This is a genomic window from Streptomyces sp. NRRL S-1022, from assembly GCF_000720135.1.
Lineage (GTDB): Bacteria > Actinomycetota > Actinomycetes > Streptomycetales > Streptomycetaceae > Streptomyces.
In genome coordinates this window covers 224,366-281,139 of record NZ_JOIU01000007.1, presented here as the reverse complement: position 1 = coordinate 281,139, position 56,774 = coordinate 224,366, and the positions used below count along the sequence as shown (strand labels likewise).

Genomic DNA, 56,774 nt, shown 5'->3' with positions numbered 1-56,774 from the left:
CATGCCGATCTTCGTGTGGAACGTGCTGCTGACCGCCGTCCTGGTCCTGCTCGCCTTCCCGGTCCTCGCGGCGGCGCTGTTCGCGCTGGAGGCGGACCGCAAGCTCGGCGCCCACGTCTTCGACGCGACCAACGGCGGCGCACTCCTGTGGCAGCACCTCTTCTGGTTCTTCGGCCATCCGGAGGTGTACATCATCGCGCTGCCGTTCTTCGGGATCGTCACCGAGGTCATCCCGGTCTTCGCCCGCAAGCCGATCTTCGGCTACATGGGTCTGGTCGCCGCGACCATCGCGATCGCGGGCCTGTCCCTGACGGTGTGGGCGCACCACATGTACGTTCCTCATCGCCGTCCCGACCGGCGTGAAGTTCTTCAACTGGATCGGCACCATGTGGAAGGGCTCGCTGTCCTTCGAGACGCCGATGCTCTGGGCCGCCGGCTTCCTCGTCACCTTCCTCTTCGGTGGCACCTTCTGGACGCTGTTCGTCGGCTTCCACGGCACCTTCCTGGTCCAGCACTGGCTGGGTGCCGAGGGCATGCCGCGCCGGTACGCCGACTACCTGGCCGCCGACGGCTTCACCGCGCTGAACACGGTCTCCACCATCAGCTCCTTCCTGCTCGGCCTGTCCATGCTGCCGTTCTTCTACAACGTGTGGAAGACGGCCAAGTACGGCAAACCGGTCGGCGTGGACGACCCGTGGGGCTACGGCCGCTCCCTGGAGTGGGCGACCTCCTGCCCGCCGCCGCGGCACAACTTCGTCACCCTGCCGCGGATCCGTTCGGAGTCCCCGGCGTTCGACCTGCACCACCCGGACATCGCGATGCGGGAACAAGAGGCCCACGCGCTCCCGGCCGGCGACCAGCGGGGTCACGGGTGAGCGGTCTGCCCAAACAGGGGGCGGGCGCCGGCGGTGACCTCGGCAACGAGGTGGAGGGCTACCTGCTGTGGCAGGCCCGGGTCGCGGAGGCCGAGCGGCGCGCCCGCGAGTTCGCCGGCCCCCTGGAGTGGCTGACGACGGCACAGCGGGAGCAGATCGAGCAGCGGTACGTCGCCGACAGCCTGCAACGGGCCAAGGGGGACCTCGAACGGATCGCGGCCCGGTGCGTGTCGCTGCGCGCGGAGTACGAGCAGCGCTACCGGGAGCTGCGCCGGCGCTGCGTGGGCATCGCCCTCGCGGTGTGCGCCGGCTGCGTCGCGCTGGCCGCGCTGAGCGTGGTCCTCTGACGCGCCGCCCTCCGACGTCCCGCCCTCCGTCGCGCCGCCCCTCTGGGGCTCCGCCGCAGACCCCGCCAGGGGCTCCGCCCCTGGACCCCGGCCTCGCCCACCCACCACCCGACCCGGTCGGCTGGAAGGGGAGGGATCAGCCGGCTGCCTGGCCCGTTCCCGCCGCGTTCGGCCAGCTCCGGGCGTTGGGCCAGCCCGTCGCGGGGGCCGGGGTCAGGCCCGCGGCAGGCGCCGGTGCCGTCATCCCGCGCACCTGGGCCGCGGTGAGCCCGCCACGGGCCGGAACCCCGGGCGGAGTGGGGGCGACGGCGGGGGCCGGCGGCACGGCCACGGCGGCCGGGGCGGGCACGGGCACCGGCGCCGGGGTGAACGCCGGTTGCGGGGCGGGCACGGGCACCGGTGCCGGGACCGGGGTGAACGCCGGTTGCGGGGCCGGGGCGGGTACGGGTGCCGGGACCGGGGTGAAGGCCGGCTGGGGGGCCGGGGCGGGTACGGGCGCCGGCTGTGGGACCGCTGCGGGCATGGGCGCCGGCGCGGGGGTGAACGCCGGCTGCGGGGCCGGGGCGGGGGCCGGCTGGGCTGCCGCCGGCATCGGCATCCCGCCGCCGGCCGGCGTGACGGCGGCGGGGAGCGGCATGCCGGTGCCGGCGGCCGGAGCGGGGCCGGCCGCGGTCAGCTGCATCCCGGCCCCGTTGGTCTCGCTGACCAGCCGGTCGACCGCCGCCGTACCCGAGCTGTAGCTGGTCCCGGTGCCCGGCTCGGGTACGGCGGCTCCCCTCCCGGACCCGTAGAGCACCTGTTCCAGGCCGGACACCAGGCGACGCACGTCGACCTGGGGGCGCACCACGAGCCGCAGGAAGCGGCTGGAGGATCCGATCTTGTTGCCGCACTCGCGGACCAGGATCCGGTGCTCGGTGAGCATCCGGTCCCGCACCACCGTGCCCTCGGCGCCCACGGGCAGGCGCACGAAGAGGAAGTTCCCCTGGGAGGGGTAGACGGTGAGGCCGGGGAGCGCGGAGAGGTGGCTGGCCATCTCCAGCCGGTCGCGGCGGACCTGCGTCAGGCTCCGGGCGTACTCGGTCCCGTGCTCCTTCAGCATGAACACCACGTGCTCGGCGAAGGAGTTGAGGTTCCACTTCGGCAGCATCGAGCGGACCTTGCCGGCCAGCGCCGGATTGGCGACGAGGTAGCCGAAGCGGATACCGTGCAGGCCGAAGTTCTTGCCGAGGCTGCGCAGCACGATCACGTTGGGGCGGAGCACGGCCTCCTGGACGACGCTGGGCTCGGCCTCCGCGTCGGCGAACTCCAGGAACGACTCGTCGACCACGACGAGGTCCAGGTCCGCCATGGCGTCCATGAACTGCACCACCTGCTGCCGGCGCAGATAGCCGCCGTCGGGGTTGTTCGGGTTGCAGACCACGGCGACCCGGGTGCCCCGGGCGCGGATGAACTCGGCGTACTGGGCGAGGTCCAGGGCGAAGCCGTTCGCCTCCTGGAGCGGGAACATGTCGACCCGCTTGCCCGTCTCCATCGGCTGGTCGGTCCAGCGGCCGAAGGTGGGGACCGGGACGGCCAGGGACTCGCGGACCAGGAGGTGGTCGATCCAGGTGATCAGCTCCGTGGAGCCGTTGCCCATCGCCACGCACTGCGGCGGCAGCCGCAGCAGCGAGCACAGTTCACCGGTGATGGTGTCGGCGCTGCTCGGGTAGTACGTGACGATCTCCCGCAGCCGGCCCGCCAGCTCCTCGAACATGGCGGGCGTCGGGAAGTACGGGTTGCAGGGGATGCAGAAGTCCACCGGGCCGGTCCCGTCGCCGCCCTCCCGCGTCAGCGCCGCCATGGAGGGGCTGTGCGCGGCGGTGCCGCGGAACAACGAGGTGACGTTGCCGGCCAAGGGGACCTCCGTTCAGGTGGCCCGTGCGGGGGAGCACGGGCCGCCCTTCGATACGGAGGAGACCCCGGTGGCGTTCAACTCACCCGGGGTGTGAGCCGGTTCACCTTCCGAACGTGTGCACCGTCGTCGTCCGGTACGTCTGCCCCGGCCGCAGCACCGTCGACGGGAAGTTCGCGTGGTTCGGTGAGTCCGGGAAGTGCTGCGTCTCCAGGCACAGGGCGTCGCCCTGCCGGTAGGTGCGGCCACCGGTGCCGGTGAGCGTCCCGTCGAGGAAGTTGCCGGAGTAGAACTGCAGGCCCGGCTGGTCGCTGGCGATCTTCAGGGTGCGGCCCGAGCGAGGGTCGCGCAGGGTCGCGATGTGCTCGGGCTTCGCCGTGATCCCCTTGTCCAGGACCCAGTTGTGGTCGTAGCCCTTGGCCTGCACCTGCTGCTCATGGCCCGCCCGGATGTCCCGGCCGATCGGCTTGGCGTGCCGGAAGTCGAACGGGGTGCCCGCGACCTGGGCCAGCTCGCCGGTGGGGATCAGCCCCGAGTCGGTGGGGGTGTACCGGGACGCGGCGATGGACAGCTCGTGGTCCTCGATCGTGCCGCTGCCCTCGCCGGTGAGGTTCCAGTAGACGTGGCTGGTGAGGTTGACGACGGTGGCCTTGTCGGTGGTGGCCTCGTAGTCGATGCGCCAGTCGCCGTGCCGGTCGAGGGTGTACGTCACCTTCGTCCGCAGCGTGCCCGGGTAGCCCATCTCACCGTCGCCGCTGGTGTAGTGCAGGTGCAGCCCGACGTCCGAGCCCCTGGTGAACGGCTCGACGTGCCACACGTGCTTGTCGAAGCCCTTGGCCCCGCCGTGCAGGCTGTTGACGCCGTCGTTCACGGAGAGCTGGTACGCCGTGCCGTCCAGCGTGAACCGCCCCTTGCCGATGCGGTTGCCGTACCGGCCGATCAGGGCGCCGAAGTACGGGCTCTTCGCCACGTAGTCGGCGAGGTTGTCGAAGCCCGCCACCACGTTGGCGTGGCGGCCGTGCCGGTCGGGGATCTCCAGGGTCTGGACGATGCCGCCGTAGGAGAGCACCTTCAGCCGGGTGCCGCCGTTCGCCAGCGACCAGCGGTACACCTTGGTGCCGTCGGCGAGCGTGCCGAAGAGTTCCTTCACCGGCTTCCGGCCTGCGTGACCACCGGTGGCGGCCTCGGCGCTGCCGGTGCCGAGGGTGGTGGCGGCCAGGCCCGCCGCCGCTGCTCCTGCTATGACCGTGCGTCTGTTCAGTTCCATGGTGCGGCTCCGTGTTGTCTGGGCGCTTACGAACCGGACTTGCGCTTGTTCCACACGTCGAACCCGACCGCCACCAGCAGGGCGAGGCCCTTGATGACCTGCTGCCAGTCGGTGCCGACGCTGAGGAGGTTCATGCCGTTGTTCAGCACGCCGAGGACGAGACCGCCGATGATGGCGCCGAGGACGGTGCCGACACCGCCGCTCATGGAAGCGCCGCCGATGAACGAGGAGGCGATCGCCTCCAGTTCGAAGTTGACGCCCGCCTTCGGCGAGGCCGCGTTCAGCCGGGCGGCGACCACCATGCCGGCCAGGGCCGCGAGCACGCCCATGTTCAGGAAGACGTAGAAGGTGACCTTCTTGTCCTTCACGCCGGACAGCTTGGCCGCCGGCAGGTTGCCGCCGATCGCGTAGATGTGCCGGCCGAAGACCGCGTTGCGCATGATGTATCCGTAGCCGACGACCAGCGCGCCGAGGATGATCAGCACGATCGGGGCGCCCTTGTAGCTGGCGAGCAGCAGGGTGAGCACGAGGATCGCGGCGACCAGGGCGGTCAGCTTGAGCAGGAACAGCCGGACCGGCAGCACGTCCAGGGAGAACTCCTGCTGGCGGCGGCGGTCCCGGAACTCCTGCCAGACCACGGCCGCGATCAGGACGATCCCGAGCAGCAGCGTGAGGTTGTGGTAGTTGGTGTGCGGGCCGGCCTCGGGCAGGAAGCCGTTGCCGAGCTTCTGCAGGCCGTCGGGGAAGGGGCCGAGGGTCTGGCCCTTGAGGAGGATCTCGGTGAGGCCGCGGAAGAGCAGCATCCCGGCGAGGGTGACGATGAACGACGGGATGCCGAGATAGGCGATCAGGTAGCCCTGGACCGAGCCGGCGACCGCGCCGACCGCCAGGCACAGCACCAGTGCGATCGGCCAGGCCACCCCGTGCTGCACGGTCAGTACGGCCGCGAAGGCGCCGACGAACGCCGTGAGCGAGCCGACCGACAGGTCGATGTGCCCGGCGATGATCACCAGCATCATGCCGATCGCGAGGATCAGGATGTAGCTGTTCTGCAGCACCAGGTTGGAGACGTTGCGGGGCAGCAGCAGGTCGCCGTCGGTCCAGATCGCGAAGAGGACCACGATCAGGCCGAGCGCGATCAGCATGCCGTACTGGCGCATGTTGCGGCGCAGTCCGGCCAGCACCAGGCCGAGCAGCCCCCCGCCGGCGGCCGGTCCGCTCCTGCCCGGCGGCGCGGGGGCCGGGCTCTTGGCGGTCACATCCGTGCTCATCGCGTTACCTCTTTGTCCTTCGTCATATGGCGCATCAGCACTTCCTGCGTGGCCTCGGCCCGGGACACCTCGCCGGTCAGCCGCCCGGCGGCCATCGTGTAGATGCGGTCGCACATGCCGAGCAGCTCGGGCAGCTCGGAGGAGATGAAGACGACCGCCTTGCCCTGGGCGGCGAGCTGGTCGATGACCGTGTAGATCTCGTACTTGGCGCCCACGTCGATGCCGCGGGTCGGTTCGTCGAGGATCAGCACGTCCGGCCCGGCGAAGATCCACTTGCTGAGGACGACCTTCTGCTGGTTGCCGCCGGAGAGCTTGCCCACCGGCTCGAACACCGTGGGCGCCTTGATGTTCATGGAGGTCCGGAATCCCTCGGCGACCTGCCGCTCCTCGTGCTCGTCCACCACACCCCGCCTGGCCACCTTGTCCAGCGCGGTCAGCGAGATGTTCCGGTTGATGGTGTCGATGAGGTTCAGGCCGTAGTGCTTGCGGTCCTCGGTGACGTACGCGATGCCGTGTCCGATGGCCTCCGCGACCGTCTTCGTCCGGATCTCCGTGCCGTCCTTCAGGACGGTGCCGCCCGCGTACCGTCCGTACGTCCGCCCGAAGACGCTCATCGCGAGTTCGGTGCGGCCCGCGCCCATCAGGCCCGCGATGCCCACGATCTCCCCGCGGCGCACGGTCAGCGACACGTCGTCGACGACCTTGCGCTGCTGGTCGATCGGGTGGAACACGGTCCAGTCGCGGATCTCCAGCGCCGGTGCCGCGCCCTCCTCCGGCTGGTGCGGGCTGCGCTCGGGGAAGCGGTGGTCGAGGTCGCGGCCGACCATGCCGGCGATGATCCGCTCCTCGGTCGTCCCCGGCGCCTTCACGTCGAGGGTCTCGATGGACCGGCCGTCCCGGATGATCGTCACCGAGTCGGCGACCTTGCGGATCTCGTTGAGCTTGTGGGAGATGATGATCGAGGTGATGTCCTGGTTCTTCAGCTCCAGGATCAGGTCGAGGAGCTTGTCGCTGTCCTCGTCGTTCAGGGCCGCCGTCGGCTCGTCCAGGATCAGCAGCTTCACCTGCTTGGACAGCGCCTTGGCGATCTCCACCAGCTGCTGCTTGCCCACGCCGATGTCGGCGACCCGGGTCTCCGGGTGCTCGTCCAGACCGACCCGGCGCAGCAGTTCGGTGGCGTGGCGCAGGGTCTCGCGCCAGTTGATGAGGCCGCGCGTGGCGTGCTCGTTGCCGAGGAACAGGTTCTCGGCGATGGACAGGTGCGGCACCAGGGCCAGCTCCTGATGGATGATCACGATGCCGTGCTGCTCGCTCGCCCGGATGTCCCGGAACCGGCAGGTCTCTCCCCCGAAGAGGACGTCGCCCTCGTAGCTGCCGTGCGGGTGCACGCCGGACAGCACCTTCATGAGGGTGGACTTGCCGGCGCCGTTCTCCCCGCAGATGGCGTGGACCTCGCCCTGCCGGACGGTCAGCGTGACGTCCGACAGCGCCTTGACACCGGGAAAGGTCTTGACGATCGAGCGCATTTCCAGGACGGGTCCCGCCATGGTCGTGCCTTTCAATCCGTAGGAAAAGGGCGGGTTACTTGAGATCGGCCTCGGCGTAGTAACCCCCGTCGACCAGCACCTGCTTGTAGTTGCCCTTGTCGACGCTCACCGGCTGGAGCAGGTAGGCGGGCACGACCTTGGTGCCGTTGTCGTAGGTCTTGGTGTCGTTGACCTGCGGCTTCTTGCCCTTCAGGGAGTCGTCCATCATCGTGGCGGCGACCTCGGCGAGCTTGCGGAGGTCCTTGTACACGGTCTGCGTCTGCTGACCGGCGATGATCGACTTCACCGAGGCCAGCTCGGCGTCCTGGCCGGTGATGACCGGCAGCGCCTTGCTGCCCGAGCCGTAGCCGTCCGACTTCAGCGCGGACAGGATGCCGATGGAGATGCCGTCGTACGGCGACAGGACCGCGTCGACCCGGCCGCTCTTGTAGGAGGAGGTGAGGATGTCCTCCATGCGCTTCTGCGCGGTGGTGCCGTCCCAGCGCAGGGTGACGACCTGCGGCAGCTTCGTCTGCCCGGACTTGACCACCAGCTGCTTCTTGTCGATGTACGGCTGGAGGACGCTCATGGCGCCGCCGAAGAAGTACTTGGTGTTGTTGTCGTCGTTGGAGCCGGCGAACAGCTCGATGTTGAACGGGCCCTTCTTGCCCTTGCTCAGCCCGAGCTTGTCGACGATGTACTGGCCCTGGAGCTTGCCGACCTTCTCGTTGTCGAACGAGGCGTAGTAGTCGACGTTCTTGGTGCCCAGGATCAGCCGGTCGTAGGAGATGACCGGGATGTTCGCGTCCGCGGCCTGCTGGAGCACGCTGTTCAGCGACTTGTTGTCGATGGCCGCGATGATCAGGCCCTTGACGCCCTGGGTGATCAGGTTCTCGATCTGGGAGACCTGCTGCTCGGGGTCGTCCTCCCCGTAGACCAGCTTGGTCTTGTAGCCCTTGGCCTCAAGGTCCTTGACGACGTTCTTGCCGTCGGAGATCCAGCGCTCGGATGACTTGGTCGGCATGGCGATGCCGATGGTGGCGCCCTTGACGTCACCCGACTTCTGCTTGCTGCCGCCCTCGCCGCTCTGGCCGCAGGCGGTCAGGGTGAGGGCGAGCGAGGCGGCGCCGGCTATGGCGGCGAGGGCGCTTCTACGAGTGCGCATGGTGATCGGTCCCTGTTCTTCTCGTCGTTCGGAGCTTGTTGAGCGAGGTCGGTGAAGCGCCCTGAAGGGGGCGCGGGACTGTGGCCGATATGCGGCTCCGCCGCGATGGGGGTCCCCCCCGGGTTCGAGCGGAGTCGAGGACTTGGGGGAGCGACCCGCCACGCACGGCCCGCGGTCCCCATCGGGTCAGTCCGTGGCACCTTCGGAGGCGAACCGGTGCAACGCCCCCGGCAGCCGGGAGCCGAGCGGCGCCATGTCGCCGTCCGCGCCGTGCCGGGCGAGCAGGTCCAGGGCGAGCCGGCCGCGCCGCACCCGCTCCCGGGCGGTGTCCAGGGTGACGTCTCTGAGGTGGGTGCCCCACGGGTAGATGCCGGGCGCCTTGGACAGGCCGAACTTCAGGTAGAGCGGTGCCCCGCGCCGGATCAGCTCGGCGACCTCGTACATCCGGACGTAGCCGCCGAGGTCGTCGGGGGCCTCGATGTACATGTCCATCGGGGCGCCGGACACCCGGCGGATCTCGGTGAGGTGGTCCAGCGTCAGATCGCTGGGCACGTTGACGGAGTCGGCGCCGAGCCGCTCGTAGACGGCGTACGAGGCCGGGTTGACGGGGCCGATGAGCGCCGAGACCTTCAGCGTGGTGTCGGCCGGGATGATGCCGCTCTCGCGGGCCCGGTGCAGGGTCCACAGCACGCCCTCGTCGGCGACCAGCAGGCACTTCACGCCCAGTTCGGTGGCCCGGACGGCGTCCTCGACGCAGCCGGCGACCGCGTCGTGGCCCCGGGCGCGCAGTCCGGCCCCCCGCGAGTCGGACCGCACCGAGCCGCCGATGTCCCAGGTGCCGCGCGGGCCGGTGAACAGGCAGAGTTCGATGTCGCGTTCGGCGGTGGCGTCGACCATCTCGGTGATCTCGGCGTCGGTGAGCATCCACACGCCGCTGCCCTGGCTGATCCGGTGGATCGGCACGTCGAGGCGCGAGGCCTCCTTGAGGACGACCGCCAGCGCTTCGGGACCCTCGCACGAGGGGATCTCGGTGCGCCAGCGACCGCCGCCCGGGAAGGTGTGGGCGGAGGCGTCGGCGGGGTCGAGGGCGGGCGCGGCCAGGCCGAGTGCGGCGAGCACCTGCTCGCCGGGCCTGCGGGCTGCCGGAGCGGAAGCGTCGGTCACAAGCTGTCCTTCGTGTTCGGTATTTCGGACGAGGTTCGCGGCTCTCGGTACGGAAATGCGCCGGGTGTACGCCGGCCGGGGCGCCGTCAGGTCGCGCCCCGGCCGGCGTACGGTCAGGGGCGGAGCAGCACCTTGCCCACCTTCGGATCACCGGCCCCCACCAGCTCGATGGCCTGCGGGAACTCGGTCAGCGGCAGCTCGTGCGTGACCAGCGGCAGGGGATCCAGCAACCCGGCGCCGAACACCCGCACGGCGTACGCCCAGGCGTCCGGCGGCGCCCCGAAGACGGTGTGCACCTCCAGCTGCCGTACGACGAGGTCGGTCGGGTCGAGCCCGTCAGCGCCCGCCGCCGGGATCCCGGTGAGGACCAGCCGGCCGCCGCGCCGCAGCAGCGCGGCGGCGGTGCGCGCGGCGGACGCCGAACCGGCGGTCTCGATCACCACGTCGAAGTCGTCGGGCAGCTTCCGGTCCTTCAGCCGGAAGTCGCTCGCCCCGAACCGCCGGGACAGCGCCTCGCGGTCGCCCCGCGTGCCCACCACGAGCAGCTCCGCCGGCGAGACCGCCTTCAGGAACTGCACGGCGAACATGCCCAGCGTGCCCGTGCCGACCACCGCGACCCGCTCACCCGGCCGGGCGTTCGCCTTCAGCGCGGCGGCGGCGATGCAGGCGGCCGGCTCCAGCAGCGCGGCGGCGGTCAGGTCGGCCCCGTCCGGCAGGACGTGCAGCAGCCGCGCGGGCAGCGTGAGCGTGGCCGCCATGGCGCCGGGCTGCGTGAACCCGGTCTCCTCGTACCCGGCCGTGCACAGCGTGGTCTCGCCCGCGTGACAGCGGTCGCAGACCTGGCAGTTGCGGAAGCCCTCGCCGACCACCTTGCGGCCGACGAGCGAGCCGGGCACCCCGGCGCCCACCGCCCGCACGGTCCCGGACCACTCGTGCCCGGGGGTGAGCGGATACCGCACGTACCCTTCGGGCCGGTTGCCCTGGTACACCTCGCGGTCGCTGCCGCAGATGCCGGCCGCGTGCACCGCGACCAGCGCCTCGCCGGGACCGGGCTCGCGCGGTGTGTGGGGCTCGACCCGGTGCGCGCCCGGAGCCTCGACGAGGACCTGGGAGCTCACTTGACGGCCTTCGGCTTGCGCTGTTCCCAGCCCTCGGCCCACAGGTCGAACCGGGCCTGCTGCTGCGGGAACTCGGCCGCCGCGTCGACGTCCAGCTCGACGCCGAGACCGGGCGCGTCGGAGAGGTGGAAGTAGCCGTCCACGACCTGCGGCGCGCCCTTGACCACCTTCTTGATCTCCGCGTCCGCGAAGTCGTTGAAGTGCTCCAGGATCTTGAAGTTCGGGGAGGTGAACCCGACTTGGAGGGAGGCGGCGGTGAGCACGGACCCGCCCACGTTGTGCGGGGCGACCAGCATGTAGTGGGTCTCGGCGGTGGCGGCCAGCTTCCGGGTCTCCCAGATGCCGCCGATGTGGCCGACGTCCGGCTGGATGATGTCCACGGACTGGCTGTCGAACAGCTCGCGGAACTCGATCCGGTCGTGGATGCGTTCACCGGTGGCGACCGGGATGTCGACCTTCGCGGCGACCTTCTCCAGCGCCTTCAGGTTCTCCGGCGGCACCGGCTCCTCCAGCCAGGCCGGCTTGAAGGGGGCCATCTCCTTGGCCAGCCGGACGGCGGTGGCGGGGGAGAACCGGCCGTGCATCTCCAGCATCAGCTCGGCCTCCGGGCCGATGGCGTCCCGCACGGCCTCGATGAGCGAGACGGCGTACCGGGTCTGCTCGTGGTCCAGTTCGAAGTGCCCGGTGCCGAACGGGTCGATCTTCAGCGCCTTGTACCCGCGCTCCATCACCCCCTGCGCGGCCTTGTGGTACGCCTCCGGCGTTCGCTCGGTCGTGTACCACCCGTTGGCGTACGCCTTGACCTTGTCGGTCACCTTCCCGCCGAGCAGCTGCCACACCGGTACGCCCAGTGCCTTGCCCTTGATGTCCCAGCACGCCATCTCGACGACCGCGATGCCGGACATGACGATCTCACCCGCACGGCCGTAGTCGCCGTACTTCATCCGGCGCACCAGGTCCTCGACAGCGAACGGGTCCGATCCGAGAATGTGGTTGGTCTCGGCTTCCCGCAGATAGCCGATCAGCGCGTCGGTGTGCCCGAGCATCCGGGTCTCGCCGACTCCCGTGATGCCCTCGTCGGTGTGCACCTGGACGTAGGTCAGGTTGCGCCACGGCGTGCCGACCACGTGCGTGCTGATTCCGGTGATGCGCACGGCAGTTGCCCTTCAGACTGTTCGAGATTTCGTCACACGTTCGAAATGCTGGCGTGACAGTAAGGATGGTCCGGCAGGGGTGTCAATGGGGCGAACAGGTAACGGTTTCGGCAAGGCTTTCGAGAACTCTTTCGATCTCGCACGAAACCTTCACAGCCCCGCCTGGAACGGGGCTCGCGCGGACCTTAGTCTTCCCGCGTCATGGACTACTGCCCCCCGTGCCAACGGCACCTCAACGGCGCCCTGGCCTGCCCCGGGTGCGGAACGCCGGCCGGCCGTCCCGTCGTCACCACGGCCGCGCCGGCCGCGCACCCGCACGCGTACGGGCACGGGTACGCGCAGCCGCCGACGGCGTACGGCAACCCGTACGACGCCCCCAACGACCCGCTCGGCGCGCCCGAGGCGCCGGACGACCCGGACCGGTGGCCGGAGACCGGCGCGGCCGCCCACGCCGCCGGCCGCACGGACGAGTACGCGGACGAGGCCGCGGACGAGGTCGCGGGTGAGTACCCGGACGAGGACGCGGGCGGGTCCGCCGGCCGTGGGACCGCCGAGGAGGCCGCCCCCGGCGGCCGGCGGGCCGCCCGGGCCGGGGCGAGCCGGCGGGACCGCAAGGCCGCCGTGCACCGCCGCCGCCGTCGCCGCACCGTGCTGATCGCGGCCGGGTTCGTGCTCGCGGCCGGCGGACTGAGCTTCGCCGAACTCGGCACGGACGCGCCCTTCTCGCCGTTCTCCAGTGACGCCCCGGCCCCCGCCGGGGACACCACGGCGGACGGCGGTGCCGCCTCCCCCGCGCCGGACCGCACCGCGGACCCGGGCGGCACCGTCCCCGGCACCACCGCGGGCGCGGCCGGTTCCGCCTCCCCGGACGCCCCGGCCTCGGCGTCCCCCTCGAAGTCCGCGAAGGACAAGGACAAGGACAAGGCCAAGGACTCCGCCTCCCCTTCCGCCGAGGACACCGACGAGGGCCGGCCGCCGGCCGGCACGCACTCCGGTACGGCCGCGACCACCCCCGCCGGCCCGGCCGCCAGCGCGCCCGCCGCCACCCCCACCGCGGCCCCGACGACCGCCGCCCCCACCCCCACGCCCTCGCCCACCAGGACCTGCGACCGTTTCCTGTGGTGGTGCACCTGAGCCCGTCGCCGGTACGCCCCGGCGCACCCCGCGCCGTTCCGTTCCGTCCGCCGTCCGGGGCATCCGTGACACCCGCCGGCCCGCACGGGGTTGAGTCGAACGGGCACGTCCCGCCGTACCGATCTCGGAACGCCCGCACTCGACGGGGCGTTGCGCCGACGGGGAGCAGCGGGCAGCGGATCGGTCAAGGAGAGTGGATGACGCAGGAGATCACCGTCCAGGGCGCGGTCGCCGAGGGCTTCGAGCCGGTGCGCGAGGAGTTCGCCGCCCTCGTCGCCGGGGAGCGGCAGGACTACGAGGGCCAGTTGTGCGCGTACGTCCACGGCCGCCGGGTCGTGGACCTGTGGGCGGGCCCCGGGGTGACGGGCGACACGCTGTACGCCGTGTACTCGGCCACGAAGGGCGCGGCCCACCTGGTCGCGGCGCTGCTCGTGCAGGACGGCACGCTGGAGCTGGACCGCAAAGTCACCTACTACTGGCCGGAGTTCGCGGCCGAGGGCAAGGGCGCGCTGACCCTGCGGGACCTCCTCACGCACCGCGCGGGGCTGATCGGCACCGACGCCGGGTTCACCCTCGCCGAGCTGGCCGACGACCGGATGATCGCCGAGCGCCTCGCCGACCAGCGGCCCTTCTGGCGGCCGGGCACGGCGTTCGGCTACCACGCGCTGGTCATCGGCGCGCTGACCGGCGAGGTCGTCCGCCGGGCGACGGGCCGTACCCTCCAGGAGGTCTACGGGGAGCGGATCCGCGCCCCCCACGGCCTCGACCTCCACCTGGGTCTGCCGGCCGCGCACGAGCCGCGCTTCCGCCCGGTCCAGCCGATGCTGCCGGCCCCCGCGCAGCAGGCCCAGCTCGACGCCGAGCCGGCCGGCCCGCACACCCTCGCCTCGATCGCCTTCAACCGGCACGGCGCCCAGCCCACCGATCTGGAGAGCCTGCCCAACGAGCGGCTGATCCGCGCCGGGGGCCCCGCCTCGGTGGGCGGCGTCGGCTCGGCGCGCGGTCTCGCGGGCATGTACGCGGTGATGATCAGCGAGGTGGACGGCAGCAGCCCCCTGCTGAAGGAGGACACGCTGGCGGAGTTCGGCCAGATCCACTCCTCGGGCTACGACCTGGTGGCCCGCGCCCACAAGTCCTTCGGTCTCGGCTTCCAGGCGACCGCCGACACCTGGCACCCCTTCCTGGGCGCCGGCACCCTGGGCCACAGCGGCGCGAACGGCGTCCAGGCCTTCGCGGACCCGCACAGCGGCATCGCCTACGGCTACACGAGGCGCAGGTTCGCGTTCCCGGGCGGAGCGGCCCCGGAGAACAACAGGCTGGCGGCGGCCGTCCAGCGAGCGGCCCTGGCAGCACCCTGAGGGGATGCGGGACCGCATCGGTGTGCGGCTCCGCCGCGTGGGCGCGACCAGCCGTGACCGGCCGGCAGCCGGACCCGCACGGCACCCGGCAGGCGCCCCCGGCCGGGAAGCAGCCGCACCCCACGTCCAAGGGTGCGGCTGCCGATGTGGAAACGACGAAGGTCAGACCAGCGTCACGGTGATGTTCCCGCGAGTCGCCTTCGAGTAGGGGCACACCTGGTGAGCCTTCCCGACCAGGTCCCGCGCGGTCGCCGCGTCCACGTTCGGGATGCTGGCGGAGATCTCCACGATGATCCCGAACCCGTCGTCGTTCTTCCCGATCCCGACCTTCGCCGTGACGGTCGACCCGGAGACGTCGGCGCCCTCCTGCCGGGCGACCACGGCCAGCGCCCCCTGGAAGCAGGCGCTGTAACCGGCGGCGAACAGCTGCTCCGGGTTGGTCCCGGACCCGCTGCCGCCCATCTCCTTCGGTGGATTGACGACGACGTCGAGCCGGCCGTCGTCCGTGGCGACCCGCCCGTCGCGGCCGTTCTCGGCGGTGGCGACGGCGGTGTACAGGACGTCGGACTGCGTGATGGGCATGCGGTTGTCCTCCTCCTCGGTCCGCCGCGACTCGCGCCCACGATCGGCGACGGATTTCGGAAAGAAGTTACCGCATGCCGAAAATCACCGGAAGGCTAGAGCTTGACGACCATCTTGCCGACGTTGTCGCCGCGCAGGACCCCGAGGAACGCCTCCAGGGTGTTCTCGATACCTTCGGCCACGGTCTCCCGGTACTTCAGCGCGCCCGAGGCGACCCACGGACCGACCTCCTGGACGAACTGCGGCTGGAGGTCGTAGTGGTCGCCGACCAGGAAGCCCTCGATGCGGCCGCGGGTCTGGATGAGACGGGCGAGGTTCTTCGGGCCGGGGGCGGGCTCGGTGTTGTTGTAGACCGAGATCATGCCGCAGACCGCGATCCGGCCACCCTCGTTCAGGGAGCCGATGGCGGCCTCCAGGTGGTCCCCGCCGACGTTGTCGAAGTAGACGTCGATGCCGTCGGGCGCGGCCTGGCGCAGCTGCTCGGCGACCGGGCCGGTCTTGTAGTTGAACGCGGCGTCGAAGCCGTACTCCTCCACCAGCAGCCTGACCTTCTCGTCGGAGCCGGCCGAGCCGATGACCCGGGAGGCGCCCTTGAGCTTGGCGATCTGGCCCACCTGGCTGCCCACGGCCCCGGCGGCGCCCGACACGAAGACCACGTCGCCCTCCTTGAAGGAGGCGGTGCGCAGCAGGCCGGCGTAGGCGGTCAGGCCGGTCATGCCGAGGACGCCCAGGTACGTCGACAGGGGCACCTCCTGGGCGCCGGCGTCGACCTTGACGGCGGGGACGGCGGCCGGGCCCACCTTGACGGCGTGCCGGGCGTCCACGGCCGCGTACTCCCGCCAGCCGAGGAAGTGCAGGACGTGGTCGCCGACCTCGATGCCCTCGGCGCGGGACTCGACCACCTCGCCGACCGCACCGCCCTGCATGACCTTGCCCAGCTCGAAGGGGGCGACGTACGACTTCGCCTCGCTCATCCGGCCGCGCATGTACGGGTCGACGGAGAGGTACTTGTTCCGCACCAGCACCTGGCCCTCGCCCGGGGTCGGGACCGGCGCCTCGACCAGGGCGAAGTCCTCGGGCTTCGGCCAGCCGACGGGACGGCTGAGCAGGTGCCACTCGCGGTTGATCATGACAGAGCCTTTCCTGTTACTTCAGTACCTGAAACAACCCTGCACCTGAATATTTCATGATGTCAAGTAACCGGGTATCCTGGTCGCCATGTCCACCCCATCGAAGAGTCATCGCCCCGACGCCCTCACCCTGGAAGTCGTGGAGCTGATCGGTGACGTCGTGGCCCGCTTCTACGCGGACTACGAGAAGGCGGCGGGCGAGCACACGCTGACCGGTCCGCAGGCCCGGCTCCTCAGCCTGCTCTCGCTGGAGCCGCTGCCCATGCGCAAGCTGGCGCAGAAGCTGAAGTGCGAGCCGTCGAACGTCACCGGGATCGTGGACCGCCTGGAGTCCCGCGGCCTGGTGGAGCGCCGCCCCGACCCGGCCGACCGCCGGGTGAAGGTGGCCGCCGCCACCGAGGAGGGCCGCCGGATGGCCCGGGACCTGCGCGAGAGCCTGCACTTCGCGCGCGAACCGCTCGCCGCCCTCACCGACGACGAGCGCGGCTCCCTGCGCGATCTGCTCCGCCGCATGCTGGACGTCTGACCAGCCGCACCGGCCCGGCCGAGCCAGTAGAGTCCTCGCCATGCGTGATCTTGGGGTGGGTTTCGGTTATCTGCTGAAGGGCCAGCGCTGGGCGGCCCGGCACGGACGGAGCTACGGCTTCGGACTGCTGCCCGGCCTGATCACGCTGGTCCTGTACGCCGCCGCGCTGGTCGGGCTCGCCCTGTGGGGTGAGGACGCGGTCGGCTGGGCGACCCCGTTCGCCGACGACTGGTCCAGCCCCTGGCAGGGACTGTTCCGCGGCTTCCTGACGGCCGTCCTGTTCGCCCTCGGTCTGCTGCTGGCCGTGCTGACCTTCACCGCCGTCACCCTGCTGGTCGGCCAGCCCTTCTACGAGAGCCTCTCGGAGAGGGTCGACGCCGACGTCTCGCCCGACGGCACCGCCCCCCGGTCCGGCCTCCCGCTCTGGCGCGAGCTGTGGATCTCCGCCCGGGACAGCCTGCGCATCCTGGTCCGGGCCGGCCTGTGGGGCGTCCTGCTCTTCGCCCTCGGGTTCCTGCCGGTCGTCGGGCAGACCGTCGTACCCGTGATCGGCTTCTTCGTCACCGGCTTCTTCCTCACCGAGGAACTCGCCGCGGTCGCGCTCCAGCGCCGGGACGTCGACCTGCGCGCCCGGCTCACCCTGCTCCGCTCCCGCAAGACCCTGGTCTGGGGCTTCGGCACGCCCCTGGGCCTGGCCTTCCTGGTTCCGTTCGTCGCGGTGTTCCTGATGCCGGGCGCGGTAGCGGGCGCCACGCTCCTCGCCCGCGACCTGCTGGGCGAGCAGAACGCCGGGGACGGCACCGACGAGACCGAAGAGGAGAACGTCATACCGTGACCGAGATCCTCGCCGTCGCCGTCATCACCGTCCTGGCCGTCATCGCCCCCGGCGCCGACTTCGCGATGATCGTCCGCAACAGCTACCTGTACGGCCGCCGCACCGGCCTGTTCGCCGCCACGGGCGTCGCCGCCGGCGTGCTGGTCCACGTCACCTACACGATGCTCGGCGTGGGCCTGCTGATCGCCTCCTCCACCTTCCTGTTCACGGTCATCAAGCTGATCGGCGCCGCCTACCTCGTCTACGTCGGCGTCCGCACCTTCCGCACCCGCGGCGGGGTCGAGGTGGACCTGGCGCACAAGACCGCGCTCACGCCGCTCGCCGCGCTGCGCACCGGCTTCCTCACCAACGTCCTCAACCCCAAGACCACCCTGTTCGTCGTCTCCACCTTCGCCCAGGTCGTCAGCCCCGGCACACCGGTCTGGCGGCAGGCGGGCTACGGCCTGTTCATGTCGCTGGCCCACCTGCTGTGGTTCGGCGTCGTCGCGCTCTTCTTCTCGCAGGAGCGCATGCGCACGCTGATGCTGCGCGCCCAGAAGGTCCTCAACAAGGCCGTCGGGTCCGTCCTGGCCGGCCTCGGCATCAGCCTGGCCTTCGCTCCGTCGCACTGACGGCCACGGCGACGATCGCCCGTACCTGGCCGATGATGTCCAGCCGGTTGCGCACGAACTCGGGGTCGGTCACCTCGGTGGTGTTCCCGGCCCCGAACCGGAGCACCGGGGTGTGCACATGCCCGCCGGGCAGGGTGTCGTGCAGTCCGAGCCGGTCCCGCAGCAGGGTGGCCCGGTAGGCGATCTCGTTGGACAGGTAGTCGCCGCCGCCCCCGGCGCGCGCGGCGGAGCCGGGGGTCGGCCCGTCCGGCCGTACGACGGGATCGCCGCCGCCCGCCGGGATCTCGGTCACCTCCGTGTGGTCGTAGACCGGGAAGCGGCCCGTCCGCGCGGCCACGACGGCGGCGTACGGCAGGGTCGTGCTCGTCCACTGCGGCTGTGCCGCCGGGTCGGCGACCGGTACGGTCTCCGTCCGGGAGACGTCGTCGTTGTCCGGGAAGCCGCCGCGCCAGGCGCCGTTGGTCCGCTCGATGTCGAACCGGCCCACGCGGCCCTGGCTCACGGTCGTGAACAGGTCCACCTCCGGCAGGTACGGGCGCAGGGTCCGCTCCACCGTGCCCTCGGCGAAGTCCCGCCAGCGCACCGGGAAGACGGCGGTCTCGATCCGCGCCGGGCCCCGCGCCGTCCGCACCACCGTGCCGTCGAGCGCGAGCGCCGTCGCCCCGGAGGGGTTGGAGATACGGATGTCCCGGTCGAGCGTGAAGGGGTCGAAGCCGGTGAGCAGTACGCGGCGCAGGCGGTCCCGCGCCGGGTAGCGGATGTCGGTCTGTCCCCGCGAGGTCCGCTCCAACCGGTCCAGCAGCGCGTCCCGGTGCGCGTCGGTGAGGCCGAACCCCGGCTCCCACGTCCGTACTTCCCGGCTCATCCCGAGCCGCGCCCAGTACAGCGGCCGGTCGTCGTCCCGGCTCAGGTCGCCGCCCGCCGGCCCCCGCCCCTGCGCCCGGTCCACGGCCCGCCGCCACAGCGCGGATCCCTGCCGTACGACGATGCGCCGGGCCTGCGCGTAGTCGTGCGCCCGGCCCAGCGCACGGGCGAACTCCGGGGCCGCGTCGTCGAATCCCGACCGCCGGAGGATCTCCTGCGGCGCCGGCGCGTCGAGCCGCTGCTCCTCGACGGTGGGGGAGGGGGCGCCGGCCGGTGCGGCGGAGGCGGTGGCCGGGGGAGCGGTCAGCCCGGCCAGCAGGGCCAGACCGAGGACGCCTAGGTGAACGCGTATGCGGGTCAAGGGGGTTGGGTCCTTCCCTCACTGGCGGACACGAGCCGCTCCACGGTATGCCCCGTGAGGTCCGGCCGCCATGGTGGCCCGCGCGCGGCCCTACTGCGCCGGCTCGCCCAGCAACCGCAGGAAGTCGCGGAAGGCGCCCGGCATGTCCACCGCCTCCGGGTCCAGGAGCCACTGGTACTGGAGGCCGTCCATCACCGCCACGAGCAGCGGAGCGGTCCGCTCGGGGGTGAGCCCGTTCGGCAGCCGGTCACCGTACTCGGCGCGCAGCACCGAGGCCATGGTCGCCCGGACACGGGCGTACCGCTCCGTGAAGTAGTCCCGCGCCGGATGCCCCTCCGTCACGCTCTCACCGAGCAGCGCGGAGAAGGTCTGGATGATCGCCGGCCGCATCGCGTTGTACTCGACCAGCGAGGCCAGCAGGTCCACCCGCCACTGCGAGTCCGGCACCGCGTCCCACCGGTCCCGCTCCTGGAGCACCGCCACCAGCAGGGCGTCCTTGGTGGGGAAGTGGTGCAGCAGCCCCTGCTGGGTGAGCCCGACGCGCTCGGCCACCGCGGCCAGGCTCGCCCCCCGGTACCCCCGCTCGGCGATCACTTCGAGCGCGGCCCCGACGAGCTCCGCCCGCCGCTCCTCGCTCCTGACCCTCGCGTTCATGACGTCACGGTACGACATCCCTCTCCCTCGAATATAACGGCAAGATAACGAAACCTACCGCTCTACAGGCGTCCCGGGCACGATGGACCCACCTGCACGGACTCGACGAGGAGGAACCGTTATGGCGGGAGCCCAGCCCACCCCGGCCGAGAGGGCCCGCGAGGCGGTCGTGGAGGCCGCCCTCGGCGCGCTCGACCTCGACACCAAGGCGCGACTGCTGGCCGGCCAGGACATGTGGACCCTGCCCGCGCTGCCCGAGATCGGCCTGGCGTCCCTGGTGATGTCGGACGGCCCGATCGGCGTCCGGGGCGTGCGCTGGACCGCCGACGACCCGTCCGTCGCCCTGCCCTCCCCGACCGCGCTCGCCGCCACCTGGGACCCGGGGCTCGCCCGCCGCGCCGGTGTCCTGCTCGCCCAGGAGGCCCGCCGCAAGGGCGTCCACGTCCTGCTCGCCCCCACGGTCAACCTGCACCGCTCCCCGCTCGGCGGCCGCCACTTCGAGTGCTACAGCGAGGACCCGTACCTCACCGGCGTCATCGGCGCCGGCTACGTCCGCGGCGTCCAGTCCGGCGGAGTCGGCACCACCGTCAAGCACTTCGTCGCCAACGACGCCGAGACCGACCGCCTCACGGTGAACAACCTGGTTCCCGAACGCGCCCTGCGCGAGCTGTACCTGGCCCCCTTCGAGGCCATCGTCGAGAACGCCCGCCCCTGGGGCGTCATGACCGCCTACAACACGGTCAACGGCACGACGATGACCGAGCACCACCACCTCGTCGACGAGGTCCTGCGCGGCGAATGGGGCTTCGACGGCTTCAACGTCTCCGACTGGACGGCCGCCCGCGACACCGTCGGTGCCGCGGGCGGCGGCCTGGACGTCGCCATGCCCGGCCCCCGGACCGTCTACGGCCCCGCACTCGCCCGGGCCGTGCGGGACGGCAGGGTCGCCGAGGCCACGGTCGACGCGGCCGTCCGCCGGGTCCTGCGGCTCGCCGCCCGCGTCGGCATCCTGGCCGGCGCCGAACCGGAGGTCGCGCAGCCGCCCGCGCCGGTCGACGGCGAGGCGCTGGCCCGCGAGATCGCCCGCCGCTCCTTCGTCCTCGTCCGCAACGAGAACCGCGCCCTGCCGTTGCCGCCCCATGGCACCGTGGCCCTGATCGGCGCCGCCGCCCGCGACGCCCGGGTGCTCGGCGGCGGTTCGGCCACCGTCTTCCCGGCCCGGATCGTCTCCCCGCTCGACGGCCTCACCGCCGCGCTCCCCGAGGGCACTCTCAGCTACGCCGTCGGCGCCGACCCGGCCACCGAAATGGCCGTCGCCGACCAGAGCTTCAGCCTGGGCGCCGTGTGCCGCGACGCCGCCGGCGAGGTCATCGGCACCCGCTCCGCCCCCGGCGGGCTCATCCAGTGGATGGGCTCCGACCTCCCCGACGGCGTCACCCACGACACCCTGGACACCGTCGAGCTGACCGGCACCTTCACCCCCCGCGAGTCCGGCCCGCACACCTTCGGGATCAAGGGCACGGGCCCCTTCACCCTCACCGTCGGCGGCACGACGTACTACGACGACGACCAGCGCCCCGGCAAGGACGACCCCTTCGAGGCCTTCTTCGGCGCCCCCGCCCCCCGCGCCGAGGTGGAGCTGACCGCCGGCGAACCGGTCGACGTCTCCCTCACCCATGTCGTCCGGATCCCCGAGGACCTCCCGATGAAGGTGGTCGGCTTCGCGCTCGCCCACTCCGGGCCGCGGCGCGACCCCGACGAGCTGATCGCCGAGGCCGTCGAGGCCGCCCGCGGCGCCGGCACGGCCGTCGTCGTGGTCGCCACCACCGACCGGGTGGAGTCCGAGGGCTTCGACCGCCGGGACCTCACCCTGCCCGGCCGCCAGGACGACCTGGTCCGCGCGGTCGCCGCCGCCAACCCGAACACCGTCGTGGTCGTCAACGCCGGCTCCCCGGTGGAGCTGCCCTGGCGGGACGAGGTCGCCGCCGTCCTGCTGACCTGGTTCCCCGGCCAGGAGGGCGGCGCCGCCCTCGCCGACGTCCTCACCGGCGCCCACGAGCCCGGCGGCCGGCTCCCCACCACCTGGGGCTCCCTCGCCGACGCCCCGGTCACCCGGGTCGTCCCGACCGACGGCGAACTGCCGTACAGCGAGGGCGTCTTCATCGGCTACCGGGCCTGGGAAAAGGCCGGCCGCACCCCCTCCTACCCCTTCGGCCACGGCCTCGGCTACACCGACTGGGCCTACGAGGCCCTGGACGTCGACGGCACCACCGTCCGCGTCCGCGTGCGCAACACCGGCGAGCGGGCCGGGCGGGAGGTCGTCCAGGTCTACGTCTCCCCGACCGGGCCCGGCCCCGAGCGCCCGGCGCACCGGCTGGCGGGCTTCGCGTCCGTCGAGGCCGGTCCGGGGGAGAGTGCCGAGGTCACCGTGGAGCTGCCGCGCCGGACCTTCGAGGTCTGGGACGAAACGGGGAAGGCGTGGGCATGTGTGAAGGGTTCGTACGAGATCACCGCCGGACGCTCGATCGCCGACCGGAGGCTGAGCGCGCCGATTAACGTCTGATCCGGGACAAGCCTCCCGCACGAGCAGCCCCGGCCCGGGACCTGACCCCTGGGCCGGGGCTCGTTTTGTGCGTTTAACAGCGGTATGTCCGGTCCGTCAAGTTACGACTTCCCGGAACCTGACCGGGGTGCCGCCGCCGGGGTTCATTTGAAGCAGCCCGAGAACGGCTCGGGCACAACCCCCACGGAGGCGGATTCCCATGACGAACATCGAGCGCAAGACCGGCAAGAAGCGGCTCGCGATGCTGGCCACCACGGTCGCCCTGGCGGCCGGCGGTGTACTGCTCCCCACCGCCGCGTTCGCCGCGCCGATGGCGCCGCAGGCCGTACACACCCAGGCCCACGACCACGCCAAGCACAGCCCCCAGCACAAGGGCAACCACAACAACCACAACAACCACAACAAGCCGCCCAAGGGCGCGGGCGCCGGGGCTGGTGCGGGTGCCGGGGCTGGGGCGGGTGCGGGTGCGGGTGCTGGGGCCGGAGCCGGGGCTGGTGCGGGTGCTGGGGCGGGTGCGGGTGCGGGTGCCGGAGCAGGGGCTGGCGCGGGCGCCGGTGCTGGAGCCGGTGCGGGTGCTGGGGCCGGTGCGGGTGCTGGCGCAGGGGCTGGTGCCGGCGCTGGTGCTGGTGCTGGTGCGGGCGCTGGTGCAGGTGCGGGTGCTGGCGCCGGGGCTGGTGCCGGGGCTGGCGCGGGTGCCGGTGCGGGTGCTGGCGCCGGGGCTGGTGCCGGGGCTGGCGCGGGTGCCGGTGCGGGTGCTGGCGCCGGGGCTGGCGCGGGTGCTGGGGCCGGTGCGGGTGCTGGGGCCGGCGCGGGTGCGGGCGCAGGAGCTGGTGCGGGTGCCGGAGCCGGGGCTGGTGCGGGTGCCGGGGCCGGAGCGGGTGCTGGTGCCGGAGCGGGTGCTGGAGCCGGTGCGGGTGCCGGTGCCGGAGCGGGTGCTGGAGCCGGAGCGGGCGCCGGGGCTGGAGCCGGGGCGGGCGCTGGAGCCGGGGCCGGTGCGGGTGCCGGGGCTGGTGGCTGAGTCGGGTTGGGGGCGGCTCGGTGGTGAGATCGCTCGCCACGGTCGAGGCCTCCGGGCCGGTGGGACTTCCGTCCCGCCGGCCCGGAGGCCTCCCGCGCCGTCCGGGTGACCGGTGGCGGCTAGGCCGCCGAGACGGCGTACACCGTCTCGGACCGGAAGACCTCCCCGGGCCGCAGTACCGTGCCCGGGAAGTCGGGCCGGTTGGGGGAGTCCGGGAAGTGCTGCGTCTCCAGGGCGGTCCCCGCGCCCGGGAAGAACGGGCCGGACAGATGGTCGCCGGTGTACAGCTGGAGCCCCGGCTCGGTCGTCGCCACCGTGAGGGTTCGCCCGGACGCGGGGTCGCGCAGCTCGGCCACCTCCTCGGCCGCCGCTGTCGGCCCCTTGTCGAGCACGAAGTTGTGGTCGTAGCCGGAGCCGGTCTTGCGGGCCGTACGGAAGTCGAAGCGGGACCCCGTGACGTCCGCCGGCCCCCCGGCGGGGATCAGGTCCGCGTCCACCGGCGTGTACCGGGACGCGGCCAGCCGTAGCTCGTGGTCGCCGGTGTGGCCGGAGCCGCTCAGGTTCCAGTACGTGTGGTTCGTCAGGTTCACCACCGTCGGCGCGTCGGTGACCGCCTCGTACGCGATCCGCAGCGCACCCGACTCCCCGAGCGTGTAGGTCACCGTCACCGCCAGCCGGCCGGGGAAGCCCTCCTCGCCGTGCGGGCTCACCCGGCTCAGACGCAGCCCGTGCGCGACGGGCGTCACCTCCCACACCCGCTTGTCGAAACCGCGCTCGCCGCCGTGCAGCGAGTTCGGGCCCTCGTTCCGCGCCACCGCGTACGTCCGGCCGTCCAGCGTGAACCGGCCGCCCCCGATCCGGTTCGCGTACCGGCCGATCACGGCACCCAGGTACGGCTCCGGATGCGCCAGATAGCCGTCGAGATCAGGGAAACCCAGCACCACGTCCGTCGTCCGCCCGTCCCCGTCCGGGACCTCGACCGACTGCACGATCCCGCCGTACGACAGCACCCGCACCCGCACCCCGCCGCGCTCCAGCGTCCACCGGTGCACCGCCGTGCCGTCGGAAAGTGTGCCGAAAAGTTCGTTCATGTGCAGACCCTAGGTCACGGCCGCCTCGCCGTGATCCTGCGGTACGCGATCTCCGCGAGCCGCGCCTGGCCGTCCGTGCTGGGGTGGAACCAGTCCCACTGGCTGAGCTGGTCCGTGCCGAAGCGGTAGTCGTACACCGCGTTGTCGTCGAAGCGGCAGCGGCGGTCCTTCGCGCAGACCTCCTTCAACACCTTGTTGTACTCCACCACCCGCTGCTGCACCCCGTCCCGGCGCACCATCGCCGCACTGGTCAGATCGTCCGCGTCGGCCAGCATCGAGGGGCAGATGCCCAGCTTCCACACCTGCTTGCCCAGCATGTTCGTCCGCCCCTCGGACCAGAGCCGCTTCAGGTTCGGTACGCTCGCCACGTACACCTGCGTCTTCGGCAGCGACGAGCGCAGGGTCCCCATCGCCTCCTCGAAGTTCGCCCGGAAGTCGGCCACCGGGGTCATCGCCGACGCCGAGGACCGGCAGGCGTCGTTCGCGCCCACCATCACCGTCACCAGCTCCGGGCCGTGCGCGGCGGCCTGCTCCATCTGCTCCGGCAGATCGGCCATGCGGGCGCCGGTCACCGCGTAGTTCCAGCTGTGCTGCGCCGCCCGGGCCGCACCCAGCAGCCGCACCGCCAGGCTGTCCACCCGCGCGTCACCGCCCGTCGCCCACGACACCTCCGGGCAGTCCGACAACACCGTGCACGCGTCGAAGCCGCGCGTGATGGAGTCGCCCACCGCGGCGACGGAGTCGGGACTGCGGTCCCACACCGGGGGCCGGACCGCGCGCGCCGCGGAGCCTTTCGGGGCCGGTACGTGCCCGTCCCCGCCGGCACAGCCGGCGGCGCCCAGCACCACGGCCGCCACGACGGCGAGGCCGGCCCGCACACGGTGGGTTCGCTTCCGCATCCCTGCTGTTCCCCTCGCTCGACGGACGGCTCTTCCCTCCATGACAACGCGCGGGGGTTCCCGGTCCCGTCTCCGGGAACGGCGCACCCCCGTACAAGCGTCCCCCTGGGTGAATGGCGGCGGTTTCCTGGGACCGGGACCGACGGTACGTCACACTCCTTGCGCCGCCGCAGGGTAGCCTCGCCATCAACGCGGCCGTCGCGCCACAGCCGCCCAGCCAGTCCGCAAGATGTCCCGCTCTGCCCGGAGGTTCCGGTGACGACACGTGGAGTTCTGTACGTGCACTCCGCGCCGCGCGCGCTGTGCCCGCACGTCGAGTGGGCCGTCGCGGGGGTGCTCGGCACGCGCGTCAACCTCGACTGGATCCGGCAGCCCGCGGCCCCCGGCACCTGGCGCTCGGAGTTCTCCTGGCAGGGCGAGGCCGGCACCGCCTCCAAACTCGCCTCCGCGCTGCGCGGCTGGCACCTGCTGCGCTTCGAGGTGACCGCCGAGCCCTGCCCCACCGCCGAGGGCGAGCGCTACAGCTGCACCCCCGACCTGGGCATCTTCCATGCCGTCACCGGTATCCACGGGGACATCCTGATCCCCGAGGACCGCCTGCGCGCCGCGCTGACCCGCTCTCAGCGGGGCGAGACCGACCTGGAGGCGGAGATCGCCAAGCTCCTGGGCAAGCCCTGGGACGACGAGCTGGAACCGTTCCGCTATGCGGGCGAGGGCGCACCGGTGCGTTGGCTGCACCAGGTGGTGTAGCCGGCCTGGAGGGGCGCGGGGAACTGCGCCAGCAGCCACGACGGAGCCGCACCCGGCGGCGAACCGGCACCGGTCACGGCGAATGGCCCGGTCCCCACCAGGGGGACCGGGCCATTCGCCGTGGTGGAACTCAGATCGTCCGGAACGCCAGGACCACGTTGTGGCCGCCGAAGCCGAACGAGTCGTTCAGCGCGGCGATACGGCCCTCGGGCAGAGCCCGCGCCGCACCGACGACGACGTCCGCGTTGACCTCGGGGTCGAGGTTCTCCACGTTGATCGTCGGGGGCGCCGTACGGTTCACCAGCGCCAGGATCGACGCGACGGTCTCGATACCGCCGGCACCGCCCAGCAGGTGACCGGTCATCGACTTGGTCGCGGAGATCGCCATGTGGTCGACGTCGTCGCCGAACACCTTGCGCAGCGCCTTGATCTCGGCGACGTCACCCTGCGGCGTGGAGGTGGCGTGCGCGTTCACGTGCACGACCTCGGCCGGCTTCAGGTCGGTGTTGTCCAGCAGGTTCTGCAAGGCGTGCGCGATGCCGTTGCCGGACGGTTCGGGCTGCGTGATGTGGTGGGCGTCGGCGGAGATGCCCTGGCCGACCGCCTCCACGTAGATCCGGGCGCCGCGGGCCTTCGCGTGCTCCTCGGACTCCAGGACGATCACACCGGCGCCCTCGCCGAGCACGAAACCGTCCCGGCCGGCGTCGTAGGGACGCGAGGCGCCCTGCGGGTCGTCGTTGTTCTTGGACATCGCCATCATGTTGCCGAACGCGGCGATCGGCAGCGGGTGGATGGCGGCCTCGGTGCCACCGGCCACGACCACGTCCGCACGCCCGGTGCGGATCATCTCGATCGCGTACCCGATGGCCTCCGCGCCGGAGGCGCAGGCCGAGACCGGGGTGTGCACACCGGCGCGCGCACCCAGCTCGATCCCGACGTTGGCCGCCGGGGAGTTGGGCATCAGCATCGGCACGGTGTGCGGGGAGACGCGGCGTACGCCCTTCTCCCGCAGAACGTCGTACTGGTCCAGCAGGGTCGTCACGCCGCCGATGCCGGAGGCGATGACCGCACCGAGACGATCGGGGTTGACGGACGAGTCCTCACCGGCCTTGGCGGTGAAACCGGCGTCCTTCCAGGCCTCCTGAGCGGCGATCAGCGCGAACTGCGCGGACCGGTCCAGCTTGCGGGCCTGCGGGCGGGGGATGATCTCGCCCGGCTCGACGGCGATCTGCGCGGCGATACGGACCGGCAGCTGAGCCGCCCACTCCTGCTCCAGGGGGCCGACGCCGGACGTGCCGGCGAGCAGGGCCTCCCAGGTCGAGGCTGCGTCGCCACCCAGCGGTGTGGTTGCGCCGATACCGGTGACGACCACGGTGTGATTGGTCGGGCTCACGGGAATTCTTTCTCCAACGGATACGGGAGGACTACCCCCGCGTCAGCGGGGATTACGGCGCCACCGCCGGGTGGCGGGGCCTTGCAGCCTGCGGCCTAGGGGGTGGCTCAGGCCTGGTGCTTGAGGATGTAGTCGGTCGCGTCGCCGACGGTCTTGAGGTTCTTGACGTCCTCGTCCGGGATCTTCACGTCGAAGCGCTCCTCGGCGGCGACGACGACCTCGACCATGGACAGCGAGTCGACGTCCAGGTCGTCGGTGAAGGACTTGTCCAGCTGGACGTCCTCAACCGGGATGCCGGCGATCTCGTTCACGATTTCGGCGAGACCGGCGACGATCTCTTCCTGAGTGGCGGCCATGTCAGGCGCTCCTTCTTAGATATTCCAGACGGTTTGTGGCAGTTGTCCCCCTGCCGGACCGCTTGATCCGGCACGGAGTGCCTAGGGGAGGGTAACGACCGTGGCGGCGTAGACGAGACCCGCCCCGAATCCGATGACGAGCGCGGTGTCGCCGCTCTTCGCCTCCCCGGTCGCCAGGAGCCGCTCCATCGCGAGCGGGATCGAGGCGGCCGAGGTGTTGCCGGTGGTGCGGATGTCACGGGCGACCGTGACGTGCTCCGGCAGCTTCAGTGTCTTCACCATCGAGTCGATGATCCGCACATTGGCCTGGTGCGGGATGAAGACGTCCAGGTCGTCCGCGGTGATTCCGGCCGCGTCCAGCGCCTGCTGGGCGACCTTCGCCATCTCGAACACGGCCCAGCGGAACACCGCCTGGCCCTCCTGCGTGATCGCAGGGAACTTGATGTTGCCCTGGCTGTCCAGAGGCAGCTGGGAGACGTCGCCGAGGGCGAACCGGTCCCAGGTGACGGTCTGCTTGATGGTCTCGGACTTGTCGCCCTCGGAGCCCCACACCGTCGGGCCGATCGCCGGCTCGTTCGAGGGGCCGACCACGACCGCGCCGGCGCCGTCACCGAACAGGAACGCGGTCGCCCGGTCCTCCAGGTCGGTCAGGTCGCTCAGCCGCTCCACGCCGATCACCAGCACGTGGTCGGCGGAACCTTCCACCACCATGCCCTTGGCGAGCGTCAGGCCGTAGCCGAAGCCCGCGCAGCCGGCCGAGATGTCGAAGGCGGCTGCCTTGTCCGTGCCCAGCTTGTCGGCGATCTCGGTGGCGACGGCCGGGGTCTGGGTGAAGTGCGAGACGGTCGAGACGACCACCGCGCCGATCTGCTCGGCGTCGATGCCGGCGTCCGCGATCGCCTTCCCGGACGCCTCGATCGCCATCGCGGCCACGGTCTCCTCGGGACCGGCCCAGTGCCGGGTCTCGATGCCGGAACGCGAGCGGATCCACTCGTCGGAGGAGTCGATCTTCTCGAGGATCACCTCGTTGGGCACCACCCGGGTCGGCCGGTAGCCGCCGACGCCGAGGATGCGCGCATACGGGGCGCCCTTGCTGGGCTTGATCTTCGCCATGTACGGCTCCTTAGGCGCCGGTGTGCTCTGCGAGGAGAGCGCGGGCCGCGTCGAGGTCGTCGGGGGTCTTCAACGCCAGCGTCTTCACGCCGGGCAGCGCGCGCTTGGCCAGGCCGGTCAGCGTGCCGCCCGGGCACACCTCGACGAGCGCCGTGACGCCCAGCTCCTTGAACGTCTCCATGCACAGGTCCCAGCGCACCGGGTTGGCGACCTGGCCGACCAGCCGCTCCAGCACCTCGGCGCCGGACTCGACGGTCCGGCCGTCCCTGTTGGAGACGTACGGCACCTTCGGGTCGGCCGGTGACAGCTTCGCCGCGGCCTCGGCCAGGGTGTCCACCGCGGGCGCCATGTGGCTCGTGTGGAAGGCGCCGGCGACCTTCAGCGCGACGACCTTGCGGACGCCCTCGGGCTTGTCCTCGGCCAGCGCGGCCAGCTGCTCCAGCGTGCCGGCGGCGACGATCTGGCCCGCGCCGTTGATGTTCGCCGGGGTCAGGCCCAGCTTCTCCAGGTGCGGGAGGGTCACCTCGGGGTCGCCGCCGAGCAGCGCCGCCATGCCGGTCTCGGTGACCGCGGCGGCGTCGGCCATCGCCAGGCCCCGGGTGCGGACGAGACCGAGGGCGGCCGTGTCGTCCAGGACACCCGCGAAGGCGGCGGCGGTGATCTCACCCACGCTGTGACCCGCGACCCCGCCGGGAGCGATGGCGGAGATGTCACCGAGTGCCGCGGCGGACAGGATGCCGGCGGCCACGAGCAGCGGCTGGGCCACCGCGGTGTCCCGGATGGCGTCGGCATCGGCCTGGGTGCCGTAGTGGACGAGGTCCAGTCCGATGGCGTCCGACCAGGCGGCGACGCGGTCAGCGGCACCGGGCAGTTCGAGCCAGGGGGTCAGGAAGCCGGGCGTCTGAGCGCCCTGGCCGGGAGCGACGAGTACGAGCACTCTCACACTCTCTCTTGGGGACGGGCAAGGCCGCCCGTGAGGACAAGGACGAAGAACACGAAGGGCTTTTGTGGGCCTCCGACAAAACCCTATGTCTGGGGTTCACCATCGGCCAGACGCCCCAGGATGAGCGCGATCCGTAGTGTGAACGCGGATCGTACATCCGAGGGCGACCATCCGGTGACATCAGTCACACGTCGGAGCCGGTAGCGCACGGTGTTCGGGTGAACGAAGAGCATCCTCGCCGCGCCTTCCAGACTGCTCGCCTGCTCCAGGTAGACACTCAGGGTTTCCAGGAGAGCGGAGCCGGCCTCCTCCAGCGGTCTGTAGATCTCCTCCACCAGCTGCTCGCGGGCGCTCGGATCACCCGCGATCGCCCGCTCCGGCAGCAGATCGTCCGCGAGCACCGGCCGCGGCGCGTCCTGCCAGGCCGAACAGGCCTTCAGTCCCGCGGCGGCGGCCTGTGCGGACCGGGTGGCGGCGAGCAGGTCGGCCACCACCGGGCCCGCGACCACGGGACCGGCGGCGAACGGCCCGATCAGCGACTTCGCCACGGCGAGCGGGTTGGCGCTGCCGCCGGCGATGACGACCAGCCGGTCCCCGAGCACCCCCGTGAGCACCTGGAGCTTGGCGTGGCGCGCGGCCCGCCGGATCGCCTCGACCGTCAGCTCGCTGTCCCCGTCGGGCGCGGTCCCCAGCACCACGCACACGTGTTCGGGCGAGTTCCACCCCAGCGCGGCGGCCCGGCTGACCGCGCCCTCGTCCGCCTCGCCGCTCAGCACGGCGTTCACCACCAGCGACTCCAGGCGCGCGTCCCAGGCACCGCGTGCCTCGGCGGCCTGGGCGTACACCTGGGCGGTGGCGAAGGCGATCTCGCGGGCGTAGACCAGCAGCGCCTCGCGCAGCACGCCCTCGTCACCGGGGGCGGCCACCTCGTCGATGGCGCTCTCCATGACCTCGATCGTGGTCCGCACCATCTCCACGGTCTGCCGCAGCGTGATGGCCCGGGTCAGCTCGCGCGGGGCGGTCCCGAAGACGTCCGTGGAGATCGCCTGGGGGGCGTCCGGGCGCCGGAACCACTCGGTGAAGGCGGCGATGCCCGCCTGGGCGACGAGACCGATCCAGGAACGGTTCTCCGGAGGCATGGCCCGGTACCACGGCAGGGACTCGTCCATGCGCGCGATCGCCTGCGCGGCGAGTCGTCCCGAGGACTTCTCCAGCCGCCTCAGGGTCGCGGAGTGCGGGTGGACGGCGTGGGCTGCGGGGTCACCGTGGTGGGATTCGGGTTCGGGCACGGGGACAAGACTGCCTTATCGGGCCGGACCCGTGCGCCGCCGGGTCAGGGGTGAGGTCTACCGTGGGCCGGGTGATGGATGTTCGGCGCGCCGCTGAGCGCTACCGCGGAGGGGATCCGCAGGCCGGGATCGAGACCCGGCACGCCTTCTCCTTCGGCCCGCACTACGAACCGGACAATCTCCGCTTCGGCGCGGTGATCGCCTGCAACGAGGAGCGGCTCGCCCCCGGCGCCGGCTTCGGCGAACACCCGCACAGCCACACCGAGATCGTCACCTGGGTGGTCGAGGGCGAGCTGACCCACCGCGACTCCACGGGCCACGAGACCCGGGTCCGCCCCGGGGACGTCCAGCACCTGAGCGCGGCGGCGGGCGTACGGCACGTGGAACACAACGACGGGGACGTGCCGCTGACCTTCGTGCAGATGTGGCTGACGCCACGCGAGTCCGGCGGCGACCCCTCGTACGACCTCGTCCCGGGCATCGCCGACGCCACGCCGTACGCGGTGCCGGCGGCCGGCGCGATGCTCCACGTACGGCGCCTGGAGCCCGGTGAGCGGACGGCGGTCCCCGACGCGGCGTACGTGTACGTGCACGTCGTGCGGGGCGAGGTCCGGCTGGCCGGGGAGGAGCTGCGCCCCGGGGACGCGGCGCGGATCACCGGGGCGCGGTCCCTGGAGGCGGTGGCGACGGCGCCGGCGGAGCTGCTGCTGTGGGAGATGGCGCCCTAGCCGCGCAGTTCCGCGAGCACCGCGTCCGTGAGGACCGGCCACGCCTCGACCGCCCAGGGCCCGAACGCCCGGTCCGTCAGGGCGGCGGCCGCCACCCCGGCCTCGGGGTCGATCCAGAGGAACGTACCGGACTGCCCGAAATGCCCGAACGTGCGGGGCGAGGACGAACTCCCCGTCCAGTGCGGGGCCTTCCCGTCGCGGATCTCGAAGCCCAGCCCCCAGTCGTTCGGGTTCTGGTGCCCGTACCCCGGCAGCACCCCCTTCGTCCCCGGGTACTGCACCGTCATCGCCGCCGCCACCGTCCGCGCGTCCAGCAGCCTCGGCGCCTGCACCTCGGCCGCGAACCGCAGCAGGTCCTGCACCGTCGACACCCCGTCCTTCGCCGGCGACCCCTCCAGCGACGTGGACGCCATGCCCAGCGGCTCCAGCACCGCCTGCCGCAGGTACTCCGCGAACGGGATGTCCGTCGCCTTGGCGATGTGGTCCCCGAGCTGCTCGAACCCGGCGTTCGAGTACAGTCGCCGCTCGCCGGGCGCGGCCGTCACCCGGTGCTCGTCGAAGGCCAGCCCGGAGGTGTGCGCGAGCAGGTGCCGCACCGTCGACCCGGGCGGGCCGGCCGGCTCGTCCAGCTCGACCGCCCCCTCCTCGTACGCGACGAGCGCCGCGTAGGCCGACAGCGGCTTGGTGACGGAGGCCAGCGGGAAGCGGTGCCCGACGGGACCGTGCGTCCCGAGGACGGTCCCGTCGGCTCGTACGACACCCGCCGCGGCGGTGGGGACGGGCCAGTTCTCGATCAGCGCCAGGCTCTGCAACGACATGCGTCCGAGCCTATGCGGCTCACGACAGCGGCTGCACGGGGGATCCGGACCCGCCGGTGCCGGTCCGGTCGTGCCGATTTCTTGCCGGAGCGGCTTGCTTGGAGTGCACTCCAAGGTCATAGCGTGGGGCCATGACGGTGATGCAGACCCCGCCGACGGCCACCGAGCACGCCACGCCCACCAACATCTGCTCCGCCCCACCCCGGCGCCATCCCCGCCCCGACGGCCAGGACCGCTACACGATCAGCGAGGTCGTCGCGTTCACCGGCCTGACCGCGCACACGCTGCGCTGGTACGAGCGCATCGGGCTGATGCCGCACGTCGACCGCTCGCACACCGGCCAGCGCCGCTACAGCAACCGCGACCTGGACTGGCTGGACTTCGTGACCAAGCTCCGGCTGACCGGCATGCCGGTCGCCGACATGGTCCGGTACGCGGAACTGGTCCGGGAGGGCGACCACACCTTCGCGGAGCGCCGGCAGCTGCTGGAGTCGACCCGCAGGGACGTGCTGTCCCGGATCGCGGAGCTCCACGACACCCTCGGCGTCCTGGACCGGAAGATCAGCTTCTACGCGCGCGAACGGTAGCGGGCGGCAGCTACAGCTCGGCCAGCAGCTCGGCCTTCTTCGACGCGAACTCCTCGTCGGTGACCAGGCCCGCCTGGTGCAGCTCCCCGAGGTGCCGGATCCGCTCGGCGATGTCCGCGGGGTCGCGCCGGGACACGGCCGGTGCCACCGGCACCGGCCCGCGCGTGCGCACGGCCGCCAGGACCGCGGCGGCGAACGGCAGCGACTCGTGCACCGGCCCGTACCCCAGGCCGAAGACCACCGACGCCGGGTCCTGGTCCGGCTGCGCGCTCCGCGCCGAGCCCTGATCGCGGGGCACCAGCCGCAGGTGCCCTTCGAAGATCTCCGGCGACCGCCACTCCACCCCGCTCAGCTCGGCCACCGGGAAGCTCTGGTCGCCGGCCTTCCACTTCGCCGAGGACGCCCCGGTCCAGGACCAGCGGAACTGCACGGCCGTCCCGTCGAAGGACGCCTTCCCGTCGTACGCCTTGAAGTGCAGCGGCGCCTCGGGCGCCGCCACCAGGTGCCGCTCGGCGGGCCCGGACTCGGTCAGCAGCCCCTTCAGCTCGTCCGCGTAGTACTCGGCGAGGGTCTCCCGCTCGGCCGGCAGCACCAGCCGGTAGGGGTCGGCGCCCTCCTTGAGCTGGCCGTCGGCGGCCTCCATCAGCGGATCGGCGCCGGGACGCGGCTCCAGCCGCAGGACGACCGTGCCGCGCTTGCCCGGGGCGAGCGTCACCCCCTGGACCGCCCGCAGCGGAATCCGGCGCTCACCGAGCGCCTGGAACAGCTTCGGTGTTCGAATCCCCCGTTCGTAACGGATGAGCACGGAGTCGGACTCGAACCCCCAGACGGCATGAAAACCCGCCAGTACGTCACCCATGCGGCTCATCGTATGCGGCACGTGCTCCTCCGTCGCCACCCGCGCAGACCGCACTTCCTGCTGTTTCTACGCGCGTCCGGCCGTCATCGCGCCGGACAGACCGGACCGGCACGCATCGTTCTCCCGCGCGCACGTCACCGCGTCGTACGCGCCCACGCCGATGTCGGCGAGGTTGCGCAGGCTGTCCGTGCCGGGCTGGAAGTAACCGCTGTGACCCTGGGCGTCCCGGGCCGACAGCACCCGCGCCCCGAACGCCGAGGACACCGGGTCGGCGCCGTGGCCCAGGCCGCCCAGCTCCAGGTACGGGACGTCCTGCACCCAGTCGCTGGCGTCCCGCATGGCCCACACCCGGGCCGAGGTGCCCAGGTGGGAGGCCTGGGTGACGCGCATGCCGGGGCTCGCGGCCACGGCTATGTCGGCGACCCGGCGGGGCATGCCGTGTGCGGCGACCCCGCAGACCACCGAGCCGTAGCTGTGGCAGAACATCGACACCGGGGCCCGACCGGGCAGCGCGCGCAGCAGCGCGTTCAGCCGTACGGCACCCTCCTTGGCGCGCAGCCCGGTGGCCGCGTCCACCCCGAGCCCGTCGGGGGAGGTGTAGTCGGCCCAGGCGATCACCGCCGTGCGGGTCGGGGGGCCGGCGTCGCGCTCGGCCGCGTACAGGGCCTCGGCCATGCCGACCGGGGCGCTGTACTTGCGGTACGTCCGCTGGAAGGTGAGCAGATCGGTGTCGACGCCGGGGACGACGACCGAGATCCGCTCGGCCCGGTCGAGGTCGCCGAACACCTCGGCGACCCGGCCCGAGCCCTCGGGGTCGAAGGCCAGGATGTGCCGCTCCGGGTCCTGCAGGGACGCGTAGCGCTCCATCCGGCGGGCCGCGTCCTGCTGGCCCGCCGAGCTGAGCCGGCTGTCGTGCACACGCTTGTGCTCGGCCTTGCGGGCCTGGCCCAGCGCGATGCGGTTGGCCCGGTAGCGCAGGGCGACGGGAGCGCCGTTCATGTTGCCGACCGCGAGCGGGTAGCGGTGGGCGAGGCGGTCGCGCTCGTGCGGGGTGAGCGAACCGAAGAAGCGGGCGAGGCGGGCCGGGGCGGCCTCGGGGTCGGGCAGGTGGAGGCCGTGGATGCTGCCGTGCTCCCACTCGGCGAGCGAGGCCTGCAGCGCTGTCGACTCCCGGTGACTGCGCAGGGCGGTCCAGCCGGTGGTCGCGAGCATCACGAACACGACGGCCAGCGCCAGCAGTGCGCGCCAGACGTTCAATTGCGGGGAGGTGTCGAAGGAAGTCACTGGGAGGACACACTAGGAGAACGAGAGGGTCTCGCGGTAACCGAGTGACAGGGATCACGTTTCGTCGGTTACCGAACACCGTGACGGCGGGCCGCCGTTGATCTCCCCGCGATCCGGCGGCGGTCTCAGGCGGAGCGCCAGTGCCCGGTGAGCGCCGAACCCACCTGGTCCAGGTACGACGCGGTGAGGGTGCGGATGGAGTCCAGGCCGAAGTCCTCGCTGGTGCTCCACTGCCGCTCGCTGACCCGGATCACCCCGCCGAAGACGGCCACCGCCAGCCGGGGCCGCGGGTCGGCGTCGACATCGACGCCCTCCCGCTCGGCCAGCACCCGCGCGAGGGTCTCCTCCGTCGCCGCCGACCGGCGCAGATGCGCGGCGAGCAGCGCGGGCGTGGACTCGATCGTGCGGTACATGCGCAGGTACAGCTCGACCGGCACGACCGACTCGACGGTCTCCCGGATCGTCTCCCAGCCCTCCAGGAACGCCTGCCGCAGCGCCTTCATCGGCGCCTCGTGCGGCGGGCGCGCGCGTACGGCCGCCACGAAGGACGCCTCCGTCATCTTCTGCACCGCGAAGGCCACGTCCTCCTTGCCCGCGAAGTATCGGAAGAAGGTGCGCTGCGAGACGTCGACGGCCTCGGCGATCTCGTCGACGGTGGTCTGCTCGTACCCCTGGCTGGTGAACAGTTCGAGAGCGGCCCTCAGCAGCGATTCCCGCGTATGCCGCTTCTTGCGCTCCCGCAGCGTCTCCATGGCCTCTCTCCCCTTGTACACGTCCGTCCGGCCCGGCCTCTGAAGACTATGCGCCGATGTCGTGTCAGTAACCGACGAGTGAATTGGTTTGTCAACTGTCAGCCGCTGTCACTAACCTGAGTTCATGACTAGTCAGACCACCGTCGACGCACCCCCGTCGGGGCCGCAGCCGGCCGCCGGCCTGCGCGGCCATCCGTGGCTCACCCTCATCACCGTCGCCGTCGGGGTCATGATGGTGGCCCTCGACGGCACCATCGTGGCCATCGCCAACCCGGCCATCCGCGACGACCTGAACGCGTCCTTCGCCGACGTGCAATGGGTCTCCAACGCCTACTTCCTCGCTCTCGCGGTCACCCTGATCACCGCGGGCAAGCTCGGTGACCGCTTCGGCCACCGGCAGACCTTCCTCATCGGCGTGACCGGCTTCGCCGCCGCCTCCGGCGCCATCGGGCTGTCCGGCAGCATCACGGCGGTCATCGTCTTCCGGGTCTTCCAGGGCCTGTTCGGCGCGCTGCTGATGCCGGCCGCGCTCGGCGTGCTGCGGGCCACCTTCCCGGCCGAGAAGCTGAACATGGCCATCGGCGTGTGGGGCATGGTGATCGGCGCGTCCACCGCGGGCGGCCCGATCCTCGGCGGTGTCCTCGTCGAACACGTCAACTGGCAGTCGGTGTTCTTCATCAACGTGCCGGTCGGTGTCCTCGCGCTGCTCCTCGGCACGCTGATCCTGCTCGACCACCGCGCCGAGAACGCCCCGCGCTCCTTCGACCTGCCCGGCATCGCCCTGCTGTCCGGCGCGATGTTCTGCCTGGTCTGGGCGCTCATCAAGGCCCCGGCCTGGGGCTGGGGCGACGGCAGGACGTGGCTGTTCATCGCCGGGTCCGCGGTCCTCTTCGCCCTCTTCTCCTTCTGGGAGACGAAGGTCGCCGAACCCCTGATCCCGCTGGGCCTGTTCCGCTCGGTGGCGCTGTCGGCGGGTGTGGTCCTGATGGTCCTGATGGCCATCGCCTTCATGGGCGGCCTGTTCTTCGTGACGTTCTACCTGCAGAACGTCCACGGGATGAGCCCCGTCAAGGCCGGCGCGCACCTGCTGCCGCTCACCGGCATGATGATCATCGGCTCGCCGCTCGCCGGCTCCGCGATCACCCAGCTCGGCCCGCGCATCCCGCTGGCCTTCGGCATGGCCGTGACCGCGGTCGCGCTGTACGGCATGTCGACGCTGGAGAGCGACACCGGCAGCGGTGTCATGTCCCTCTGGTTCGCCCTGCTCGGCCTCGGCCTCGCGCCGGTCATGGTCGGCGCCACCGAGGTCATCGTCGGCAACGCCCCCCTGGAGCTGTCCGGTGTGGCGGGCGGCCTCCAGCAGGCGGCCATGCAGATCGGCAGCAGCCTCGGTACGGCGGTGCTCGGTGCCGTGATGGCCTCCAAGGTCGACAGCGAACTGCCGGGCAACTGGGCCGGCGCGGGGCTGCCGAAGCTGACCCCCGACCAGCTGGACAAGGCCTCCGAGGCGGTCCAGGTCGGCGTGGCCCCGGTGGCGAAGGGCATGCCGGAGCCGGTCGCCGCGAAGATCACGGCGGTCGCCCACGACACCTTCCTCTCCGGCATGAGCCTGGCGTCCCTGGTCGCGGCCGGGGTGGCGGTGGCCGCCATCTTCGTCGCGCTGCTCACCAAGCGGGGCGCGAACGCGGAGGCGGGCGCGGGCGTCGGCCACATCTGAGCGGAGTTCCCCTATCAGGGTGACCCCGCTAAAGATCCCTCGCCCTCGGCAGCCGCCACACGTCACAGTGGGTCAAGTCCTCCGCAGGGCATGGGGGGACGGACGGGCCGGGGCGCGCGCTGCCGGAGGGGGGCGGCGCGCGCAGGTCTGTCCCGGCGGAACCGGGGTACCCGCAGTCCGAAGCCGAACTGTCCGTACACCTCAGGGAGTTGATGATGGCAGGCTTCGGGCACGGAACGCGCGGGTACCCCCGGTCACGTGGCCGGACGTGGCAACGGACGGGGCCGGACCGTGCGACGCTCGGAATCATCGGCACGATCTGCGCGGTGGCCGGCTTCTTCGCGCTGGGCATCGTGCTGGGCCCGGTGGCGATGTTCTGCGGCTGGCAGGCGATGGGCCGCACGTGGTCGAACGACCGCAACGTGCCTGCCCTGGTGGCCCTGATCCTGGGCGCGATCGACACGCTGCTGGCCATCATCGCCCTGGCGGGCGCGGCGGCCTGGGGCCACGGTCCGCTGTAGCCGGCAGCCCCTCCGCGCCGAGCGGAGGGTGCGCCCGCGGCTGGGGCTGCGCGGTCACCGATCGCGCGGCTCCCCGCCCCTGGCCGGGGTGCTCGGCCAGCCGGGCCACCTCCGCCCGGAGCAGCCGTACCTCCTCGGTCAGCGCGGCGATCGCCTCCGTCTGGCGCCGCTCCTCCACGTCGTCCTTCTCGAAGCGGGAGATGAACCAGGCGGCGATGTTCGCGGTGACCACACCGAGCAGCGCGATCCCGGACAGCATCAGCCCGACCGCGATCATCCGCCCGAGCCCGGTGGTCGGCGCGTGATCGCCGTACCCCACGGTCGTCATCGTCGTGAACGACCACCACACCGCGTCACCCAGCGTCCGGATGTTCCCGTGCGGTGACTCCCGCTCCACGGACAGCACCGCCAGCGACCCGAACATCAGCAGACCGATCACGGCCCCGACGACGTACGTGGTCAGCCGGATCTGCGGCGCCATCCGCGCCCGCCGGCCCACCAGCAGCAGCGTGGACACCAGCCGCAGCAGCCGCAGCGGTTGCAGCAGCGGCAGGACCACCGCGCACAGATCCGGCCAGTGCCGGCGTACGAAGTCCTTCCGGTGCGGGGTGAGGGCCAGCCGTACCAGGTAGTCGAGCGCGAACGCCCCCCACACCACCCACTCCACCAGCGTGCACAGGGCCGTCAGGGAGCGGCCGGCGGAGTCTTCCACGATCGGCACGGCATACGCGACGGCGAACGCCACCGCGAGTCCCAACAACGGCCGCTGCGAATACCGCTCCCACCGCACCTGCGCCGATCCGTGCTCCATGGACGCAATGGTAAAGAAACCTTAAGGACAGCGCCCCGCAAGGGGCGCGGGGAACTGCGCGATCAACCCCCCCGACCCGCAGATCCCCACGACCCTTTTCGGCCGCAGCCCAGCGCGGCGTTACGCGTCGCCGCCCGCCGCCCCCGGATCCGCCGCCGACACGTCCAGCAGCCGGTACCGGTCGATGGCCTGCTTCAGCGCCGACCGGTCGACCTTGCCCTCGCGGGCCAGTTCGGTCAGCACCGCGACGACGATCGACTCGGCGTCGATGTGGAAGAAGCGGCGCGCGGCGCCCCGGGTGTCGGCGAAGCCGAAGCCGTCGGCGCCGAGCGACTGGTACGTGCCGGGCACCCAGCGCGCGATCTGGTCCGGAACCGATCGCATCCAGTCGGAGACGGCCACGAACGGACCCTCGGCGCCGCTCAGCTTCCGCGTCACGTACGGCACCCGCTGCTCCTCCTCGGGGTGCAGCAGGTTGTGCTCCTCGCACTCCACGGCCTCGCGGCGCAGCTCGTTCCAGGAGGTCGCGGACCACACGTCCGCCTTGACGTTCCACTCCTCGGCGAGGATCCGCTGGGCCTCCAGGGCCCACGGGACCGCCACGCCCGACGCCATGATCTGCGCCGGGATCGAGCCGCCCGTGCCCTCGCTCAGCTTGTGGACGCCCTTGACGATGCCCTCGGCGTCCACGTTCGCCGGCTCGGCCGGGTGCTGGATGGGCTCGTTGTAGACGGTCAGGTAGTAGAAGACGTCCTCGCCGTGCGGGTGCTCGGGCGAGCTGCCGTACATCCGGCGCAGACCGTCCTGCACGATGTGCGCGATCTCGTAGGCGTACGCCGGGTCGTAGGCGACGCACGCCGGGTTGGTGGAGGCGAGCAGCTGGGAGTGGCCGTCCGCGTGCTGAAGGCCCTCGCCGGTCAGGGTCGTACGCCCCGCGGTCGCACCCAGGACGAATCCGCGCGCCAGCTGGTCGGCCATCTGCCAGAACTGGTCGCCGGTGCGCTGGAAACCGAACATCGAGTAGAAGACGTACACCGGGATCAGCGGCTCGCCGTGCGTGGCGTACGCCGAGCCCGCGGCGATCAGCGAGGCCGTGCAGCCCGCCTCGGAGATGCCGTCGTGCAGCATCTGGCCGGTCGGCGACTCCTTGTAGGCCAGCAGCAGCTCACGGTCGACCGACTCGTACTGCTGGCCGAGCGGGTTGTAGATCTTCGCACTCGGGAAGAAGGAGTCCATGCCGAACGTGCGGTACTCGTCCGGCGCGATCAGCACGAACCGCTTGCCGATCTCCTTGTCCCGCATGAGGTCCTTGAGGAGGCGCACAAAGGCCATGGTCGTCGCGATGGACTGCTGGCCCGTGCCCTTCTTCACGGTCGCGTACGTCTTGTCGTCCGGCAGGGCGAGCGGCTGGGAGCGGACCACGCGCGTGGGCACGTAACCGCCGAGGCCCTTGCGGCGGTCGTGCATGTACTGGATCTCCTCCGAGCCGCGGCCCGGGTGGTAGTACGGCGGCGCGCCGGACTCCAGCTCCTTGTCGGAGATCGGCAGGTGCAGCCGGTCGCGGAAGCGCTTGAGGTCGTCGACCGTCAGCTTCTTCATCTGGTGCGTGGCGTTGCGGCCCTCGAAGTTCGGGCCCAGCGTCCAGCCCTTGATCGTCTTGGCCAGGATGACCGTCGGCTGGCCCTTGTGCTCCTTGGCCGCCTTGAAGGCCGCGTAGATCTTGCGGTGGTCGTGGCCGCCGCGGCCCAGGTGCAGGATCTGGTCGTCGGTCATGTTCTCGACCATGGCGCGCAGCCGGTGGTCGTCACCGAAGAAGTGCTCCCGGATGTAGGCGCCGGTCTCGGTGGCGTACGTCTGGAACTGCCCGTCCGGCGTGATGTTCATCTTGTTGACCAGGATGCCGTCCCGGTCCTGCGCGAGCAGCGGGTCCCAGGTGCGGTCCCAGATCAGCTTGATCACGTTCCAGCCGGCACCCCGGAAGATCGACTCCAGCTCCTGGATGATCTTGCCGTTGCCGCGCACCGGCCCGTCGAGGCGCTGGAGGTTGCAGTTGACCACGAAGGTCAGGTTGTCCAGGCCCTCCCGGGCCGCGATGGACAGCTGGCCGAGCGACTCCGGCTCGTCCATCTCGCCGTCGCCCAGGAACGCCCACACGTGGGACTTGGAGGTGTCCGCGATCCCGCGCGCCTCCATGTAACGGTTCATCCGCGCCTGGTAGATCGCGCCCAGCGGGCCGAGGCCCATGGAGACCGTCGGGAACTCCCAGAAGTCCGGCATCGAGCGCGGGTGCGGGTAGCTGGACAGGCCGTCCGGGTACTTCGACTTCTCCTGGCGGAAGCCGTCCAGCTGCTGTTCGGTGAGCCGGTCGAGCAGGTACGCGCGCGCGTAGATGCCGGGGGAGGCGTGGCCCTGGAAGAAGACCTGGTCGCCGCCGTCACCCTCGTCCTTGCCCCGGAAGAAGTGGTTGAAGCCGACGTCGTAGAGTGAGGCGGAGGAGGCGAAGGTGGCGATGTGGCCGCCGACGCCGATGCCCGGGCGCTGCGCGCGCGAGACCATCACGGCCGCGTTCCAGCGGGTCGCGTTCAGGATCCTGCGCTCGATCTCCTCGTTGCCCGGGAAGAACGGCTCGCTCTTGGTGGGGATCGTGTTGACGTAGTCCGTGCTGCGCATCTCGGGCACGGCCACGCGCTTCTCGCGGGCCCGCTCGATGAGGCGCAGCATGAGGTAGCGGGCCCGCTCCCGCCCGCGCTCGTCGACGGCGGCGTCCAGGGAGTCGAGCCACTCCTGGGTTTCCTCGGGATCGAAGTCAGGAACCTGACTCGGAAGGCCGCCAATGATGATCGGGTTGCGATCGGATCCGGGAGCCACGCTGTTCCTTACCTGTCAGAGGGCCAGTTTCTGCCTGCTACACCGTTCCCCATCGTGTACCTCGGGAAGGCGTACGTCATCCGCACGGTCGTCCGCATCGGTCAAAACGCAACGATACGCCCGGGGTGTGACGTGCTTGGCAAAGTTGTTCGAGCGACGTAACACCGGATGATTCCGAACGGCACAATCCGGGCACATCGGTGTGATGTGGGTTCCGCGGAAACGGGATACGGTGCCAGAAGTTGCGGCGACACGGCCGGGATCGTCACCGTTTCGACGGTCCCGACGGCCGGGTACTTGCGCGATCCGCCCCGCCCGTGTGGACTACGGCCAATGCTTCGCGCACGCGCGTGGCTGAGATACTCACCAAGAAATGATCAGGAGGCACCCCGTGAGCGCGACCGCGGACCACGCGGAGGAGCGGACGAACCCTGCCGGCAGGCTGGGGTTCCAGCCCGGGCAGGTGGTCCAGGAGATCGGCTACGACGACGACGTCGATCAGGAGCTCCGCGAGGCCATCGAGGAAACCATCGCAGGCGACCTCATGGACGAGGACTACGACGACGTGGCCGACGCCGTCGTGCTGTGGTTCCGTGACGATGACGGCGACCTGACGGATGCGCTGGTGGATGCCACCACGTACATCGAAGAGGGCGGTGCCATCCTGCTCCTCACGCCGAAGACCGGCCGTTCGGGGTACGTGGAGCCGAGCGACATCCAGGACGCCGCCACGACGGCCGGCCTGACCGCCTCCAAGAGCGTCAGCGTCGGCAAGGACTGGAGCGGCAGCCGGCTGGCGACGCCCAAGGCGGCCAAGTCCAGGAAATGACCGTCCTCGTCCACCGGACGGGCCGAGCACGCTCGGCCCGTCCGTGAGACCCCGGTGCCCGCTGCGTAGGGTGGACCCGAGCGTCCGTACGCTCCCCACCCGAACAGCCCACCGAAGGGATGCACGACGATGGCGATCCAGGTCGGCGACAAGGCGCCGGACTTCGAGCTGAAGGACAACCACGGCCGGACCGTGAGGCTCTCCGACTTCCGCGGCGAGAAGAACGTGGTCCTGCTCTTCTACCCCTTCGCCTTCACCGGCGTCTGCACCGGCGAGCTGTGCGAGCTGCGCGACAACCTGCCGAAGTTCGCCGACCGCGACACCCAGCTGCTCGCCGTCTCCAACGACTCCATCCACACCCTGCGCGTCTTCGGCGAGCAGGAGGGTCTGGAATACCCCTTGCTGAGCGACTTCTGGCCGCACGGCAACGTCTCGCGCGCGTACGGCGTCTTCGACGAGGACAAGGGCTGCGCCGTCCGGGGCACCTTCATCATCGACAAGGAGGGCGTCGTGCGGTGGACCGTGGTCAACGGCCTGCCGGACGCCCGCGACCTGAACGACTACGTGAAGGCGCTCGACACCCTGTGAGCCGGCCCGCGGGCCGACACCTGTGAATCTTCGGCTCCAGGGTCTGCGGAGGGCGGGAACCCGTCACTAGGATCGGCACGTTGATCCCATATCCGAAGCACGACGGGGCTCCCCGCCCCCGAACCCACATGGAGGACCCGTGGGAGTCAGCCTCAGCAAGGGCGGCAACGTATCGCTGACGAAGGAGGCCCCGGGCCTGACCGCCGTCATCGTCGGCCTGGGGTGGGACGTGCGCACGACGACCGGCACGGACTTCGACCTCGACGCGAGCGCGCTGCTGCTGAACAACTCCGGCAAGGTCGCGAGCGACCAGCACTTCGTCTTCTTCAACAACCTCAAGAGCCCCGACGGCTCGGTCGAGCACACCGGCGACAACATCACCGGTGAGGGCGAGGGCGACGACGAGCAGATCAAGATCGACCTGGCCGGCGTCCCGGCCGACATCGAGAAGATCGTGTTCCCGGTGTCGATCTACGACGCCGAGAACCGCCAGCAGTCCTTCGGCCAGGTCCGCAACGCCTTCATCCGCGTCGTGAACCAGGCCGGCGGCCAGGAGATCGCTCGCTACGACCTGAGCGAGGACGCCTCCACCGAGACGGCCATGGTCTTCGGCGAGCTGTACCGGCACGGCGCGGAGTGGAAGTTCCGGGCCATCGGCCAGGGCTACGCCTCCGGCCTGCGGGGCATCGCGCAGGACTTCGGCGTCAACGTCTGATCCCGGCGGAGTCACGACACCTGCACCATCCGGCGCCGCACCGTTTACGGGCGGCGCCGGACGCGCAGGACAATCAGGCAAGCACCACCAGGGGAGGACCAGCATCATGGGCGTCACGCTCGCCAAGGGAGGCAATGTCTCCCTCTCCAAGGCCGCACCGAACCTCACCAACGTCCTGATCGGGCTCGGCTGGGACGCCCGGTCCACCACCGGCGCCCCCTTCGACCTGGACGCCAGCGCCCTGTTGTGCGGCGCCGGGAACCGGGTGCTGGGCGACGAGTGGTTCGTGTTCTACAACCAGCTCACGAGCCCCGACGGCTCCGTGGAGCACACCGGTGACAACCTCACCGGTGAGGGCGAGGGAGACGACGAGTCGATCCTGGTCGACCTCGCCAAGGTGCCCCCGCAGTGCGAGAAGATCATCTTCCCGGTGTCCATCCATATGGCGGACGAGCGCGGCCAGACCTTCGGCCAGGTGTCCAACGCCTTCATCCGTGTGGTCAACCAGGCCGACGGCCAGGAACTGGCGCGCTACGACCTGAGCGAGGACGCCTCCACCGAGACCGCGATGATCTTCGGGGAGCTCTACCGGTACCAGGGCGAGTGGAAGTTCCGTGCCGTGGGTCAGGGGTACGCGTCGGGTCTCCGGGGCATCGCTCTAGACTTCGGAGTCAACGTTTCGTAAAACTCGGTACGACTCCGGGGAGATCCTCCCCCAGACCTCGTCTGGGAGGTGCCCCCAACACACGATGGGGTAGCCAGTGCTTCTGAAAACCTTCGGCTGGTCGTTCGCGGTCACCGCGCTCGGCCTGGTCGCGGCGGCGTTCTACGGGGGGTGGACCGCCTTCGGGATCGTGGCGATCCTCGCCGTCCTGGAGATCTCGCTGTCCTTCGACAACGCGGTCGTCAACGCCGGAATCCTGAAGAAGATGAGCGCCTTCTGGCAGAAGATCTTCCTCACGGTCGGTGTTCTCATCGCCGTCTTCGGCATGCGGCTGGTCTTCCCCGTCGTCATCGTCGCGATCAGCGCCAAGATGGGCCCGATCGAGGCCGTCGACCTCGCGCTCAACAACAAGGACCGCTACCAGCAGCTGGTGACCGACGCCCACCCGGCGATCGCCGCCTTCGGCGGCATGTTCCTGCTGATGATCTTCCTCGACTTCATCTTCGAGGACCGGGACATCCAGTGGCTGCGCTGGATCGAGCGGCCCCTGGCCAAGCTCGGCAAGGTCGACATGCTGTCGGTCTGCATCGCCCTGATCGTCCTGCTGATCACGTCCTTCACCTTCGCCACCCACGCCCACCAGCACGGCGGCGTCCACGTCGACAAGGCGCAGACGGTCCTGATCGCCGGAATCGCCGGCCTGATCACCTACATGGTCGTCGGCGGCCTCTCCGGCTACTTCGAGGACAAGCTGGAGGAAGAGGAGGAGCGCGAGCACGAGGAGGAGGAAGAGGCCGCCCGCAGCGGCAAGCAGAAGCCCGCGATCGTCCTGGCCGGCCAGGCCGCGTTCTTCATGTTCCTCTACCTGGAGGTCCTGGACGCGTCCTTCTCCTTCGACGGCGTCATCGGCGCCTTCGCCATCACCAACGACATCGTCCTGATGGCCCTCGGCCTCGGCATCGGCGCGATGTACGTCCGGTCGCTCACGGTCTACCTGGTCCGCCAGGGCACCCTCGACGACTACGTCTACCTGGAGCACGGCGCCCACTACGCCATCGGCGCCCTCGCCGTGATCCTCATGGTCACCATCCAGCACGAGATCAACGAGGTCGTCACCGGTCTCGTCGGCGTCGTCCTGATCGCCTGGTCCTTCTTCTCCTCCGTCCGCCGCAACCGCGCCCTGGCCGCGGCGGGGGAAGAGGGCACCGACGAGAAGGCCGAGGTCTCCTCCGGGGTGTGACGGCCCGGACGGTGAGGAACGCTTCGAACGGGGCGGCCGGCACGGCCGGCCGCCCCGTCGGCGTCACAACGGGTACCTGGGGGCGGGAATGGGATTCTTCGACGGACTGCTGGGCGGGCGCGCCGCCGACTTCGACTCGGGCAACGCCTCGACCAACGCCATCGAACTGACCAGGCGGCACCAGGCGGTGTCCCTCACCCGGCAGGAGGCGGCCACCGGCCACCTGCGCGTGAACCTCTCCTGGCGGATGCGGACCTCCGACTTCGACCCGACCCAGCGCACCAGCCTGTTCCGGCACCCCTTCAGGGCCCTGAAGCCGCCGGAGGTCCTCGGTCACGGCCAGAGCATGGTCAACGTCGACCTCGACCTGGGCTGTCTGTACGAGCTGACCGACGGCACCAAGGGGGTCGTACAGCCCCTCGGCGGCTATCTCGGCGACGTCAACGCACCGCCGTACATCAAACTCAGCGGGGACGACCGGTTCGGCTCGGCGTCCGGCGAGACGATGTACGTCAACCTCGACCACCGCGACGCCCTGAAGCGGCTGCTGGTCTTCGTCTACATCTACGACCAGACCCCCGCCTTCGACCGTACCCACGCCGTCGTCACCCTGTACCCCAGCAACGGCCCCCGCATCGAGATAGGCCTCGACGAACGCCACCCGCAGGCCCGCTCCTGCGCCGTCGTCATGATCGAGAACGTCAAGGGCGAACTGATCGTCCGCCGCGAGGTCAAGTTCGTCTACGGCTTCCAGGGCGAACTCGACCGCCTCTACGGCTGGGGCCTCCAGTGGGGCAGGGGCTACAAGACCAAGGCGGACAGGTGAGGCGCCCCGGCAGGAGCGCGGGACGCCCTACCGCCCGATGAACTGCGGCCCCTGCGGCGGCAGCCGGAAGTAGGCGTCCCCCGCCCCGGCCGCCGGCGCCTGCATCGGCTGCGGGTAGCCGTACGCGGGCGGCTGCGCCGGCACCGAGGCCGTCGGCGGCTCCGGGGGCGTCGGCTGCTCGGGAGGCAACGGCCCGGACGACGTCGGGTCGGCCGGGGGCTCGGCCCCCTCCGACTCGTCCACCGAGATACCGAAGTCCGTGGCGAGCCCCTTCAGCCCGTTCGAGTAGCCCTCGCCCAGCGCCCGGAACTTCCAGCCATCCCCGCGCCGGTACAGCTCACCGCAGATCAGCGCCGTCTCCGCGCCGGTCTCCGGCTTGATCTCGAACGTGGCCAGCGGCTCCCCGCCGGCGACCGCCGCGTCGTACAGCAGGATGCACAGCGCCGGCACCCGGTCGAAGGCGACCCCGTCCGCGGAGGCGACCAGCAGGATCCGGCCGACCCCCGGCTCCACGGCCAGGAGGTCCGCCTGGATCGTGTCCGTCAGCCCCTCGGCGACCCGCTTCTTGCCGAGCCGCCACACCTTCCCGGAAGGGTGCCGGGGCTGGTTGTAGAAGACGAAGTCCTCGTCGGAGCGCACACGGCCGCCGGGGCCCAGCAGGAGCGCCGACACGTCCACGTCCGGGACGTCCTGCCCCGGCGTCCAGCGCAGCACGGCGCGCACCGTGGTGGCCTCCAGCGGGACGTTCGACCCCTTCAGCATCGCGTGCGTCATGCGGTCATCCTGCCCTCTCGGTCCTGGTCACGACAATGCGGGGGGTGGGCGCCGACACGGGTGGGTTACCGGAAGTTCATGCCCGAAGGGAACTCCGGACATGGGTCCCTACGTACTATTACCGGCCACCCTTTACCGAATCCAGAGGATCGGCTCGCGCTCCGAGGGAGTCCTATGCGTCATTTCGGGCACATCGCCCCCGAGGTGCGGCAGCGCCTCTTCCATCAGGAGCCGTGCGCGTTCACCGCCGGCTCTCCGGCCCGGCTGCTCTCCGCGGCCCTGGGCGCCACGCTGTACAGCCCGGCCACCCGGCCGCGGCTCGCCGACGACATCGTCAAACAGGCGGCCGGCGGCGTGGTCTCGATGGTGCTGTGCCTGGAGGACTCGATCGACGACGCGGACGTCGGGGCCGGCGAGGAAAACCTCGTCCGGCAGTTCGCCGGCCTCGCCGCCCGGACCGGGGCGGAGCCGCCCCTGCTGTTCATCCGGGTCCGCACCCCCGAGCAGATACCGGACCTGGTCCGCCGCCTCGGCCCGTCCGTGCGCCTGCTGTCGGGATTCGTGCTGCCCAAGTTCACCGAGGAACGCGGCATCCCCTTCCTGGAGGCCCTCACCACCGCCGAGCGGGCCTGCGGCCGGCGGCTCTTCGCCATGCCCGTCCTGGAGTCCCCCGAGCTGCTCTACCGCGAGTCGCGGGTGGAGACCCTGGAGGGCATCTTCCGCGCGGTCGACAAGTACCGCGACCGGGTCCTGGCCCTCCGCCTCGGCGTGACCGACTTCTGCTCCTCCTACGGACTGCGCCGCGCCCCCGACATGACGGCGTACGACGTCCAGATCGTCGCCTCCGTGATCGCCGACGTGGTGAACATGCTGGGCCGCGCCGACGGCACCGGCTTCACCGTCACCGGCCCGGTCTGGGAGTACTTCCGCGTGCCCGAGCGCATGTTCAAGCCGCAGCTCCGGCAGAGCCCCTTCCTCCAGATGCAGGCCGTCGAGCTGCGCGAGAAGCTGATCGAACACGCCATGGACGGACTGCTCCGGGAGATCTCCCTCGACCAGGCCAACGGTCTGCTCGGCAAGACCTGCATCCACCCCTCCCACGTCCTGCCCGTGCACGCGCTCTCCGTGGTCAGCCACGAGGAGTTCAGCGACGCCCAGGACATCCTGCGGCCGGAACGCGGCGGCGGGGGTGTACTCCGGTCGGCCTACACGAACAAGATGAACGAAGTGAAACCGCACCGCGCCTGGGCGGAGCGGACCCTGCTGCGCGCCGAGGTGTTCGGCGTCGCCAACGAGGACGTCGGTTTCGTGGAACTGCTCGCCGCCGGCATACCCGGCTGAACCTTTCGCCACCTCTCCAAGGAACGCATGAACAACGCAGTGAACGACGGGGTCTGGTCCGGCAGCTGGGTCGCCGAGCGGCTCGGGGTCGGGCTCGTGGGGGACGACGCGCTGCCGGCGCTGCTCGGGCTCGCCCTGCGGCGCAACCCCAAGCGGGCGCACCTGCTGGTCTCCAACGTCCTCGGCAAGCACGTGCCGCAGTCGCCGGCCGTGGTCTACGACCACGGGTTCCGGCTCGGCCGACGGGCCGCCGCGCTGCTCGGCCCGGACGACGCGGGGGCCGCCGTCGTCCTCGGGTACGCGGAGACCGCGACGGGACTGGGGCACGCGGTCGCCGACGGACTCGGCGCGGTGCCGTACCTGCACTCCACCCGGCGGCCGGTCCCCGGGGTCGCCCCGGCGGGCGGCTTCGAGGAGTCGCACTCCCACGCCACGTCGCACCTGCTGCTGCCCGAGGACCCGGGGCTGCTGGCCGGGGACGGGCCGCTGGTGCTGGTGGACGACGAGTTCTCGACCGGTAACACCGTGCTCAACACCATCCGTGACCTGCACCAGCGGTATCCGCGCCGGCGCTATGTGGTGGTGGCCCTGATCGACATGCGGTCGGCCGAGGACTCCGGCCGGCTGGAGCGGTTCGCGCGGGAGACCGGGGCGCGGGTGGATCTCGTCGCCGCCGCGTCCGGCACCGTGCTGCTGCCGGAGCGGGTGCTGGAGAAGGGGCAGGAACTGGTGGCTCGCTACGAGTCCGCCGGAGGCGGGCCGAGTGCGGCGCCACAGCCGGGGACCGTCACCAGGGTCGGCCTGGGCTGGCCCGCGGGTCTCCCCGACGGCGGGCGGCACGGTTTCACCCCCGCCCACCGGGCCCGGCTCGAAGCGGCGCTCCCCGCCATGGCCGGGCGCGTACGCGACGCCCTGCCCGCCGGTGCCCGCCGCGTCCTCGTCCTCGGCTTCGAGGAGCTGATGTACGCCCCGCTGCGGCTCGCCCGGGAGCTGGAGCAGGGGGTGGACGCCGAGGTGCGGTTCTCCACCACCACCCGTTCGCCGGTCCTCGCGGTGGACGACCCCGGTTACGCGATCCGCACCCGCCTGGTCTTCCCCGCCCACGACGACCCGGCCGACGGCCCCGGCGAGCGGTACGCCTACAACGTGGCCGGCGCCGGCTTCGACGCCGTCGTCGCCGTGGTCGACTCCGCCGCCGACACCCCCGCCCTGCACGCGCCCGACGGCCTGCTCGCCCGCCTCGCCGCGCACGTCCCGCACGTCCTGCTCGCGGTCGTACCGTCGTACGTCCCGCATGCTCCCGAAAGGCCGGTCATGCTCCCCGAGCCCCTCCGTGGCCCCGCATTCTCCTCGTACGCACCGGAGGAGGTCGGCTGGCTGCTCCAGGACCTGTCCGACGTGACCCTGGAGGCGCCGACGGAGGAGCGGGAGGAGGCCATCCAGAGCGGCGGCGCGCACTACGCCGAGTCGCTGCCGGTGGAGTACCAGCCCAGCGAGCAGTACCAGCAGCTGTTCCACGCGGCGCTCGACGCGTCGGCCGCGCGGCTCGCGCGGGCCGTCGGTGTCGTCACCGAGACCGTCGTCACCGAGCGTTCGCCCCGGCCCGTACTGGTCTCCCTGGCCCGGGCGGGCACCCCGGTCGGGATCCTGATGCGCCGCTGGGCGCGGTTCCGGCACGGCCTGGAACTCCCGCACTACGCCGTGTCGATCGTGCGCGGCCGGGGCATCGACGCCAACGCGCTGCGCTGGCTCGCCGACCGGCACGACCCCCGGGACGTCGTCTTCGTCGACGGCTGGACCGGCAAGGGCGCGATCAGCCGTGAACTCGCCGAAGCGATCCGGGAGTTCGAGCGGAAGGAGGGCGTCACCGGGTTCGACCCGGAGATCGCAGTCCTGGCCGACCCCGGCTTCTGCGTGCGCACCTACGGCACCCGCGAGGACTTCCTCATCCCCTCCGCCTGCCTCAACTCCACCGTCTCCGGCCTGATCTCGCGCACGGTCCTGCGCGCCGACCTGGTCGGCCCGCACGACTTCCACGGCGCCAAGTTCTACCGCGAACTCGCCGGCACGGACGTCTCCGTGGCCTTCCTCGACGCCGTCTCCGCGCGCTTCCCCGAGGTGGCCGACGGCGTGGACAGCGCGGTGAAGGAGCTGCTGGCCGCGGACCGCACCCCGACCTGGGCGGGCTGGCGGGCGGTCGAGCGGATCAGCGAGGAGTACGGCATCCACGACGTCAACCTCGTCAAGCCCGGCGTCGGCGAGACCACCCGGGTGCTGCTGCGCCGGGTGCCGTGGAAGATCCTGGCGCGGGCCGGCGCGGGCACCGACCTGGACCATGTGCGGCTGCTCGCCGAGCAGCGCGGGGTACCGGTGGAGGAGGTCGGCGACCTGCCGTACACCTGCGTCGGCCTGATCCACCCCCGGTACACGCGGGGCGCCACGGGCGCCGACGGCAAGGCGGTGAACGTCTGATGCCGGTGCTGGTGGCGAGCGATCTCGACCGTACGCTGATCTACTCCTCGGCGGCCCTCGCGCTGACCATGCCGGACGCGCGGGCGCCCCGGCTGCTGTGTGTGGAGGTGCACGAGGCCAAGCCGCTGTCCTACATGACGGAGACCGCGGCCCAGCTGCTGACCGACCTCGGGGACGCGGCCGTGTTCGTGCCGACGACGACCCGGACGCGCAAGCAGTACCAGCGCATCAACCTGCCGGGCCCGCCGCCGGCGTACGCGATCTGCGCCAACGGCGGGCACCTGCTGGTCGACGGGGTCACCGACGCCGGCTGGCACGCGCGCGTCCAGGCCCGGCTCGCCGACGAGTGCGCGCCGCTGGCGGAGGTCGGCGAGCACCTGCTGCGTTCCGCCGACCCGGTGTGGGTGCGCAAGCACCGGACCGCCGAGGACCTGTTCGCCTACCTGGTGGTGGAGCGTGAGCTGCTGCCCGGGGACTGGGTGAAGGAGCTGGCGGTGTGGGCGGAGAACCGCGGCTGGACGGTGTCCCTGCAGGGCCGCAAGCTCTACGCCGTACCGAAGCCGCTCACCAAGAGCGCGGCCGTCCGCGAGGTCGCCCGGCGCACCGGCGCGGAGCTGACCCTGGCCGCCGGTGACTCCCTGCTCGACGCCGACCTGCTCCTCGCCGCCGACCGCGGCTGGCGCCCGGCCCACGGCGAACTGGCCGACTCGGGCTGGACGGCCCCGGCCATCACCGCTCTCCCGGAACGGGGCGTCCTGGCGGGCGAGCGGATCCTGCGGGAGTTCCTGAGAGCGGTACGGCAGCCGGCCTGAGGGGCGCGGGGCTGTGTCCGTTGCGCGGCTGCGCCGCGGGGCGCGACCGACCAGGGCGGCCCCGCGCTCACCGGACGGCGTTCCCGGCACCCCCGTAGGCGGCTAACCGCAGCACCCTCCGCCACAACAGCCGCCCCCGCCTGCCCTCGGCGAAGGCGCGGGCGCGGACGTGGCGTTCGACACGCCCACCGCCACGGTCGACAGGAGCTTCACCGTGTCGTCGTGCCCTGCGGGGCACGACGCGGGGGCGGCGGACTGGGCCATGGGCCGACTGAGTTCGAACGTGTCGCCGCAGGTCCGGCAGCGGTACTCGTAACGAGGCATGCGTCCAGGTTAGCCGTCAAGGCCCGGTCGGCGGCGTCTCAATGTTTCATGAGTGTTGCTTTCTATCCGGCATATGTGCAGGGCATTCGAAAACGTTACTGATAATTTGTGAACGCCGTTGCGAGGATGCTCAGCTCACCCGCGCGAGCAAGACCGAGTGCGGAGGGAGACGCAGGCGTGACCAATGCGTCGCAGGGGGAGGACGGCCCCATGGGGGGTGGCCGTGGCGAGAAGCCGTTGGGCGCCGACGAGACGCTGCATCTGAGAGTCGACGCCCTCAGGGCGGACGAGACCATGCAGCTGCGCGTCCCGCCACCACCGGAGCCATCCGCTCCGGAGGGCGGCCGGGCCGAGCGCCGGCGCAGCGCGCGCTCCGCCGGGCGGGAGCAGGCCGCGAGCGCGGCCGTGCAGGCGGCCGGCCGCGTGCTGGCCCCGCTGGCCCCGTACGCGCGCCGCCTGGCCCCTTACGCGCGCCGTCTGAAACCGGTCTACCCGCGGCCCGGCCGCACCGGCTGGCGCCGCTGGATACCCTCCTGGCGCCAGTGGACAGGCGCCACCCTGACCTCGTTCGGTCTGCTGAGCGCGTTCCTCGTCACCGCGTACGCCATGACGGACATACCGGATAACCTCAACTCGTACGCCACCCAGCAGGACAACGTCTACTTCTGGTCCGACGGCACGCCCATGGCCCGGACCGGCTGGGTGCAGCGCCAGGCGATGCCGCTGAAGGACATACCCGAGGACGTCCGCTGGGCGGTGCTCGCGGCCGAGAACGAGAGCTTCTACTCGGACCCCGGCATATCCGCCAAGGGCATCACCCGCGCGGTGTTCCGCACGCTGGGCCAGGGGGACACCGAGGGTGGATCGACCATCACCCAACAATACGTAAAAAACGTTTATCTCACCCAAAATCAGACGATCAGTCGTAAATTCACCGAGGCGATGATCGCCCTCAAGCTCGACAACAAGATGAGCAAGGACCAGATCCTCGAGGGCTATCTCAACACCAGCTGGTTCGGCCGCGGCAGCTACGGCATCCAGCGCGCCGCCCAGGCGTACTACGGCAAGGACGTCGGCAAGCTCAACGCCTCCGAGGCGGCCATGCTCGCCGGACTGCTCAAGGGCGCCGGCCTGTACGACCCCACGCTCGGCAAGGCCAACCACGCCCGGGCCGCCGAACGCTGGTCCTGGATCCTCGACCGCATGGTCAAGATCGGCAAGCTGTCGCCGCAGGAACGGGCCAAGTACACCAAGTTCCCCGAACCGCTCAAGAGCAACCCGCTGTACAACACCGGCGCGCAGAGCGACTACCTGGTGGAACTCGCCTCCCAGTACGCCAAGAAGTCCGGACACCTGACGGACAAGCAGTTCGACCTCGGCGGCTACCAGATCTACACGACCTTCGACCGCAAGCGGGAGAAGGCCCTCACCGACGCCGTCACCAAGGCCCGCAAGCAGGCCGGGCACGACAACCCGGCCGCGGCCGGGGACGGCCACTACGGCGCCGCCTCGGTGGCCCCGGACGGCCGGATCCTCGCCGTCTACGGCGGCCCCGACCACCGCAAGCAGGGCTACAACGAGTCCAACGCCACCACCGTCCCGGCCGGCACCGCCTTCACCCCGTTCGTCTACGCGGCCGGACTCGAACACGGCGTGCACAAGACCCGCGGCGGACCCGCCACCCCCGTCACCCCGGACAGCGTCTACGACGGCGACGACGGCGTGCCCGTCACCACGCCCGAGGGGCCGTACTGGGACCGCAGCGGCAAGAAGGTCTCCGCCCACAACGACGGCGGCAGGTCGTACGGACAGATATCCCTGCGCGAGGCGCTCGCCAAGTCGGTGAACACCCCCTTCATGCAGCTCGGCATGGACACCGGCTTGGAGAAGGTGCGCCAGACCGCCGAGGCCTCCGGACTGCTGCCCTCCAGCTTCGGCCCCCAGGTGCCCGCCCTCTCCCTGGGCAACTCCACGCCCAGCGCGATCCGGATGGCCAGCGGCTACGCCACCTTCGCCGCCGGCGGCACCCACACCGAGCCGTACTCGGTGCGCCGCATCACCCGCAACGGCTCCCCGGTCCCGCTGGCCACCCCGCGACCCAAGCGCGCGATCGGCGCGAAGGTGGCCGAGCAGGTCACCGAGGCGCTGACCGACTCCTTCAGCACCGCCCACCCCGAGGCGGCCGGACGGACGGGGGTGTCCGGGAAGGCCGGCACCACCGAGAAGGACACCGCCGCCTGGTACGTCGGCACGGCCGACTCCGTGTCCACCGCGATCGTCGTCTACCGGATCGACCTGGCCAAGTCCCTGGAGCCCCTGCCACTCAAGGGCCTGGCCGGCACATCCGCCCACAGCGTCCCGTATGCCCTCTGGTCGGCAGCGACGGGCCTCGGCTGAGCCGGACCCGTGCACCCTTCCCTCCCGCAGAATGAGCCGCGCATGCCCCGCAAGATGTCGTCCTCAGGCCGCCGTCGAGCCGCCCGCCGCAGTACACCCCGCGCCACCCGGCCGCAGATCCTGACGCTGGCCGCCCTCCTCGTCGTGGCCTCGCTGGTGGCCGGCTTCCTGGCGCTGTCCGGCACCGACAGCAGCGGAACCCCGGCCGGCGCCGCGGGCAAGAAGCCCACCACCGCGCCGAAGACCAGCCCGACCCCGCAATGGGACGGACGCACCAAGGTCCTCGGCGACGGCTCCACCTCCTACACCGGCCCGCAGAAGAACCAGCTGAAGCCGGTCCCCCTCAAACCCGGTGAGAAGCCACCCCAGTTCGTCGTCTTCTCCTGGGACGGCGCCCTGGAGGGCAGCGACCACCTGTTCTCGCACTACCGCGAGCTGGCCCAGCAGTACAACGCCCACATGACCTTCTTCCTCACCGGCATCTACCTGCTGCCCAAGAGCAAGAAGGCGCTCTACCACGGCCCCATGCACTCCCCGGGCGACGCCGCGATCGACTACGCCACCGACGACCACATCCGCACCACCGTGGAACAGCTGGGCAAGGCGTACCAGGACGGCAACGAGATCGGCACCCACTTCAACGGCCACTTCTGCGGGGCCAAGGGCGGCGGCGACTGGAGCGTGAAGGAGTGGAAGAGCGAGATCGACCAGTTCTACTCCTTCGTCGAGCGCTGGAAGACCAACACCGGCTTCAAGGACCTCCCGCCGCTGCCCTTCGACTTCAAGAAGGAGGTCGCCGGCGGCCGGGCACCCTGCCTGGAGGGCCAGCCGAACCTGCTGAAGGCCATCAAGGACTACGGCTGGCGCTACGACGCCAGTTCCCCCGGCGACTTCCAGATATGGCCCTCGAAGAAGAACGGCATATGGGACTTCCCGCTCCAGATGCTGCCCTACGAGAGCGGCAAGTACCAGGGCCTGTCCATGGACTTCAACTTCCTCTACAACCAGTCCGACGGCGAGACCCAGGGCGACGCCGCCAAGTTCCCCCAGTGGGAACAGCAGACCGTCGACTCCTACATGGCCGGCTTCAACCGCGTCTACTACGGCAGCCGGGCCCCGCTGTTCATCGGCAACCACTTCGAGGACTGGAACGGCGGCATCTACATGAAGTCCATCGACCAGGTGGTCAAGAACGTCTGCACCAAGAAGGGCGTCAAGTGCGTCTCCTTCAAGGAACTGGCCGACTGGCTCGACGTGCAGAAGCCGCAGACCCTCGCCGCCCTGCGCACCCTCGACCCCGCCCAGTCGCCCGATTGGTCCGCCGTCGTCAAGTAACAAGTACGCGCAGGACGTTCCACTTGTGCAACCCCCTTCACATCCGCCACGCCACCCGTGGCAAGATGCCCTCGCCCGGTAGGTGTACCGGCGTAGAGGGGAACATCATTGAAATCTAGAAGACTGAGCCGTGGACGGCGCCGTACCGCCATAGTGACCGCCGCGGCCGCCTCCGTGGTCGCGGGCGTGGCGCTGGTGCCCAACTGGAGCGCGGGCGCGGCCGTGACCGACGACCCGACGGTGGACGCGGCCACCAAGGCGACC

General features: G+C 71.3%; 52 protein-coding genes and 1 pseudogene (1 of these 53 cut by a window edge). 26 read left to right on the top strand and 27 right to left on the bottom strand.

The features are described 5' to 3' along the window. Nucleotides 1-875, top strand: a pseudogene (locus tag IG05_RS42060) (cytochrome c oxidase subunit I); the annotation flags it as partial. Further along, nucleotides 872-1,222, top strand: coding sequence for a cytochrome C oxidase subunit I (locus IG05_RS0110485; RefSeq protein ID WP_078894022.1), 351 nt, complete (start codon nt 872-874; stop codon nt 1,220-1,222). The pseudogene IG05_RS42060 and the gene IG05_RS0110485, both read left to right, overlap by 4 nt. Before the next feature lie 136 nt (nt 1,223-1,358). Here the strand turns inward: IG05_RS0110485 and IG05_RS0110480 are convergent, their stop codons facing one another. From IG05_RS0110480 to IG05_RS0110445, 8 genes are all read right to left on the bottom strand, one after another. Next, complete coding sequence (locus tag IG05_RS0110480) at nt 1,359-3,116, bottom strand: pyridoxal phosphate-dependent aminotransferase (RefSeq protein ID WP_030341325.1); 1,758 nt, start codon at nt 3,114-3,116, stop codon at nt 1,359-1,361. Between the two features lie 100 nt (nt 3,117-3,216). After that, entirely contained in the window at nt 3,217-4,380 is a 1,164-nt protein-coding gene (locus IG05_RS0110475; protein WP_030341323.1) for an aldose epimerase family protein, read from the bottom strand. Nucleotides 4,381-4,406: 26 nt separating this feature from the next. Beyond that, on the bottom strand, nt 4,407-5,651 hold the full coding sequence (mmsB, locus tag IG05_RS0110470) for a multiple monosaccharide ABC transporter permease (protein WP_030341322.1): 1,245 nt from the start codon (nt 5,649-5,651) through the stop codon (nt 4,407-4,409). Next, a complete protein-coding gene (mmsA, locus tag IG05_RS0110465) occupies nt 5,648-7,198 on the bottom strand; it encodes a multiple monosaccharide ABC transporter ATP-binding protein (protein WP_030341320.1) in 1,551 nt (516 codons plus the stop codon). The genes mmsB and mmsA overlap by 4 nt, the downstream gene beginning before the upstream one ends. Before the next feature lie 34 nt (nt 7,199-7,232). After that, nucleotides 7,233-8,342 (bottom strand): multiple monosaccharide ABC transporter substrate-binding protein, encoded by a 1,110-nt coding sequence (gene chvE, locus IG05_RS0110460; RefSeq protein WP_030341319.1) that lies wholly within the window; start codon nt 8,340-8,342, stop codon nt 7,233-7,235. Between the two features lie 186 nt (nt 8,343-8,528). Then, nucleotides 8,529-9,506, bottom strand: coding sequence for a hypothetical protein (locus IG05_RS0110455; protein ID WP_030341318.1), 978 nt, complete (start codon nt 9,504-9,506; stop codon nt 8,529-8,531). 113 nt (nt 9,507-9,619) lie between these two features. After that, nucleotides 9,620-10,624: a zinc-dependent alcohol dehydrogenase gene (locus IG05_RS0110450; protein WP_030341316.1), complete on the bottom strand. Its 1,005-nt coding sequence runs from the start codon at nt 10,622-10,624 to the stop codon at nt 9,620-9,622. Then, nucleotides 10,621-11,778, bottom strand: coding sequence for a mandelate racemase/muconate lactonizing enzyme family protein (locus tag IG05_RS0110445; protein WP_030341314.1), 1,158 nt, complete (start codon nt 11,776-11,778; stop codon nt 10,621-10,623). The genes IG05_RS0110450 and IG05_RS0110445 overlap by 4 nt, the downstream gene beginning before the upstream one ends. A gap of 201 nt (nt 11,779-11,979) precedes the next feature. Between IG05_RS0110445 and IG05_RS0110440 the strand changes: the two genes are divergently transcribed. Beyond that, nucleotides 11,980-12,912 (top strand): SCO2400 family protein, encoded by a 933-nt coding sequence (locus IG05_RS0110440; protein WP_030341311.1) that lies wholly within the window; start codon nt 11,980-11,982, stop codon nt 12,910-12,912. Nucleotides 12,913-13,109: 197 nt separating this feature from the next. Continuing rightward, nucleotides 13,110-14,270, top strand: a complete 1,161-nt coding sequence (locus IG05_RS0110435; RefSeq protein ID WP_030341309.1) for an EstA family serine hydrolase — start codon at nt 13,110-13,112, stop codon at nt 14,268-14,270. A 162-nt stretch (nt 14,271-14,432) separates the two neighbouring features. On the opposite strand, the gene IG05_RS0110430 is transcribed toward IG05_RS0110435, so the two are convergent. Together IG05_RS0110430 and IG05_RS0110425 are read right to left on the bottom strand one after the other, a co-directional pair. Further along, nucleotides 14,433-14,852 carry an organic hydroperoxide resistance protein gene (locus IG05_RS0110430; protein ID WP_030341307.1) on the bottom strand — a complete coding sequence of 140 codons (420 nt, stop codon included), beginning with the start codon at nt 14,850-14,852 and terminating at the stop codon, nt 14,433-14,435. Nucleotides 14,853-14,947: 95 nt separating this feature from the next. Beyond that, entirely contained in the window at nt 14,948-15,982 is a 1,035-nt protein-coding gene (locus IG05_RS0110425) for an NADP-dependent oxidoreductase (protein ID WP_030341304.1), read from the bottom strand. 88 nt (nt 15,983-16,070) lie between these two features. On the opposite strand from IG05_RS0110425, the gene IG05_RS0110420 reads away from it, so the two are divergent. From IG05_RS0110420 to IG05_RS0110410, 3 genes are read left to right on the top strand one after another with little or no spacing between them, the layout of a single operon-like run. Beyond that, complete coding sequence (locus IG05_RS0110420; protein ID WP_030341302.1) at nt 16,071-16,508, top strand: MarR family winged helix-turn-helix transcriptional regulator; 438 nt, start codon at nt 16,071-16,073, stop codon at nt 16,506-16,508. Between the two features lie 40 nt (nt 16,509-16,548). Next, nucleotides 16,549-17,343 (top strand): EI24 domain-containing protein, encoded by a 795-nt coding sequence (locus IG05_RS0110415; protein WP_030341299.1) that lies wholly within the window; start codon nt 16,549-16,551, stop codon nt 17,341-17,343. Next, nucleotides 17,340-17,954 carry a LysE family translocator gene (locus tag IG05_RS0110410; RefSeq protein WP_030341298.1) on the top strand — a complete coding sequence of 205 codons (615 nt, stop codon included), beginning with the start codon at nt 17,340-17,342 and terminating at the stop codon, nt 17,952-17,954. Before IG05_RS0110415 ends, IG05_RS0110410 begins: the two co-directional genes overlap by 4 nt. Here IG05_RS0110410 and IG05_RS0110405 read toward each other — a convergent pair. Continuing rightward, complete coding sequence (locus tag IG05_RS0110405; protein WP_030341296.1) at nt 17,926-19,179, bottom strand: hypothetical protein; 1,254 nt, start codon at nt 19,177-19,179, stop codon at nt 17,926-17,928. The two genes, IG05_RS0110410 and IG05_RS0110405, sit on opposite strands and share 29 nt — an antisense overlap. Before the next feature lie 90 nt (nt 19,180-19,269). After that, on the bottom strand, nt 19,270-19,851 hold the full coding sequence (locus tag IG05_RS0110400; RefSeq protein WP_030341294.1) for a TetR/AcrR family transcriptional regulator: 582 nt from the start codon (nt 19,849-19,851) through the stop codon (nt 19,270-19,272). 103 nt (nt 19,852-19,954) lie between these two features. Between IG05_RS0110400 and IG05_RS0110395 the strand changes: the two genes are divergently transcribed. Both IG05_RS0110395 and IG05_RS47745 read left to right on the top strand, forming a co-directional pair. Further along, complete coding sequence (locus IG05_RS0110395) at nt 19,955-22,396, top strand: glycoside hydrolase family 3 protein (protein ID WP_030341293.1); 2,442 nt, start codon at nt 19,955-19,957, stop codon at nt 22,394-22,396. A gap of 434 nt (nt 22,397-22,830) precedes the next feature. Next, nucleotides 22,831-23,523 carry a hypothetical protein gene (locus IG05_RS47745; RefSeq protein WP_158838840.1) on the top strand — a complete coding sequence of 231 codons (693 nt, stop codon included), beginning with the start codon at nt 22,831-22,833 and terminating at the stop codon, nt 23,521-23,523. Nucleotides 23,524-23,533: 10 nt separating this feature from the next. Here IG05_RS47745 and IG05_RS0110380 read toward each other — a convergent pair whose 3' ends face one another. Both IG05_RS0110380 and IG05_RS0110375 read right to left on the bottom strand, forming a co-directional pair. Beyond that, entirely contained in the window at nt 23,534-24,505 is a 972-nt protein-coding gene (locus IG05_RS0110380; protein WP_030341290.1) for an aldose epimerase family protein, read from the bottom strand. A gap of 14 nt (nt 24,506-24,519) precedes the next feature. Next, entirely contained in the window at nt 24,520-25,404 is an 885-nt protein-coding gene (locus IG05_RS0110375) for an SGNH/GDSL hydrolase family protein (RefSeq protein WP_030341288.1), read from the bottom strand. Between the two features lie 255 nt (nt 25,405-25,659). On the opposite strand from IG05_RS0110375, the gene IG05_RS0110370 reads away from it, so the two are divergent. Next, nucleotides 25,660-26,154 (top strand): DUF3145 domain-containing protein, encoded by a 495-nt coding sequence (locus tag IG05_RS0110370; RefSeq protein ID WP_030341287.1) that lies wholly within the window; start codon nt 25,660-25,662, stop codon nt 26,152-26,154. A 130-nt stretch (nt 26,155-26,284) separates the two neighbouring features. Here the strand turns inward: IG05_RS0110370 and fabF are convergent, their stop codons facing one another. The 5 genes from fabF to IG05_RS0110345 form a co-directional block, all read right to left on the bottom strand. Beyond that, complete coding sequence (fabF, locus tag IG05_RS0110365; protein ID WP_030341285.1) at nt 26,285-27,547, bottom strand: beta-ketoacyl-ACP synthase II; 1,263 nt, start codon at nt 27,545-27,547, stop codon at nt 26,285-26,287. Nucleotides 27,548-27,654: 107 nt separating this feature from the next. Further along, entirely contained in the window at nt 27,655-27,903 is a 249-nt protein-coding gene (locus IG05_RS0110360) for an acyl carrier protein (protein WP_030341284.1), read from the bottom strand. 81 nt (nt 27,904-27,984) lie between these two features. Further along, nucleotides 27,985-29,016, bottom strand: coding sequence for a ketoacyl-ACP synthase III (locus tag IG05_RS0110355; RefSeq protein ID WP_030341281.1), 1,032 nt, complete (start codon nt 29,014-29,016; stop codon nt 27,985-27,987). A 10-nt stretch (nt 29,017-29,026) separates the two neighbouring features. Continuing rightward, the gene (locus tag IG05_RS0110350) at nt 29,027-29,953 is read right to left on the bottom strand and encodes an ACP S-malonyltransferase (RefSeq protein WP_030341280.1); all 927 of its coding nucleotides are present in this window, start codon (nt 29,951-29,953) and stop codon (nt 29,027-29,029) included. 89 nt (nt 29,954-30,042) lie between these two features. Next, on the bottom strand, nt 30,043-31,248 hold the full coding sequence (locus IG05_RS0110345; RefSeq protein ID WP_030341278.1) for a PucR family transcriptional regulator: 1,206 nt from the start codon (nt 31,246-31,248) through the stop codon (nt 30,043-30,045). 74 nt (nt 31,249-31,322) lie between these two features. Here IG05_RS0110345 and IG05_RS0110340 point away from each other — a divergent pair, with 74 nt between their 5' ends. Further along, nucleotides 31,323-31,976 carry a pirin family protein gene (locus tag IG05_RS0110340; RefSeq protein WP_030341277.1) on the top strand — a complete coding sequence of 218 codons (654 nt, stop codon included), beginning with the start codon at nt 31,323-31,325 and terminating at the stop codon, nt 31,974-31,976. Here IG05_RS0110340 and IG05_RS0110335 read toward each other — a convergent pair. Continuing rightward, nucleotides 31,973-32,794: a serine hydrolase domain-containing protein gene (locus IG05_RS0110335; RefSeq protein WP_030341275.1), complete on the bottom strand. Its 822-nt coding sequence runs from the start codon at nt 32,792-32,794 to the stop codon at nt 31,973-31,975. The two genes, IG05_RS0110340 and IG05_RS0110335, sit on opposite strands and share 4 nt — an antisense overlap. Before the next feature lie 131 nt (nt 32,795-32,925). On the opposite strand from IG05_RS0110335, the gene IG05_RS0110330 reads away from it, so the two are divergent. Continuing rightward, nucleotides 32,926-33,381 (top strand): MerR family transcriptional regulator, encoded by a 456-nt coding sequence (locus IG05_RS0110330; protein ID WP_030341274.1) that lies wholly within the window; start codon nt 32,926-32,928, stop codon nt 33,379-33,381. A gap of 10 nt (nt 33,382-33,391) precedes the next feature. Here IG05_RS0110330 and IG05_RS0110325 read toward each other — a convergent pair whose 3' ends face one another. From IG05_RS0110325 to IG05_RS0110315, 3 genes are all read right to left on the bottom strand, one after another. Beyond that, nucleotides 33,392-34,240 carry a DUF4429 domain-containing protein gene (locus IG05_RS0110325; RefSeq protein WP_030341272.1) on the bottom strand — a complete coding sequence of 283 codons (849 nt, stop codon included), beginning with the start codon at nt 34,238-34,240 and terminating at the stop codon, nt 33,392-33,394. A gap of 66 nt (nt 34,241-34,306) precedes the next feature. Beyond that, nucleotides 34,307-35,524 (bottom strand): alpha/beta hydrolase, encoded by a 1,218-nt coding sequence (locus tag IG05_RS0110320; protein WP_030341270.1) that lies wholly within the window; start codon nt 35,522-35,524, stop codon nt 34,307-34,309. 125 nt (nt 35,525-35,649) lie between these two features. Then, complete coding sequence (locus IG05_RS0110315) at nt 35,650-36,276, bottom strand: TetR family transcriptional regulator (RefSeq protein ID WP_030341269.1); 627 nt, start codon at nt 36,274-36,276, stop codon at nt 35,650-35,652. 124 nt (nt 36,277-36,400) lie between these two features. Here IG05_RS0110315 and IG05_RS0110310 point away from each other — a divergent pair, with 124 nt between their 5' ends. Beyond that, nucleotides 36,401-37,993, top strand: coding sequence for an MFS transporter (locus tag IG05_RS0110310; RefSeq protein ID WP_030341267.1), 1,593 nt, complete (start codon nt 36,401-36,403; stop codon nt 37,991-37,993). A gap of 215 nt (nt 37,994-38,208) precedes the next feature. Then, nucleotides 38,209-38,514 (top strand): hypothetical protein, encoded by a 306-nt coding sequence (locus IG05_RS0110305; RefSeq protein ID WP_030341265.1) that lies wholly within the window; start codon nt 38,209-38,211, stop codon nt 38,512-38,514. On the opposite strand, the gene IG05_RS0110300 is transcribed toward IG05_RS0110305, so the two are convergent. Both IG05_RS0110300 and aceE read right to left on the bottom strand, forming a co-directional pair. After that, nucleotides 38,468-39,325, bottom strand: a complete 858-nt coding sequence (locus IG05_RS0110300) for a potassium channel family protein (protein WP_199808285.1) — start codon at nt 39,323-39,325, stop codon at nt 38,468-38,470. The two genes, IG05_RS0110305 and IG05_RS0110300, sit on opposite strands and share 47 nt — an antisense overlap. A gap of 120 nt (nt 39,326-39,445) precedes the next feature. Next, nucleotides 39,446-42,193 carry a pyruvate dehydrogenase (acetyl-transferring), homodimeric type gene (aceE, locus tag IG05_RS0110295; protein WP_030341263.1) on the bottom strand — a complete coding sequence of 916 codons (2,748 nt, stop codon included), beginning with the start codon at nt 42,191-42,193 and terminating at the stop codon, nt 39,446-39,448. A gap of 391 nt (nt 42,194-42,584) precedes the next feature. On the opposite strand from aceE, the gene IG05_RS0110290 reads away from it, so the two are divergent. The 6 genes from IG05_RS0110290 (at nt 42,585) to IG05_RS0110265 (ending at nt 47,055) form a co-directional block, all read left to right on the top strand. After that, a complete protein-coding gene (locus IG05_RS0110290; RefSeq protein WP_030341262.1) occupies nt 42,585-43,022 on the top strand; it encodes a DUF3052 domain-containing protein in 438 nt (145 codons plus the stop codon). 129 nt (nt 43,023-43,151) lie between these two features. Continuing rightward, nucleotides 43,152-43,610 carry a peroxiredoxin gene (locus IG05_RS0110285; protein ID WP_030341261.1) on the top strand — a complete coding sequence of 153 codons (459 nt, stop codon included), beginning with the start codon at nt 43,152-43,154 and terminating at the stop codon, nt 43,608-43,610. Nucleotides 43,611-43,749: 139 nt separating this feature from the next. Continuing rightward, entirely contained in the window at nt 43,750-44,325 is a 576-nt protein-coding gene (locus IG05_RS0110280) for a calcium homeostasis/redox stress adaptation protein (RefSeq protein WP_030341260.1), read from the top strand. A 106-nt stretch (nt 44,326-44,431) separates the two neighbouring features. After that, nucleotides 44,432-45,010 (top strand): TerD family protein, encoded by a 579-nt coding sequence (locus IG05_RS0110275; RefSeq protein WP_030341258.1) that lies wholly within the window; start codon nt 44,432-44,434, stop codon nt 45,008-45,010. Nucleotides 45,011-45,086: 76 nt separating this feature from the next. Beyond that, entirely contained in the window at nt 45,087-46,229 is a 1,143-nt protein-coding gene (locus tag IG05_RS0110270) for a DUF475 domain-containing protein (RefSeq protein WP_030341257.1), read from the top strand. An 88-nt stretch (nt 46,230-46,317) separates the two neighbouring features. Then, nucleotides 46,318-47,055, top strand: coding sequence for a TerD family protein (locus tag IG05_RS0110265; RefSeq protein ID WP_030341255.1), 738 nt, complete (start codon nt 46,318-46,320; stop codon nt 47,053-47,055). A 27-nt stretch (nt 47,056-47,082) separates the two neighbouring features. Here IG05_RS0110265 and IG05_RS0110260 read toward each other — a convergent pair whose 3' ends face one another. Continuing rightward, entirely contained in the window at nt 47,083-47,829 is a 747-nt protein-coding gene (locus tag IG05_RS0110260) for a TerD family protein (RefSeq protein ID WP_030341253.1), read from the bottom strand. 174 nt (nt 47,830-48,003) lie between these two features. Here IG05_RS0110260 and IG05_RS0110255 point away from each other — a divergent pair, with 174 nt between their 5' ends. The 3 genes from IG05_RS0110255 to IG05_RS0110245 are packed head-to-tail and all read left to right on the top strand — an operon-like array spanning nt 48,004 to nt 52,454. After that, nucleotides 48,004-49,170, top strand: a complete 1,167-nt coding sequence (locus IG05_RS0110255; RefSeq protein WP_030341252.1) for an HpcH/HpaI aldolase/citrate lyase family protein — start codon at nt 48,004-48,006, stop codon at nt 49,168-49,170. 27 nt (nt 49,171-49,197) lie between these two features. Continuing rightward, a complete protein-coding gene (locus IG05_RS0110250; RefSeq protein WP_030341250.1) occupies nt 49,198-51,642 on the top strand; it encodes a phosphoribosyltransferase in 2,445 nt (814 codons plus the stop codon). Beyond that, nucleotides 51,642-52,454 carry a hypothetical protein gene (locus IG05_RS0110245; RefSeq protein ID WP_030341248.1) on the top strand — a complete coding sequence of 271 codons (813 nt, stop codon included), beginning with the start codon at nt 51,642-51,644 and terminating at the stop codon, nt 52,452-52,454. Before IG05_RS0110250 ends, IG05_RS0110245 begins: the two co-directional genes overlap by 1 nt. Before the next feature lie 102 nt (nt 52,455-52,556). Here IG05_RS0110245 and IG05_RS44845 read toward each other — a convergent pair whose 3' ends face one another. After that, entirely contained in the window at nt 52,557-52,778 is a 222-nt protein-coding gene (locus IG05_RS44845) for an FmdB family zinc ribbon protein (RefSeq protein WP_078894020.1), read from the bottom strand. 210 nt (nt 52,779-52,988) lie between these two features. Between IG05_RS44845 and IG05_RS0110235 the strand changes: the two genes are divergently transcribed. The 3 genes from IG05_RS0110235 to IG05_RS0110225 all read left to right on the top strand — a co-directional run. After that, nucleotides 52,989-55,175 carry a transglycosylase domain-containing protein gene (locus IG05_RS0110235; RefSeq protein WP_234335820.1) on the top strand — a complete coding sequence of 729 codons (2,187 nt, stop codon included), beginning with the start codon at nt 52,989-52,991 and terminating at the stop codon, nt 55,173-55,175. A 42-nt stretch (nt 55,176-55,217) separates the two neighbouring features. Beyond that, entirely contained in the window at nt 55,218-56,510 is a 1,293-nt protein-coding gene (locus IG05_RS0110230) for a hypothetical protein (RefSeq protein ID WP_030341244.1), read from the top strand. Between the two features lie 186 nt (nt 56,511-56,696). Continuing rightward, nucleotides 56,697-56,774: the 5' end (the start) of an amidase domain-containing protein gene (locus tag IG05_RS0110225; RefSeq protein WP_037813529.1), read on the top strand. 1,026 nt of this gene lie beyond the right edge of the window; 78 of the gene's 1,104 nt are visible here — the first part of the coding sequence; it begins with the start codon at nt 56,697-56,699; the stop codon falls past the right edge of the window.

Bases quoted from the DNA above. Each gene is read 5' to 3' on its own strand.
- IG05_RS0110475 (WP_030341323.1), bottom strand. From the start codon at position 4,380: ATGGAACTGAACAGACGCACGGTCATAGCAGGAGCAGCGGCGGCGGGC.
- mmsB (WP_030341322.1), bottom strand. From the start codon at position 5,651: ATGAGCACGGATGTGACCGCCAAGAGCCCGGCCCCCGCGCCGCCGGGC.
- mmsA (WP_030341320.1), bottom strand. From the start codon at position 7,198: ATGGCGGGACCCGTCCTGGAAATGCGCTCGATCGTCAAGACCTTTCCC.
- chvE (WP_030341319.1), bottom strand. From the start codon at position 8,342: ATGCGCACTCGTAGAAGCGCCCTCGCCGCCATAGCCGGCGCCGCCTCG.
- IG05_RS0110440 (WP_030341311.1), top strand. From the start codon at position 11,980: ATGGACTACTGCCCCCCGTGCCAACGGCACCTCAACGGCGCCCTGGCC.
- IG05_RS0110435 (WP_030341309.1), top strand. From the start codon at position 13,110: ATGACGCAGGAGATCACCGTCCAGGGCGCGGTCGCCGAGGGCTTCGAG.
- IG05_RS0110430 (WP_030341307.1), bottom strand. From the start codon at position 14,852: ATGCCCATCACGCAGTCCGACGTCCTGTACACCGCCGTCGCCACCGCC.
- IG05_RS0110425 (WP_030341304.1), bottom strand. From the start codon at position 15,982: ATGATCAACCGCGAGTGGCACCTGCTCAGCCGTCCCGTCGGCTGGCCG.
- IG05_RS0110420 (WP_030341302.1), top strand. From the start codon at position 16,071: ATGTCCACCCCATCGAAGAGTCATCGCCCCGACGCCCTCACCCTGGAA.
- IG05_RS0110415 (WP_030341299.1), top strand. From the start codon at position 16,549: ATGCGTGATCTTGGGGTGGGTTTCGGTTATCTGCTGAAGGGCCAGCGC.
- IG05_RS0110400 (WP_030341294.1), bottom strand. From the start codon at position 19,851: ATGTCGTACCGTGACGTCATGAACGCGAGGGTCAGGAGCGAGGAGCGG.
- IG05_RS0110395 (WP_030341293.1), top strand. From the start codon at position 19,955: ATGGCGGGAGCCCAGCCCACCCCGGCCGAGAGGGCCCGCGAGGCGGTC.
- IG05_RS0110380 (WP_030341290.1), bottom strand. From the start codon at position 24,505: ATGAACGAACTTTTCGGCACACTTTCCGACGGCACGGCGGTGCACCGG.
- IG05_RS0110375 (WP_030341288.1), bottom strand. From the start codon at position 25,404: ATGCGGAAGCGAACCCACCGTGTGCGGGCCGGCCTCGCCGTCGTGGCG.
- IG05_RS0110360 (WP_030341284.1), bottom strand. From the start codon at position 27,903: ATGGCCGCCACTCAGGAAGAGATCGTCGCCGGTCTCGCCGAAATCGTG.
- IG05_RS0110355 (WP_030341281.1), bottom strand. From the start codon at position 29,016: ATGGCGAAGATCAAGCCCAGCAAGGGCGCCCCGTATGCGCGCATCCTC.
- IG05_RS0110340 (WP_030341277.1), top strand. From the start codon at position 31,323: ATGGATGTTCGGCGCGCCGCTGAGCGCTACCGCGGAGGGGATCCGCAG.
- IG05_RS0110335 (WP_030341275.1), bottom strand. From the start codon at position 32,794: ATGTCGTTGCAGAGCCTGGCGCTGATCGAGAACTGGCCCGTCCCCACC.
- IG05_RS0110330 (WP_030341274.1), top strand. From the start codon at position 32,926: ATGACGGTGATGCAGACCCCGCCGACGGCCACCGAGCACGCCACGCCC.
- IG05_RS0110325 (WP_030341272.1), bottom strand. From the start codon at position 34,240: ATGGGTGACGTACTGGCGGGTTTTCATGCCGTCTGGGGGTTCGAGTCC.
- IG05_RS0110315 (WP_030341269.1), bottom strand. From the start codon at position 36,276: ATGGAGACGCTGCGGGAGCGCAAGAAGCGGCATACGCGGGAATCGCTG.
- IG05_RS0110310 (WP_030341267.1), top strand. From the start codon at position 36,401: ATGACTAGTCAGACCACCGTCGACGCACCCCCGTCGGGGCCGCAGCCG.
- IG05_RS0110305 (WP_030341265.1), top strand. From the start codon at position 38,209: ATGGCAGGCTTCGGGCACGGAACGCGCGGGTACCCCCGGTCACGTGGC.
- IG05_RS0110300 (WP_199808285.1), bottom strand. From the start codon at position 39,325: ATGGAGCACGGATCGGCGCAGGTGCGGTGGGAGCGGTATTCGCAGCGG.
- IG05_RS0110285 (WP_030341261.1), top strand. From the start codon at position 43,152: ATGGCGATCCAGGTCGGCGACAAGGCGCCGGACTTCGAGCTGAAGGAC.
- IG05_RS0110275 (WP_030341258.1), top strand. From the start codon at position 44,432: ATGGGCGTCACGCTCGCCAAGGGAGGCAATGTCTCCCTCTCCAAGGCC.
- IG05_RS0110265 (WP_030341255.1), top strand. From the start codon at position 46,318: ATGGGATTCTTCGACGGACTGCTGGGCGGGCGCGCCGCCGACTTCGAC.
- IG05_RS0110260 (WP_030341253.1), bottom strand. From the start codon at position 47,829: ATGACGCACGCGATGCTGAAGGGGTCGAACGTCCCGCTGGAGGCCACC.
- IG05_RS0110255 (WP_030341252.1), top strand. From the start codon at position 48,004: ATGCGTCATTTCGGGCACATCGCCCCCGAGGTGCGGCAGCGCCTCTTC.
- IG05_RS0110250 (WP_030341250.1), top strand. From the start codon at position 49,198: ATGAACAACGCAGTGAACGACGGGGTCTGGTCCGGCAGCTGGGTCGCC.
- IG05_RS0110245 (WP_030341248.1), top strand. From the start codon at position 51,642: ATGCCGGTGCTGGTGGCGAGCGATCTCGACCGTACGCTGATCTACTCC.
- IG05_RS44845 (WP_078894020.1), bottom strand. From the start codon at position 52,778: ATGCCTCGTTACGAGTACCGCTGCCGGACCTGCGGCGACACGTTCGAA.
- IG05_RS0110235 (WP_234335820.1), top strand. From the start codon at position 52,989: ATGGGGGGTGGCCGTGGCGAGAAGCCGTTGGGCGCCGACGAGACGCTG.
- IG05_RS0110230 (WP_030341244.1), top strand. From the start codon at position 55,218: ATGCCCCGCAAGATGTCGTCCTCAGGCCGCCGTCGAGCCGCCCGCCGC.